This is a genomic window from Pseudomonas sp. AAC (assembly GCF_000725445.1).
Classification (GTDB): domain Bacteria; phylum Pseudomonadota; class Gammaproteobacteria; order Pseudomonadales; family Pseudomonadaceae; genus Pseudomonas; species Pseudomonas citronellolis.
The window spans coordinates 224,986-282,656 of sequence record NZ_KL647095.1 but is presented as its reverse complement, the minus strand read 5'-3'; the positions used below and the strand labels follow the sequence as shown (position 1 = coordinate 282,656).

Here is a 57,671-nt window from a genome sequence, read left to right as displayed (position 1 = left end):
CCGCCGAGGCGAGGGTGACGTCGCGGCCGGCGCCCAGGGCGATGTCGCCCTTGGCGTCGATGTGGCTGGCGATGACCGTGAGGTCGCGGCCGGCGCTGGCATCGAGGTTGCCGCCGACGCTGATTTCGCTGGCGTGCTGGGTGGTGCTGGCGAGGCTGCCCTGCATGCGCCGGCTCTGGAAATCGGCGCTGTCGGTTTCCCCGGCAGCCTCCAGGCGCAGGTCGCGCCCGGCCTGCAGGTGGGCGTCGCCACCGGCCTGGATCGCGCTGCCGACGCTGAGCAGATCGCGCCCGGCGTTGATCGCCAGGTTGCCGCTGGCTTCGATACGGGCGGCGGCGTTGGCGATTTCCTTGTGGATGCGGTCGTTGCCGGCGCTCAGGTCGAGGGTGGTGATGCTGCGTTCGTTGATCACGTCGCCGGTCAGCGCGGTGAGGCTGACGTCGCGCCCCTTGAGGATGCCGCCGGCGGTGTTGCGGATGCTCTCGGTGGCCAGCAGGTCGAGGCGCTTGCCCGCTTCGATCAGGCCGCTGTTGCCGATGTTCGCCGCGCTGGCGCTAAGGTCGCCGCTGGCGCGCAGGGTGCCGGCGTTGTTCAGGGCGCCGCCGCTGATCAGGCTCAGGTTCTGGCCCTGGATCAGCGCGCCGTTGGGCGCCAGGCGGTTGTCGGCCTGGGCCAGGTAGAGCACCGGCACCAGTACCTTTTCGCCGTTCACCACGGCCTCTTCCAGCCAGACGATGTCGTGGGTCAGCGCCGCCACCTGTTCGGCGGTTAGACCCACACCCACCGTCAGGTTGAGGCGGTCCTTGTAGGCGATGGCGTTGTCCATCAGGTACTTGAACAGCGCCTCGTCGCTGGCCATGCCGTCGATGAAGCGCTGGCCGGTGCGCGCCACCAGCGCCTGCTGGATCAGCCGCTGTTCGTAGAGGCCGTCGCCCAGGCGCTTCTGCGCCTGGTCCGGGTCGTAGCCGAGCAGGCCCAGCAGGTAGTCGGAGCTGAGGAAGCGCTTCAGGCTGGTCAGCTCGGGATTGGTCTCGATCAGGTACTTGTGGCTGTTGCCCGGCGCGGCGTTGCCCGGCACGCCCTGGACGCGGGAAAGCCCCTGGCCGAGGCCGGCGAGATCGGGCCCGTTCCCGGCGCCGGCGCTGCCGTCCTCGCCGCTGAGGCGGAACAGGCCGTTGCCGCCGCTGGGCAGGCTGAAGCCGGGAAGCTCCAGTGGGTTGACCTGCTGCTGCGCCAGGTCCGGCGGCAGCTGCGAGGTGATGGCGAACTGGCCGGTGGCGGCGCCGGTGGCCGTGCTCACGTCGCGCGGGTCGATGCTCTGGGCGCCGGCGTCGCGGCGCACCACGCTGTTGTCGAATTGCTCGCTGGCGATGATGCTGACGTTGCCTGCGGCCTGGATCACCGCGCTGGCCGCCGGGGCGCCGGACACCTGCACCTCGGAGATCATGAGGTTGTGGAAGTTGTGTTCCGGGTAGCCGCCGGATTCCAGCACCTGCTGGCGGCTCAGGGCGCCGGGGTCGTAGTCCGGCGAGTTGGGGTCGTTGTAGCGGTTGTAGAGCTCCTGGTTGTCGCGGAACGTCCAGTAGTAGGCGTCGGTGCGGGTGTAGAAGGCCCCGTCCAGGTGCCGCTCCACGCCGCCGGCCGCGCCCTGGTTGCGGAAGCGGGCGGCCTGGATGTCGATGTCGCCGCCCGAGGCGATGCTGCTGTAGAGGTTGGCGAAGGCGCCGCCGCGGAAGACGAAGTCGCCGCCGGCGGTGATCGTCGCCTGGGGCGAGTCCTGGGTGATGACGTCCTCGTAGCGCTCCCAGGACTGGAACCGGAATTCGCAGCCCTTGCCGTCGCACAGGTCGTCGGCGTACATGCGGATGTTGCCGGCGACGATGCGCTGGCCGATGCGGAAGTCGTCGCCACGGCGGTTGTCGAAGTCCTGCGCCAGCAGGGTCAGGGCGCCGGCGCTCTCGATGCTGCCGGAGACGTTCTCGACCTTGGCCGCCCAGCCGTTCTGGTCGTTGGCGGCGATGTGCAGGTTGCCGAGGCTGTAGAGGTCGCCGGCGCGGTTGCTGAGGGTGCCGACCCGCAGCGCCATGTCGCCGCCGCTGAACAGCAGCCCGCCCTGGTTGAGCAGGTTGCCGGCCTCCACGCGCAGCCCGGCGGCGCTGCCGAGGCTGCCGAAGTTATCGAGGCTGGCGACGCGCACGCCGAGGTCGCCGGCGGAGCTGATGCGGCCGTGGTTGCTCAGGCCGTTGGCGGTGACGCTGGCCGCGCTGCCGCCGGCGATGCTGGCGGCGGCGCCGAGTTCGACCTGCCTCGCCCCAAGGCTCAGGTCGCCCAGGCTGGTGAGGCGCCCGGCGCCAGCGTAGGTGCCGCTCAGGTTCAGGTTCAGGCCGGCGTCGCTGGCGATCAGCCCGTCGTTGCGCCAGTGGCCGCCGCTGCCGTCAAGGCCCTGCACGGCCAGCAGCTGGCCGTCGCTGCCGAGCTGCAGGCGGTCGACGTTGAGGCTGAGCTGGCGGGCCTGCAAGCTGCTGTTCAGGGTCCAGTCCGGCGCGTCGATGTCCAGCGCGGCCTGGGTGATGAAGTGGCCGCCGGCCCGGCCGAGTTGCCCCAGGTCGACGAGGAACTGGCCGTTGCCGGCGTGCAACACGGTGCCGCCGGCGTTGTGCAGGGCGCCGCCGCTCAGTTGCAGGGTGTCGGCGGCGGTTTCCAGGGTGCCCTGGCGATTGTCCAGCAGGCCACGGGTGACGATCCGCGTGCTGCCGCTCTGGCCCAGGGCGCGCAGGCGGCCCTGGGCGTTGCTCAGGCTGGCGGCGTCGAGGCTCAGCCAGTCGCCGGCTTCGATCAGGCCGCCGTCGTTGTTCAGGGCGCCCAGCAGGCTGAAGTCGATGCCTTTCGCGCCGACCTTGCCGTTGCCGTTGAGGAAGTCGCCGGCGGCGAGGGTCAGCTGGTTGCCGGCGTAGAGACCACCGTCGCGGTTGTCCAGGGCTGCGCCGCCGGTGTCGATCTTGGCCTGGCCGGCGGTGGCGGCGAGATGCCCTTGTCCATTACCGATACCGCCGCTGGCCTTGACGTCCAGGTCCACGCCCTGGGCCACGCCGGCGTCGTTGCCGAAGTAGCCGGTGACGATCCTGAGCAGGCCCTGGGCGACATTGAGGATGCCGCCGCTGTTGTCGGTGCTCGCGGCGCCCAGGTCGAGCTTGCCGCCATCGCTCTGGATGCGGCCCCGGGCATTGTTCAGCGCACCGCTCAGGGCGAGGCTGGCGTCGCCCTGGCTGGAAACCTGCCCCTGCTGGTTGTCGAGGCCGGCGGCGCGCAGGCTGAGGCTGTCGCCGCTGTGGACGAGGCCGTCGTTGCCGTTGAGCAGGCGGCCGTCGAGCGCCTCGATGCGCAATGCGCCCTGGCTGGCCAGGGTGCCGCGGTCGCGATTGTCCAGGCCGCCCTGGCCGAGGATCAGCTCGAGGGTGGACTGGCTGGACAGCTGGCCGCCACGGTTGTCCAGGCTGGCGGCCTTGAGCAGCAGGCCGGCGCCGCTGCTCAGGCGGGCGTTGTTGGCGTTGATGAGCGCGCCGCTCAGCGTCGCCTCCAGGGCCCCCTGGCTGAGCAGTTGGCCACCGCTGTTGTCCAGGCTGCGGCCCTTGAGCAGCAGGCTGCCGGCGCTGATCTGCCCACCCTGGTTGAGCAACCGGGTGGCGGCGTGGCTGAAGTCGAGCCGGCGCTGGGCGTCGATCAGGCCGGCGTCGCGGTTGTCGAGGGTGTCGGCGATGGCGAGTTCGACGTTGCCCTCGGCGGAGACGATGCCGCCGCGGTTGTCCAGGCTGGCCGCGCTGATCCGCTGGTCCCCCTGGCTGACCAGGGCGCCCTGGCTGGCGTTGTTCAGTGCGCCGGCGAGGCTGACGGCGAGCGCGCCGGCCTTGCTGGAGAGGGTGCCGCCCTGGCTGTTGTCCAGGCTGCCGCCGCCGACGCTCAGCCCCTGCCAGCCGGACAGCAGGCCCAGGCCGGCGTTGAGCAGCCGGTCGGCCTGCAGGTCGAGCCGTCCGGCGCTGATGATGCGGCCGCTGTCGCGGTTGTCCAGCAGCCGGGCGCCGAGGGCGAAGCTCTGCTGGCTGGAGATTTCGCCGCCACGGTTATCCACCGCGCCCAGTTGCTTGAAACTCAGGGTGCCGGCGCTGAGCAGCCCGCCCTGGCTGTTGTCCAGGTCGCCGCCCTGCAGGTCGAGGCCGAGCGCGCCGTTGCCCAGCAGGCGCCCGCCGCGCAGGCTCAGTTGCCGGGTGCGGATGTCGGCATCGGCCTGGGTGGAGATTTCGCCCCGGCTGGCGTCGATGTGCTGCGCTGCCAGCGTGAGGTTGCCGGCGCTGTGGATGAGGCCGTCGGCGCTGTTGTCCAGCTTGCCGGCGAGGTTGGCGTGCAGGGTGCCGCGGCTGGTGAGGGTGCCCTGGCCGCTGTTGTCCAGGCTGGCCAGGTCCAGGCGCAGGCTCTGTTCGGCGGCAAACAGGCCGAGGCGGTTGTCCAGGGCGCCGCCGCTGATATGGATGTGCTGGCCGCCGATCTGGCCGTTGCGATTGTCGAGCACGGCGGCGCGGGCCTGCAGCTGGCGCGTGGCGATCAGGCTGCCGCTGTTGCGCAGGTTCTGCGCGTCGATGGCCACGTCGCCGCGGGCATTGCGACTGTTGTCGGCATTGACGCCGGCCTCGATCACGCCGCTGTTGCTGAGCTGGCTGGCCTTCAGTTCGAGGGTCGAACCCGCCGCCAGGCTCTGCGCATTGCTCAGCGCACCGCTGGCCTGCACGCTGGCACTGCCCCCGGCATAGGCCGGGCCGTTCAGCGCCACGTCCTGGCCCTTCAGCACCAGGTCCCCGCTGGCCGCCGCCTGGGCCAGTTCCAGCTTGCCGTTGGCATCGATGCGGATGTCGCCCGCGCTGGCCGCCATGTTGCCGGCCAGTTTCACCCCCACGCCCTGTTCGGTGCCGACCAGGCGGATGGTGTTGGCGTACATGCCGCCCAGGGCGGAACTGTCGATGGCCAGTTGCGGCTTGGCGCTGCCGTCGTCGGGCTTGGCAGTGGCGGCCAGAGTCTGCGCGTCCACCGTGTTGCGCCCGGCCACCACGGTGAGCTGCTTGGCGTACAGGTCGGCGTTGAGCTTGGCGCTGCGGGTGATCAGCTCGAACTGGTCGAGGTTGCTGGCATTGAGCCCGGCGCCTTCGATGGCGATCTCGCCGCCATCCACGTCGTAGCCCTGCAGGCGCTCGCCGGCCAGGATCGGCTTGCCGGTGGTGAGGGTGGCGCGCGGGGTGTTGATGAAGCCGCAGCCGTTGCAGGTGATGCCGTGGGGGTTGGCGACTATGACGTGGGCGCCCTGCCCGGCCACTTCGGTGTAGCCCTTGAGTTGCGAGGGACTGGCCCCGGTGACTTCGTTGAGGATCTTCTGCGCCGCCTGGCCCTTGAGGTTGGGGTTGCCGATGATGATTCCGCCCAGCTGGGTGCTGGCGGTCTTGCCGGTGGCGTTGTTGAGGATCAGGCCCTGCTGGCCAACGCCGTAGTCGCTGAATTTATTGTGCGACAGGCCCGCGCCGTTGGGCGTGGCGATGTTGACGATGGGCACGCCGTTGCCCGCCGCACCCAGGCTGGTGTTGCCACCGGCGGCCGCGTCCACCGCTAACTGGGCGGCGGTCGTGACTATCGGGTTGAGGATCAGCAGGCCGGCCAGGGCGCTGGCGATGGCCTGATAGAAGGGGCGACGGATGTCCATATCGGGGGGCTCGCGCGGGGTAATCGTTGACCCGGCGGACTCTATTCCCCTACTCGGCATGGGGCCTTGAGGAGTTCCAGCCTCCTTACGTAGGCCTTTTCCGAACTATGCCCAGTCACCCACGGAGCACATTCACAAGGCGCCGGCGCCGCAGCTCAAATAGCGCTCCGATGTCACGCAAAGCCCGCCCCATGCCCCGCCGCCAACTCGACCACGCCCTGCCCATCCTCGACCGTGGCCAGGACATCCCCCGGTACGAAGACCCCGCACTGACCGCCTTCCTGCAACGGCACATCGACGAAGTCCTGTCCAAGGACCCAACACCGCCGCCCTGCCATCACTGCGGCAGCCACCAGGTGGTGTTGCGCTACCGGGGCAGGCCGCCGAACGGCATTCCCTATTTCAATTGCCGGCACTGCGGCAAGGGCTTCAACCGGCGTACCGGTACGGCGCTGCAGAGCTTCCTGCGCTGCGACAAGCTGGAGGCGTTCCTGCCCCTGCTGTCGCAACAACGCTCGATCGCCAATGCCAGCGAACGGCTGGGGGTGTCGCACAGGATGCTGTCCCGCTGGGTCAGGGTGTTCCGCCAGTGGCTGCTGAGGCTCGACCCCAGCGGCGAGTGGGAGGCGAAGGTCAAGCTGGGCATGCGGCCCGAACTGCCTGCCCTGGAATGCCCACGCTGTGGCAACCGCGAGCACTTTTTCCGCTTGGGCTTCGTCGACGGCAGGCACCAGGGCAAGCGGATGTTTCAGTGCAAGGCTTGCCGGCGCTGCGTGAGCGAGCCGGACGAGCATTTCAGGATGCGCATCGCAAGCCGGGCAGGCGCCACGGAAAAATGAAAAAAGGCCCCGCCGGATCGCTCCGGCGGGGCCTTCTTCATGCTGCGGTCGGGATCAGACCTTGGCGCGTTCGTAGCGCTTGCGGTCGTTCTCGTTCAGCAGTTTCTTGCGCAGGCGGATGGACTTCGGCGTCACTTCCACCAGTTCGTCGTCGGCGATGAATTCCAGCGCCTGCTCCAGGGTGAAGCGGATCGGCGGAACCAGGGCGATGACTTCGTCCTTGCCGGACGCGCGCATGTTGTCGAGCTTCTTGCCCTTGGTGGGGTTGATCACCAGGTCGTTGTCGCGGCTGTTGATGCCGGCCAGCTGGCCTTCGTAGATCTCGTCGCCCGGGCCGAGGAACAGCTTGCCGCGGCTCTGCAGGGTTTCCAGCGAGTAGGTCAGCGCGGTGCCGGTGGCCATGGAGACCAGTACGCCGTTCTGGCGGTTGCTGACTTCGCCGGCCTTGATCGGGCCGTAGTGGCTGAAGGTCGAGGTCAGGATGCCGGTGCCCGAGGTCAGGGTCAGGAAGTTGTTGCGGAAGCCGATCAGGCCGCGCGCCGGGATGGTGTATTCCAGGCGCACGCGGCCCTTGCCGTCGGGGATCATGTTGCTCAGATCGCCCTTGCGCAGGCCCATCTGTTCCATCACCGAGCCCTGGTGCTGCTCTTCGATGTCGATGGTGACGTTCTCGTAGGGCTCCTGCTTCTCGCCGGCCTCGTTCTCGATGATCACCACTTCCGGACGGCCCACGGCCATCTCGAAGCCTTCGCGGCGCATGGTTTCGATCAGCACGGACAGGTGCAGCTCGCCACGGCCGGAGACCTTGAATTTCTCCGGGCTGTCGCCTTGCTCGACGCGCAGGGCCACGTTGTGCAGCAGTTCCTTCTCCAGGCGCTCCTTGATGTTGCGGCTGGTGACGAACTTGCCTTCCTTGCCGGCGAACGGCGAGTCGTTGACCTGGAAAGTCATGCTCACGGTCGGCTGGTCGACGGTCAGCGGCGGCAGGGCCTCGACGTTCTGCGGGTCGCACAGGGTGTCGGAGATGAACAGCTCTTCCATGCCCGAGACGCAGACGATGTCGCCGGCTTCGGCTTCCGGCACTTCGACGCGCTGCAGGCCGGAGTGGCCCATGATCTTCAGGATGCGGCCGTTGCGCTTGCTGCCGTCGTCGCTGACCGCCACCACCGGGGTGTTGGACTTGACCTTGCCGCGGGTGATGCGGCCGATGCCGATCACGCCGAGGAAGCTGTTGTAGTCCAGCTGCGAGATCTGCATCTGGAACGGGCCGTCGACGTCGACCACCGGGGCCGGGACGTGGTCGATGATCGCCTGGAACAGGGCGTCCATGTTGTCGTCCATCTTCTCGTGGTCCATGCCGGCGATGCCGTTCAGGGCGCTGGCGTAGACGATCGGGAAGTCGAGCTGCTCATCGGTGGCGCCGAGGTTGTCGAACAGGTCGAAGATCTGGTCGATGACCCAGTCCGGACGCGCGCCGGGGCGGTCGATCTTGTTGACCACGACGATCGGGCGCAGGCCGGCCTTGAAGGCCTTCTGGGTCACGAAGCGGGTCTGCGGCATGGGGCCGTCCTGGGCGTCGACCACCAGCAGCACGGAGTCGACCATGCTCATCACACGCTCCACCTCGCCACCGAAGTCGGCGTGGCCGGGGGTGTCGACGATGTTGATGTTGTAGCCGTTCCACTTGATCGCGGTGTTCTTCGCCAGGATGGTGATGCCGCGTTCCTTTTCCTGGTCGTTGGAGTCCATCACGCGCTCGGATTCCGCTTCTTTGCGGTCGAGGGTGCCGGACAGCTTCAGCAGCTTGTCCACCAGGGTGGTCTTGCCATGGTCGACGTGGGCGATGATGGCGATGTTGCGGAGATTTTCGATCACGGTGTCTGTCTCGGTAAAAAGTAGCTTCAAGCTGCAAGCCACAAGCGGCAAGCAGGTGGAAATATCGTTCAGGTACGGACGTCCGGAGGATGCCTGCGCCAGGTTGCGTTTCGACTGATGCGGCACAGGATCATGCGGGACCGCTCTTCTCTTGCAGCTTGCCGCTTACAGCTTGCAGCTGCCCAACGGGCCTGTAGACCCGCACATTGGTGTGCCCTTCGTTGACCAGATGGTGGGCGTGCAGGCGGCTCATCACGCCCTTGTCGCAATACAGGAGGTACTGGCGGTTGGGGTCCAGTTCCTTGAACTTGCTGTTGATCGCGTAGAACGGCATGGCCAGCACTTCGATGCCTTCCAGCGCCAGGGGTTCATCTTCCTGGGCGTCGGGGTGGCGGATGTCGACCACGATCTGGCCGGGGAGCACCTCGTCGACCATTTCCACCGGCAGGTCCTTGCCCAGCTCGTCGATGACACGGTCGACGGTCATCTGGGTGGCGCGCTCCAGGGCGCGGTCGAGCACGGCCATGTCGAACTTGGTCTCTTCGTGCTCGACGCGGTAGGGCTTGGCCTGGGTGGTCGGGTTCACCGAGATCACGCCGCAGTATTCGGGCATGTGCTTGGCGAACTCGGCGGTGCCGATCTTCGTCGCGGTGTCGATGATGTCCTGCTTGTGGCTGACGATCAGCGGGCGCAGCACCAGGGTGTCGGTCACCCGGTCGATCACCGAGAGGTTCGGCAGCGTCTGGCTGGACACCTGGGAGATCGACTCGCCGGTGACCAGCGCGTGCAGCTCCAGGCGCTCGGCCACGCGGCTGGCGGCGCGCAGCATCATGCGCTTCAAGGTGACGCCCATGTAGCTGTCGTCGACCTTGGTGAGAATCTCGCCGACCACTTCCTCGAAGGGCACGCTGACGAACAGCACGCGCTGCGAGCGGCCGAACTTCTCCCACAGGTAGTGGGCCACTTCCATCACGCCCAGTTCGTGGGCGCGGCCGCCGAGGTTGAAGAACACGAAGTGGCTGATCAGCCCGCGGCGCATCATCTGGTAGGCCGCCACGGTGGAGTCGAAGCCGCCGGACATCAGCACCAGCACCTGCTCCAGGGCGCCCAGCGGGTAGCCGCCCAGGCCCTCGTGCTGGGCATGGATGACGTACAGACGGTCGTGGCGGATTTCCACGCGCACCTGCACTTCCGGGTTCTTCAGAGATACCCCGGCCGCGCCGCAGTGCTGGCGCAGGCCGCCGCCGACGTAGCGTTCCACGTCCATGGAGGTGAAGGCGTGCTTGCCGGCGCGCTTGCAGCGCATGGAGAAGACCTTGCCCGGCAGCAGGTGGCCGAAGTGCTGCTTGCACTTCTCGAGGATGTCGTCGAAGTCGCCCAGCGGGTATTCGTGCACTTCCAGGAAGTGGCCGATGCCCGGCACGCAGGTCAGGCGCTCGATCATCTCGCGCAGGGCCTTGGCGTCGGTCACCCGGGTTTCCACTTCAAGATTGTCCCACTCGCCCTCGACCAGCAGCGCCGGGTCCAGGTCGCGCAGCACGGTGCGGATGTTCTTCGCGAGCTGGCGGATGAAGCGCTTGCGCACCGGCCGGCTCTTGATGGTGATTTCCTGGAAGACCTTGACGATGAGTTTCATGCGAGAAAAGGCACGAGCCCGAAGGGACGAAAAAAAGGGGCGGAATTATACCTGAAATTGCTCAAGACTTGAGCAGTCGAGCGCAGATTCTTTTTGGTGCACCAAAATGGACGCATGCACCATTGTGTAGCACCAAATCGGTGCAACAATTCCGTCATTCGCGCCAGCTACCGTGCGCAAAGCCCTGTAGCGCGGGGCCCTGTCCAAAATCGGGCACTGGCACGCTACTTGCTCTCTTGTGAGGCAGGTTGCCCTGGCGGAGTATTCCGGCCGGCATCACCCGATACTGGGGCACAGAAAGCTCCCAGCTCTAATCCCTCCTGGAGGACAGCATGTCGTACAAGTCGCACCAACTGATCAAAGACCATGACGTGAAGTGGGTAGACCTGCGCTTCACCGATACCAAAGGCAAGCAGCAGCACGTCACCATGCCGGCCCGCGACGCGCTGGACGATGACTTCTTCGAAGCCGGCAAGATGTTCGACGGCTCCTCCATCGCCGGCTGGAAAGGCATCGAAGCCTCCGACATGATCCTGCTGCCGGACGACAGCACCGCCGTGCTGGACCCGTTCACCGAAGAGCCGACCCTGATCCTGGTGTGCGACATCATCGAGCCGAGCACCATGCAAGGCTACGAGCGCGACCCGCGCAACATCGCCAAGCGTGCCGAGGAATACCTGAAGTCCACCGGCATCGGCGACACCGTCTTCGTCGGCCCGGAGCCGGAGTTCTTCATCTTCGACGAAGTGAAGTTCAAGTCCGACATCTCCGGCTCGATGTTCAAGATCTTCTCCGAGCAGGCTTCCTGGAACACCGACGCCGACATCGAGTCGGGCAACAAGGGCCACCGTCCGGGCGTGAAGGGCGGCTACTTCCCGGTACCGCCGGTCGACCACGACCACGAAATCCGTACCGCCATGTGCAACGCCCTGGAAGAAATGGGCCTGGTGGTCGAAGTTCACCACCACGAAGTCGCCACCGCCGGCCAGAACGAAATCGGTGTGAAGTTCAACACCCTGGTGGCCAAGGCTGACGAAGTCCAGACTCTGAAGTACTGCGTACACAACGTCGCCGACGCCTACGGCAAGACCGTGACCTTCATGCCGAAGCCGCTGTACGGCGACAACGGCTCGGGCATGCACGTGCACATGTCCATCTCCAAGGATGGCAAGAACACCTTCGCTGGCGAAGGCTATGCCGGCCTGTCCGACACCGCCCTGTACTTCATCGGCGGCATCATCAAGCACGGCAAGGCCCTGAACGGCTTCACCAACCCGTCGACCAACTCCTACAAGCGTCTGGTCCCGGGCTTCGAAGCCCCGGTCATGCTGGCCTACTCGGCCCGCAACCGTTCCGCCTCGATCCGTATCCCCTACGTCACCAGCCCGAAAGCCCGCCGCATCGAAGCGCGCTTCCCGGACCCGGCGGCCAACCCCTACCTGTGCTTCGCCGCGCTGCTGATGGCCGGCCTGGACGGCATCCAGAACAAGATCCACCCCGGCGATGCCGCCGACAAGAACCTGTACGACCTGCCGCCGGAAGAGGCGAAGGAAATCCCGCAGGTTTGCGGCAGCCTGAAAGAGGCGCTGGAAGAACTCGACAAGGGCCGCGCGTTCCTGACCAAGGGCGGCGTGTTCACCGACGAGTTCATCGATGCCTACATCGAGCTGAAGTCCGAGGAAGAAATCAAGGTGCGCACCTTCGTGCACCCGCTGGAATACGACCTGTACTACAGCGTCTGATCCACGAATACCTATAAGTAGCGGCAACATTAAGGCCTCCTTCGGGAGGCCTTTTTTATTGGGTGTGTTTTATTGGGCGTGCGCAGGGTTGCTGCTTTTCGTAGGAGCGAGCTTGCTCGCGAACGGTGTCCTGTCGTTGGGGGCGGTGTGCATCCTCAAGAGCGCCCTCTCCCTAACCCTCTCCCTGAAGGGAGAGGGGACCGTTTGGAGTACTTGGATATTCCTGAGTCAGCCGGCAGCGCCGTTGGTGTCCGACTGAAACCATTCCTCCTCTCGGCACGGACTAGCCCCCTCTCCCTTCAGGGAGAGGGCTGGGGAGAGGGAGCGGAGTCAAACCGCCCCCCAGGCCACCTGGAAACTCCATTCGCGAGCAAGCTCGCTCCTACAAAGCGAGCATCCCCCCTCCAATTCGGCTCAGCCCCCGGCATCTGTATGATGTGCCGAGTTTCGCCTGCTCCGGAGTGCCCGTTCGTGACCGATCTTCTTCGCCGCTTCCTGCTGCTGTGCTGCCTCAGCCTGGGCCTGCTCCTCGCCGGGCCGGCATCCGCCGCGCTGCCCAGCATCCCCGGCGTGACCGGGAGCGACGCCAAGGTCAGCGAGGCGCAGTTGCAGCAGTCGCTGGACCAGGTGATCAAGACCCTGGAGAACGACCAGCAGCGCAGCGACCTGCTGAAGAAGCTCAAGCAGCTGCGCGACGCCACCAAGAAGGGCGCGGAGGACCAGAGCGGCGTGCTCGGCCTGCTCGGCGACACCCTGGGCAGCCTGGAGAAGCGCTTCGAAGGCGCCAACAGCCCGACACTGCGCTGGAGCGGCCTGTTCCAGCAGGCCGGCGTGGAGTTGCAGGAGCGCACGCCGTCCTGGCAGGAATGGCCGGGGATGATCCTCGACTTCTCCCTGGTGCTCCTCCTCTGGGCCTGCCTGGCCCTGGGCCTGCGCTGGCTGGCGCGGCGCATGCGCGAGCGCTTCGGCCTGGCCGACGAGCTGCCGCAGCACCCCAAGACCCGCGACCTGCTGCTGTTCGCCCTGCGCAAGCTGGGGCCCTGGCTGGTGGCCTTCCTGATCACCGTGTACCTCTCCGTGGTGCTGCCCAGCTCCCTGGGCAAGCTGCTGGCCATGGTGATCGCCTACGTGCTGGTGTGCGGCACGCTGTTCTCCGCGCTCTGCGTGATCTCCCTGTCGCTGCTCGGCGGCCCGCACCGCACGCGCGCCCTGGACATCCTGCGGCGCCGCGCCTTCCGCCCGCTGTGGCTGATCGGCAGCCTGGCCGCCCTGGGCGAGGTGATGCACGACCCGCGGGTGACCGACAGCCTCGGGCAGAACACCGCGCTGACCGTGGGCTCGCTGGCGAACATCTGCGCCGCGCTGTTCACCGCCCTGTTCGTCCTGCAGTTCCGCCGGCCCATCGCCCACCTGATCCGCAACCAGCCGCTGGAGCGCCGCCTCAAGCGCCGCAGCCTGCACGAGCTGGTGGAGCTGGTCGGCTCGCTGTGGTACGTGCCGGTCCTGCTGCTGGTGGGCATCTCGCTGTTCGCCACCGTGGTCACCGCCGGCGACAGCAGCTACGCCCTGCGCCGGGCCCTGCTGTGCGCGCTGATCGCGGTGGTGGCGATGACCGTCAACGGCCTGATCCGCCGCGCCCACCTGCGCTCGGCGCAACGCAGCAGCCGGCGCAGCGCGCCCTACATCGAGCAGTTGCAGAACTTCGGCTACACCCTGCTGCACCTGGCCACCCTGCTGGTGTTCCTGGAAGTGGGCCTGCGCGTCTGGGGCATGTCGCTGATCGGCTTCGCCGAGGGCGACGGCTCGCAGATCAGCCTCAAGCTGATCAGCTTCGGCAGCACCCTGCTGGTGGCCTGGCTGATCTGGATTCTCACCGACACCGCGGTGCAGCACAGCCTCGGCCTGGGCGGGAAGAACCGCGCCAACACCCGCGCGCTGACCATGCTGCCGCTGATCCGCAACGTGCTGTTCATCACCATCGCGGTGATCGCGCTGATAGTCGCGCTGGCCAACATGGGCATGAACGTCACGCCGCTGCTGGCCGGCGCCGGCGTCATCGGCCTGGCCATCGGCTTCGGCGCGCAGTCGCTGGTGGCCGACCTGATCACCGGGCTGTTCATCATCATCGAGGACTCGCTGTCGATCGACGACTACGTCGACGTCGGCGGCCACCTCGGCACGGTCGAGGGCCTGACCATCCGCACCGTGCGCCTGCGCGACCTGGACGGCGTGGTGCACACCATCCCGTTCAGCGAGATCAAGAGCATCAAGAACTACTCGCGGCAGTTCGGCTACGCCATGTTCCGCTGGCCGGTGCCGGCGAGCATGCCGATCGACGACGCCCTGGCGCTGGTGAAAGACGTGGCCGGCGAGCTGCGCAACGACCGCACCATCAACCGGGCGATCTGGTCGCCGCTGGAAATGCAGGGCGTCGAGAGCTTCGACAACGGCCAGGCGATCCTGCGCTTCCGCTTCAAGACCGCGCCGATCCGCCAGTGGGAAGTGCAGCGCGCCTTCAACCTGCGCCTGCGCCAGAAGCTGGACAAAGCCGGGCTGGAACTGGCCATGCCGCGCCTGAACGTGCAGCTCTCACGCATGCGCAAGCCGCGCGAGGAAGGCCCGCAGGACCACGCCGAGCCCGCCGACGGCGGCATCTGAGGCCGCCGGCGCGGTTCAGACCGGCTCGCGCGGGGCCTCGGCGCCGGCCCGGGCGTTGACCTGGGCGCCGTTCTCGGCCGTCACCTGGCCATAGACCTTGCAGCCCTCGTTGATCCGCACCCGCTCGGCGTTGATGCTGGTCGGCGAGCCCTGCGCGCCGACCACGCAATCGCGCCCCAGGCTGACGCTGCGCCCGGCGCTCAGCGGCCCGGCGACGCGCGAGCGGCGGCCGACGCGCACCGAACCCCGGGCCAGGATGGCGCCGGCCACTTCCGCGCCTTCGTCCATCCACACGCCACCCTCGACCCGCACCGAGCCGAGCACGCGGGAATAGCGGCCGAGGTACAGGTCGCCGCGCACCAGCAGGTCGCCTTCCTGGCAGCCGCCGGCAGCCACGCGGTACTCGCCCTCCTCGACCTGGCGCCGGCCGCTGCCGGCAGCGACGATCCCGGTCGGCGTGCGCGAACAGTCGCCGAAGCGGATCTCGCCCGCGCAGATGCGCCAGAACTGCAGCGGCGGGCGGATGCGCACCAGCCCCTCCACCACCAGCGGCCCGTGCAGGCAGCGATCGGCCGGGTGCAGGCCCAGCGGCAGGTAGAGCAGGTTGTTCGGCGCCGTGCTGGCCTGCGGTTTCGGCAACGACGGCGGCTCGGGCAGTTCGCAGGCGTGCCAGGTGGCCGCGGCGGCGCCGGCCGGCACGCTGACGGTGCTGACGACGGGCAGCGGCAACAGGCGCGGCAAGGCCACCAGCAGCAGGGCGATGAACAGCGGCAGCAGGAGGGTCATGCTCGGCGCCTCCCGCTGAAGGGGCCGGCCCGCAGGCGGCGTGGCGAAGGGATGGACATGGCGTTCACTCCGGGCGCCCCGGCGAAGGGGCGCGCGTACGATTCGGTGCGCCTATCTCAAGCCATGCCCCGGGAAGTACCCTTGACATTTGTCAGAAAACGCAGAGATCAACAACGAAACCACGCTAGATATCAAATAAGTTCGACAAAAGCAGCAGCACTCCGTCGGCTGCGCACTGTTAACTCCCGCGCAAACCCGGCGGCGTGATGGCGTTTCACTTGCCACCCGTCGGCGCCGATGCAAGGCTTAGCCCATTGTCTTCCGGGAGATCACGCATGCGCGTGCCAGTCCTCTGCCTGCTGCTCGCCCTGGCCGTGCCGGCCAGCGCGCAGATCTACAAGTACACCGACGCCAACGGCAAGACGGTATTCACCAACCAGCCGCCCAGCGGCGTGGACGCCAAGCCGGTGGAACTGCCGCCGACCAACACCGTGGGCGCCCAGCAGCCCGGCGCGCCCATGGGCAGCGGCGATGGCGAGCAGCGCCAGGCCCGCTACGCCATCCTGGCCATCACCGGGCTGCCCGACGAGGAGGCCCTGCGCGCCAACAACGGCAACTTCGACGTCGAGGTGGCCATCCAGCCGCAACTGGCCATGGGCGACCGCCTGCAACTGCGCCTGGACGGCCAGCCCTACGGCGCGCCCAGCAGCTCCACGCGCTTCAGCCTGAACAACCTCGAACGCGGCGACCACAGCCTCTCGGTGGACGTGGTGCAGGGCGACCGTGTGCTGCAGTCCAGCGCGCCGGTGAACTTCACCCTGCAGCGCATCAGCACCAACAGCCCCGCGCGCGTCAGGCCCATGCCGAGGAGCGGCAACTGATGAAACGCCCGCTGCTGCTCGGCCTGCTCCTGCTGGCGGCGTTCCAGGCCAGCGCCGAGGTCTATACCTACATCGACAAGGACGGCAACCGCGTCTTCACCGACCAGCCCAAGCGCAGCAACGCCCAGCGCCTGAACCTGGCGCCGCCCAACGGCATGCCGAACATGCCCCCGCCGCTGTACGCGCCCGCCGCCTCGGCCCTGCCGCCGCAACCGCCGCAATACCAGGTGCTGCGCATCCTGGTGCCCGAGCCCGACGCCACCGTCCGCGCCAACAACGGCGAGCTGATCGTCACCGTCTCCAGCGACCCCAACCTACTGCCCGGGCACAGCTTCCGGCTGTTCCTCGACGGCGTTCCGGTGGGCGAGCCCAGCCGCAGCCCGGTGTTCCCCCTGCACAACCTCGATCGCGGCACCCACCAGCTGTCGGTGGAGATCCTCGACCAGCGCGGCCAGACCCTGGAACAGACGCCCAACCAGCCGTTCCACATGAAGCGCGTATCGGTCGCCGAAAGCGACGCCGGCGAGCGGCCCGCCCTGGCATCGCGCCCCTGAACCCAGCGAATTTTCGCACGCCCTCTTAAGAAGCCTTCCCCGAAGATGCGCACCACTTTGGTGCGCTTGCCTGCACCACTTTCTATACTCTCCCCATTTCGGGTCACGCTGACGGCCCGTTTTCCTTGAGGAAATGCCACGAGTCGGCGCAGATCGCGGCCTGGCGCGTCTTTTCGGGGCTTGGTTTGCTTTTTGCATTTTCCTGCCCAACCTTGGAACGCCTGTCCGCCATGCCTACAGAAACCCAGCTCAGACTGTTGCTCGACAACCTCACCACGGCGGTGATCCTGCTCAACGCCGAACTGCGCCTGGAGTACATGAACCCGGCCGCCGAGATGCTCCTGGCGGTCAGCGGCCAACGTAGCCACGGGCAGTTCATCAGCGAGCTGTTCACCGAATCCCAGGAGGCCCTGCAGTCGCTGCGCCAGGCGGTGGAGGAAGCGCACCCCTTCACCAAGCGCGAAGCCACGCTGACCTCGCTCACCGGCCAGAGCATCACCGTCGACTACGCGGTGACGCCCATCCTCAACCGCCGCGAGACCCTGCTGCTGCTGGAAGTGCACCCGCGCGACCGGCTGATGCGCATCACCAAGGAAGAGGCCCAGCTGTCCAAGCAGGAAACCACCAAGCTGCTGGTGCGCGGCCTGGCCCACGAGATCAAGAACCCCCTGGGCGGCATCCGCGGCGCGGCCCAGCTGCTGTCCCGCGAGTTGCCGGACGAGTCGCTCAAGGACTACACCAACGTCATCATCGAAGAGGCCGACCGCCTGCGGAACCTGGTGGACCGCATGCTCGGCTCGAACAAGCTGCCGCAATTGCGGGTGACCAACATCCACGAAGTGCTGGAGCACGTCTGCAGCCTGGTGGGCGCCGAGACCCAGGGCAGCATCCCGCTGATCCGCGACTACGACCCGAGCATTCCCGACCTGCTGCTCGACCGCGAGCAGATGATCCAGGCGGTGCTCAACATCGTGCGCAACGCCATGCAGGCCATCGCCGCGCACAACGAACTGCGCCTGGGCCGCATCACCCTGCGCACCCGCACCCTGCGCCAGTTCACCATCGGCCACACGCGCCACCGCCTGGTGTGCAAGGTGGAGATCATCGACAACGGCCCGGGCATCCCGGCCGAGCTGCAGGACACCATCTTCTACCCCATGGTCAGCGGCCGCCCGGACGGCACCGGGCTGGGCCTGGCCATCACCCAGAACATCATCAGCCAGCACCAGGGGCTGGTCGAATGCGAGAGCCACCCCGGCCACACCGTATTCAGTCTGTTCCTGCCCCTGGAACAAGGAGTGCACCACCCATGAGCCGTTCAGAGACCGTCTGGATCGTCGACGACGACCGCTCCATCCGCTGGGTACTGGAAAAAGCCCTGCAACAGGAAGGCATGACCACCGTCAGCTTCGAGAACGCCGATAGCGTCATCCACCGCCTCGGCCGGCAGCAGCCGGACGTGATCATCTCGGACATCCGCATGCCCGGCTCCAGCGGCCTCGACCTGCTGGCGCAGATCCGCGAGCTGCACCCGCGCCTGCCGGTGATCATCATGACCGCCCATTCGGACCTGGACAGCGCAGTGGCCTCCTACCAGGGCGGCGCCTTCGAATACCTGCCCAAGCCGTTCGACGTCGACGAGGCCGTGTCCCTGGTCAAGCGCGCCAACCAGCACGCCCAGGAGCAGCAGGGCCTGGAGGCGCCGGCCAACCAGGCGCGCACCCCGGAGATCATCGGCGAAGCGCCGGCGATGCAGGAGGTGTTCCGCGCCATCGGCCGCCTCAGCCACTCCAACATCACCGTGCTGATCAACGGCGAGTCGGGCACCGGCAAGGAACTGGTCGCCCACGCCCTGCACCGCCACAGCCCGCGCGCGGCCGAGCCGTTCATCGCGCTGAACATGGCGGCGATCCCCAAGGACCTGATGGAGTCCGAACTGTTCGGCCACGAGAAGGGCGCCTTCACCGGCGCCGCCGCGCAGCGCCGCGGGCGCTTCGAGCAGGCCGACGGCGGCACCCTGTTCCTCGACGAGATCGGCGACATGCCGGCCGACACCCAGACGCGCCTGCTGCGCGTGCTGGCCGACGGCGAGTTCTACCGCGTCGGCGGCCACACCCCGGTGAAGGTCGACGTGCGCATCATCGCCGCGACGCACCAGAACCTGGAAAACCTGGTGCGCGAGGGCAAGTTCCGCGAGGACCTGTTCCACCGCCTGAACGTCATCCGCATCCACATCCCGCGCCTGGCCGACCGCCGCGAGGACATCCCGGCGCTGGCCCGGCACTTCCTCGCCCGCGCCGCGCAAGAGCTGGCGGTGGAGCCCAAGCTGCTCAAGCCCGAGACCGAGGACTACCTGAAGAACCTCGGTTGGCCGGGCAACGTGCGCCAGTTGGAGAACACCTGCCGCTGGATCACCGTGATGGCCTCCGGCCGCGAAGTGCACATCGACGACCTGCCGCCGGAGCTGCTGACCCAGCCCCAGGACAGCCTGCCGGCGGCCAACTGGGAACAGGCCCTGCGCCACTGGGCCGACCAGGCCCTGGGCCGCGGCCAGTCGAGCCTGCTGGACAGCGCCGTGCCGGCCTTCGAGCGGATCATGATCGAGACCGCCCTGAAGCACACCGCCGGCCGCCGCCGCGACGCCGCCGTGCTGCTGGGCTGGGGAAGGAACACCTTGACGCGCAAGATCAAGGAACTGGGCATGAAAGTGGACGGCCCGGACGACGAAGGCGACGACTGAAGCGCCGTTGGAGCGATCGAAGGGGCCTGCGGGTCCCTTTTTCGTGGGGGAGTGTTCTTGCACCTTGTAGGAGCGAGTTTGCTCGCGAACGGAGTTCTGCCGGTGGGGATGGTGTGCGCCCTGAAGAGCACCCTCTCCCTGAAGGGAGAGGGGGCTTGTCCGTGCCGAGAGGGGATTTGGTGTCAGCCGGGTGCTCGGTACAAGCCGGCTAACGCCGAAACACCCGAGCACTCCGAACGGTCCCCTCTCCCTTCAGGGAGAGGGTTAGGGAGAGGGCGTTCTTCAGGACACGCACCGTCTCGATCGGCAGAACACCCTTCACGAAAATACCCCCAGAACCTGTGGATAACCCTGTGCACAGCCCGGGGATCGATCCCCCCGCAGCCCAGGCCCCGCGCCCCTTACAGCCCCGGCTGAATTCTGTGCAGGATTTCCCACGTTGCCCACAACCGCTGTGCGCCCACCTGTGGACAACCTTGGGATGAATGGCTGCGGCGCAGGCCCCACGGGCCCTGCGCCGGATCGATCAATCGCTGCTCAATCCATGGCGAAGCCGAGCTGGCGCCAGGCTTCATAGACAGTCACGGCGACCGTGTTGGACAAGTTCAGGCTGCGGCTATCCGGGCGCATCGGCAGGCGCAGGCGCTGCTCCGGCGGTAGCGCGTTGCGCACTTCCTCCGGCAGGCCACGGCTTTCCGGGCCGAACAGGAAGGCGTCGCCACGCTGGTAGGCCACTTCGTGGAAGGCGTGGGAGCCCTTGGTGGTGAAGGCGAACAGGCGTGGGTGGCCGAGCTTCTCCAGGCATTCCTCCAGGCTCGCATAGCGCTGCACCGGGGCATATTCGTGATAATCCAGCCCGGCCCGGCGCAGGCGCTTGTCGTCCAGTTCGAAGCCCAGTGGCTCGATCAGGTGCAGGCTGCAGCCGGAATTGGCGCAGAGCCTGATAATGTTGCCGGTATTGGGTGGAATTTCCGGTTGGAAGAGGATGACGTGGAACATGCAGCGCTCCGGGCCTGAGGACGGCCGGCATTCTACTCCCGCGTCGGCGGATGTGCGGCCCCGGCCGTGGCTGCGGGTGTTTTCGGCGCTGGCCATCGGCGGGCTGATGATCGGCCTGATGCTCGGCCGCCTCACCGGCCCTACGCCGGGCGAGCCGCATCTGCTCGCCGTCCGGGCGCAGGATGGCGCCCTGCTGCTGCGCTTCGACCAGAGTGCCAGGGTCGAGGCCGGGCAGATCGAGGGCGCCCTGGCGCTGCGCGTGCGGGCAGCGGGCGCGGCCGCCGAGGGCCAGATGCGCCTGGACGGCCAACCCTTGCGCTGGCGCGTGGAAACCCGGGAGGGAGAACTGTGGATAACCCTGCTCTCCACCCGCCACCTGGGCGGTAGCTGGGACAGCGAAGAGAAGGACGGGGACTGGGTGCTGCGGGTCCATCCGCAACTGCGCTGAGGGCGCCGGCGGCCACCCTCGGGAAGAAAGAAGGGGACTCCCCGGCCTGCCTGAACCGAGGGCCCCGAAAGGGGCGGAGGCCGCATCGCGAACCTCCGGTGTAAAAAGGGGGTTTCCCCGGCCTGCCTGTACCAGGACCCCCGAACCGTTCACGCCTTCCACCGCATCGGGCCGCGGCGGCGCGCCTTGTGTAAAAGTGGGGTTTCCCCAGCCTGCCTGTACCGAGGCCCCCGAAATCGTTATTGGGACTATTGCAGGGGCTGTGCCAGTTTTGTCGACGGGCTGGGTTCCCCATGCTGAACAGCCGTGCAGGCCAGTATTCATGGGACCTGCAGCAAATCTGCAAGTGAATTCCCTGGCACAAAAGGCATGGCCGAAATGCCCGCACAGGCTGGCCGAGAAGGCGCCTTGCTAGTGCACGCGCACCAAAGTTGAACGCGCCGGCCCTGATCTCCCCGTAGGATGGGTTGAGCGAAGCGATACCCATCGCCATGACCGCATGGGTTTCGCCAAGGCTCAACCCATCCTACGAAGAGCGCTTCGCTATCGGATGGGCAAAAGAAAAGGCGCCCTCGGGCGCCTTTCTTCGCTACGACGGACCTTACTGGACCGAAGGAATCTCGCCGGAAGCCTGCAGGCGGGCGATTTCCTGGGCGTACAGGGCGTCGAAGTTCACCGGCGAGAGCATCAGCGCCGGGAACGAGCCGCGCACCACCAGGCTGTCCAGGGCTTCGCGGGCGTAGGGGAAGAGGATGTTCGGGCAGAAGGCGCCCAGGGTGTGGCTCATGCTGGAAGCGTCCAGGCCCTTGATCAGGAAGATGCCGGCCTGCTGCACTTCGACGATGAAGGCCACGTCGTCCTTGTTCTTCACGGTCACCGAAACGGTCAGCACCACTTCGTAGAAGTCGCCGTCGAGCTGCTTCTGGCGGGTGTTCAGGTCCATGCTGATCGCCGGCTGCCATTCCTGGCGGAAGATTTCCGGAGCCTTCGGCGCTTCGAAGGACAGGTCGCGGATGTAGATGCGCTGCAGGGAGAACTGCGGGCCGTTTTCTTGCTCGTTGGCGCCGTTGCTAGATTGCTCAGTCATTTCAGGACCTTCTTATGGCTCGTTTGCAGTAATAAGGGGATCACGCCGACAGCAGCGCATCCAGCTTGCCCGCGCGCTCCAGCGCGTACAGATCGTCGCAGCCGCCGACGTGGGTGCTGCCGATCCAGATTTGCGGTACCGAGGTACGGCCGGCCTTGCGGCTCATTTCGGCGCGCAGGTCGGGCTTGCCGTCCACGCCGATCTCCTCGTAGGCCACGCCCTTCTTGTCCAGCAGCGCCTTGGCGCGGATACAGTAGGGGCACCAGGCCGTGGTGTATATCAGAACCGCCTGCATCTCACTTCACCAGGGGCAGGTTGTCGCCGCGCCAGCTGCCGATGCCGCCGCCCAGCTTGGCCACGTTGTAGCCGGCCTTCTTCAGCACGCCGCACCAGGTACCCGCGTGCTGGCCCATGGCGTCGACCACGATGATGGTCTTGGCCTTGTGCTTGTCCAGCTCGCTCATGCGGCTGTTCAGCTTGTCCGCCGGGATGTTCAGCGAGCCGGAGATGTGGCCGCCGGAGAACTCCTTGCTCGGGCGGATGTCCAGTACGACACCCTGCTCGGCATTGACCAGCGCGGTCAGCTCGCGGGTCGACAGCGCGCGGCCGGCCTTGTTCAGCTCGTGCAGCGCGAGCAGGACCAGGAGCACCACCAGGGCGCCGACCAGCAGGTAGTGATGGGTGGCGAATTCGATCAGACGGGGAAGGAACGACGACATGGCGCAAGGCATCCACAGGTAAAAATGCCGGCCAGTATACACGCGCCCTCCTGACGGCTGAACCCTGCCAATCATGGCGCCCGTCGCACCCAGACGGTAAAATGCCGATCCTTTTCTGACCCCCGTTTTGGAAAGAGCCGCACCTATGACAGCATCGCCCAAACCCCTGGTCCTGATCATCCTGGACGGCTTCGGCCATAGCGACAGCCCCGAGTACAACGCCATCTTCGCCGCGAAGAAGCCGAATCTCGACCGCCTGCTGGCCACCCAGCCGCACGGCCTGATCTCCGGCTCGGGCATGGACGTGGGCCTGCCGGACGGGCAGATGGGCAACTCCGAGGTCGGCCACATGAACCTCGGCGCCGGGCGCGTCGTCTACCAGGACTTCACCCGCGTGACCAAGGCCATCCGCGACGGCGAGTTCTTCGACAACCCGGTGCTGACCGGCGCGGTGGACAAGGCGGTGGGCGCCGGCAAGGCCGTGCACATCCTCGGCCTGCTGTCCGATGGCGGCGTGCACAGCCACCAGGACCACCTGGTCGCCATGGCCGAACTGGCCGCCCGGCGTGGCGCGCAGAAAATCTACCTGCACGCCTTCCTCGACGGCCGCGACACCCCGCCCAAGAGCGCCGAGCCGTCGCTGAAGCTGGTCGACGAGGCCTTCGCCCGCATCGGCAAGGGCCGCACCGCCAGCATCATCGGCCGCTACTTCGCCATGGACCGCGACAACCGCTGGGACCGCGTCGAAGCCGCCTACAACCTGATCACCGAAGGCGCCGCCGAATTCACCGCCGACGACGCCGTGGCCGCGCTGCACGCCGCCTACGAGCGCGGCGAGAGCGACGAGTTCGTCAAGGCCACGCGCATCGGCGAACAGGTGCGCGTGGAGGATGGCGACGCCGTGGTGTTCATGAACTTCCGCGCCGACCGCGCCCGCGAACTGTCGCGCGCCTTCGTCGAGCCGGGCTTCAAGGAATTCCCGCGCCAGCGCGAGCTGCACCTGGCCGAGTACGTGATGCTCACCCAGTACTCGGCGAACATCCCGGCGCCCAGCGCGTTCAAGCCCGAGTCGCTGGACAACGTCCTCGGCGAATACCTGGCCAAGAACGGCAAGACCCAGCTGCGCATCGCCGAGACCGAGAAGTACGCCCACGTCACCTTCTTCTTCTCCGGCGGCCGCGAAGAGCCGTTCGAGGGCGAAGAACGCATCCTCATCCCCTCGCCCAAGGTCGCCACCTACGACCTGCAGCCGGAAATGAGCGCGCCGGAAGTCACCGACAGGATCGTCGAGGCCATCGAAAACCAGCGCTACGACGTCATCGTGGTCAACTATGCCAACGGCGACATGGTCGGCCACACCGGCGTGTTCGAGGCCGCGGTCAAGGCCGTGGAATGCCTGGACACCTGCGTCGGGCGCATCGCCGCGGCGCTGGACAAGGTCGGCGGCGAGGCCCTGATCACCGCCGACCACGGCAACGTCGAGCAGATGGAAGACGAGAGCACCGGCCAGGCGCACACCGCGCACACCTGCGAGCCGGTACCCTTCATCTACGTCGGCAAGCGCAAGCTGAGCATCCGCGAAGGCGGCGTGCTGGCCGACGTGGCGCCGACCATGCTGACGCTGATGGGCCTGCCGGTGCCGGCCGAGATGACCGGCAAATCCATCGTCACCCTGGAGTGACCCTCGCGAGCTGCAGGCGGCGTGATGCTTTTCACTCGCCGCTTGCGGCTTGTAACGATTTTTTTATGCATACTAGGCCGATTCCGCCTCCAGGTGCCCGCCACCCCATGCATCGCGCCCTATCCTCCCTGCTGCTGATCTGCCTGCTGAGCCCGCTGGCGGTCGTCGCCGACGAACGCGCCGACACCCAGAAGCAGATCGAGCGGACGCAGAAAGACATCGCCGAGCTGAAGAAGACCCTCAGCGGCATCCAGGAAGAGAAATCCGGGGTGCAGAAGCAGCTCAAGTCCACCGAAACCCAGATGGGCGACCTGGAGAAGCAGGTCAAAGCGCTGCAGGAGGAGCTGGAGAAGAGCGAAAAGGAGCTCCAGCGCCTGGACGAGGAGAAAAAAAAACTCCAGGGCGCGCGCCTTGAACAGCAGCGGCTGATCGGCATCCAGGCCCGCGCCGCGTACCAGAGCGGCCGCGAGGAATACCTCAAGCTGCTGCTGAACCAGGAACATCCCGAGAAGTTCAGCCGCACCCTCACCTACTACGACTACATCAACCGCGCGCGCCTGGAACAGCTCAACGCCTTCAACGAGACACTGCGCCAGCTGGAGAACGTCGAGCGCGACATCACCACGCAGAAGAGCCAGCAACTGGCCCAGCAGCAGGACCTCGAGGCCCGCCGCCAGGAACTGGCCGAAGTGCGCAAGCAGCGCCAGGAAGCCCTGGCCAAGCTCAACAGCGACTACAGCGACAGCAACCGCAAGCTGCAGGACCGCCAGCAGGCCCAGGCCGAGCTGAACAAGGTGCTCAAGACCATCGAGGAAACCCTCGCCCGCCAGGCCCGCGAAGCCGAGGAAGCGCGCCAGCGCGCCCTGGCCGCCGAACGCGAGCGCGCCCGCCGCGAACGCGAGACGGCCAGCAGCGGCGGCAGCGTGAAACCCAAGCCCCGCGCGGACTACAGCGGCCCGCTGGTATCCAGCGGCGCCGGCTTTGGCGGCGCCTTCGACGCCACCCGCGGCAAGCTGCCCTGGCCGGTCAACGGGCGCATCCTGGCGCGCTTCGGCAGCCCGCGCGGCGACGACCCGCGCGCCACCTGGGACGGCGTGCTGATCGGCGCCAGCGCAGGCGCCACGGTACGCGCCGTGCATGGCGGCAGGGTGGTGTTCGCCGACTGGCTGCGCGGCGCCGGGCTACTGGTTATCCTCGACCACGGTGGTGGATACCTGAGCCTTTATGGTCATAATCAGAGTCTGCTGAAAGGCGCCGGGGATACGGTCAAGGCCGGGGATCCCATCGCTACCGTCGGCACCAGCGGCGGGCAGGAGACTCCGGCGGTGTATTTCGCCATTCGTCATCAGGGCCGCCCGACGGACCCCACTACCTGGTGTCGCACGCAAGGATAAGCGGCGGACACGCCTTAGGAGCCAAACATGTCGCATCGCTTCCGTCTCATCACCCTGGCCCTGCTGCTCGGTATCGGGGCGGCCCAGGCCGCCGAGACACCGCCCGCCGCGCCAGCCGCGGCCAGCGGCAAGGAGGCGCCGCTGCCGCTGGACGAACTGCGGACCTTCGCCGAGGTCCTGGACCGGGTGAAGGCCGCCTACGTCGAGCCGGTGGACGACAAGACCCTGCTGGAGAACGCCATCAAGGGCATGCTCAGCAACCTCGACCCGCACTCCGCCTACCTGGACCCGGAAGAATTCGCCGAGCTGCAGGAAAGCACCAGCGGCGAGTTCGGCGGCCTGGGCATCGAGGTGGGCACCGAGGACGGCTTCATCAAGGTGGTCTCGCCGATCGACGACACCCCGGCGGCCGCGGCCGGTATCCAGCCCGGCGACCTGATCGTGCAGATCGACGGCAAGCCGACCAAGGGCCAGTCGATGAACGAGGCGGTGGACAGCATGCGCGGCAAGCCCGGCTCGTCCATCACCCTGACCATAGTGCGCGGCGGCGGCCGGCCGTTCGACGTCAGCCTCAAGCGCGCCATCATCAAGGTCAAGAGCGTCAAGACCCAGCTGCTGGAGCCGAACTACGGCTACCTGCGCATCACCCAGTTCCAGGTCAACACCGGTGACGAGGTGGTCAAGGCCCTGGCGCAGCTGAAGAAGGACAACAAGGGCAAGCTCAAGGGCCTGGTCCTGGACCTGCGCAACAACCCCGGCGGCGTGCTGCAGTCCGCGGTGGAAGTGGCCGACGCCTTCCTCACCAAGGGCCTGATCGTCTACACCAAGGGCCGCATCCCCAACTCCGAACTGCGCTTCTCCGCCGACCCGGCCGACCCCAGCGAGGGCGTGCAACTGGTGGTGCTGATCAACGGCGGCACCGCCTCGGCGGCGGAAATCGTCTCCGGCGCCCTGCAGGACCAGAAACGCGCCATCCTCATGGGCACCGACAGCTTCGGCAAGGGCTCGGTGCAGACCGTGCTGCCGCTGAACAACGACCGCGCCCTGAAGCTGACCACCGCGCTCTACTACACCCCCAACGGCCGCTCCATCCAGGCCCAGGGCATAGTCCCGGACATCGAGGTGGAACGCGCCAAGGTGACCCGCGAGCAGAGCGACTTCGAAGGCTTCAAGGAAGCCGACCTGCAGGGTCACCTGGCCAACGGCAACGGCGGCAAGGACCGTCCGACGCAGTCGGGCAAGGCGCCCCAGGCCGCCCCGCAGGACAGCGACTTCCAGCTGAGCCAGGCCCTCAGCCTGCTGAAGGGGCTCAGCGTCAGCCGCGGCAACTGACCGGTGCGCCGGGCACGGCTGCTGTTCGGCCTGTGCCTGGCCGCCCTGCTCGGCCAGGCACAGACCAAGCCACTGCTGAGCGTGGTGATCGACGACCTCGGGCAGAACCTGGCGCGCGACCGCCAGGTGTTCGAACTACCGGCCGCAGTGGCCCTGGCGATCATGCCGGACACCCCGCATGCTGCCGAACTGGCCCGCGAAGCCCACCAGCGCGGGCGCACCCTGATCCTGCACCTGCCGATGGACCCGGCCGGCGGCCCCTACGCCTGGCGCCCCGACCTGCCGCACACGGAACTGGCCCGGCGCCTGGATGCGGCGCTGGCCGCGGTGCCCTACGTGCAAGGCGTGAACAACCACGAAGGCAGCCGCATGACCGCCGACCGCGCCGGCATGGACCTGCTCATGGGCACCCTGCAGGAACGCCACCTGTTCTTCCTCGACAGCCGCACCAGCGCCGCCACCGTGGCCGCCGCCGAGGCGCAGAAGCGCGGCCTGGCCAGCCTGTCCCGCGATGTCTTCCTCGACGACCAACCGGATGAAGACAGCATCGCCCGCCAGCTGCAGAGCGGCGTGGCCCTGGCGCGCAAGCAGGGCTCGGCGCTGCTGATCGGCCACCCGCGCCCGGCCACCCTGCGGGTGCTGCTGCGCGAACTGCCGAAGCTGAAGGCGGCGGGCATCGAACTGGTGAAGCCCGACCTGCTGATCGCCGAGCGCGGCAACCGCGCCATGGCGGCGCATGGCAAGGATGGCGTCTACCGCTGAACCCCGCTCGCCGGCCGCGCCTCAGCGCTTTTCGTAGGATGGGTTGAGCGAAGCGATACCCATCGCCGCGCCCGACCGAGCACCGGCCGTTGCAGGCGAGCATGGCTCGCTCCTACGAAGAGCACGCCGGTGCGGCCTGTTGCTTCTAGGCGGTTTTCTGGGTTCCCGCGAACGCGGGAACCCAATAGAACAGTTCCGAACCCACCTGTAGGAGCGCGCCCTGCGCGCGAATCGCGGGCAGGACCCGCTCCTACAATCGTGCATCCTCAGAACCGTAGGGCGGGCGCAGGAGCGGACTCCGTCCGCGATCCGGCCTCAGAGGTAATTGTTGGTAACCTCGTCCACATACCCCTCGGCGCGCATCTGGTCCAGGGCCTTCTGCAGGCGCTCGACCACCTCGTCCGGAGTGTCCTTGTTCAGCGCCAGGTACAGCTGCGCCTCGTTGAAGCGCAGCACCGTCTGCAGACCGCTGACGCCCTCCTGCTTGGCCAGGTAGCGGCCCACCGGGTCGGTGGTGGCCCAGAGGTCGATCTGCCCGGTCATCAGCTTCTTCACGTTCTCCTGGTCGCGCAGGGCGTTGATCACCGGGATGCCCTGGCTCTCCAGCGCCTGGCTGACAGCGTCGTTCTTGTAGGCGCCGAGCTTGTACTTGCCGGCTTCCTTGACGTCCTTCAGCGCAGTGATCTTGCTGCCCGGCGGCGCCAGCACCACCCAGCCGGTCTTCGCCAGCGGGCCCACCCACTTGAACAGCGGCACCCGCTCGGGGGTGTAGGTGGTGGAGAACAGGCCGTAGCCGGCGCGGTCCAGGGTCAGCTTGTACAGCCGGTCCCAGGGGAAGCGCAGGCTGAGGGTGTAGCCGATGCCGGCGCGCTTGAACATCTCGCGGACGATGTCCGCGCTGATGCCGTCGATGCCTTCGTCGCGGGCGAAGTTCTTGTCGTCCACCGCCATGTTGAACGGCGGGAAGTTCTCCGTCAGCAGCACCACCTTGTAGTCGGCGGGCAGGTCGGCGCGGGCCGTGGCGGCCCCCAGCAGCAGGCCGATGAACAGCCCGCAGGTCTTGAGTTTCAGCATGGTCATACCGCTCGCTTGGTTATCGTTATGGCTAGCGGCATCCCTGCATAGTGGACGCGATTCCCGTCCTGTACACCATCCCTGGCACAGCTCCGGCCGTGGCCGGCAACACAGCGCGGCGCCGCTCCCCTCGAGCGGCGCCGACGGATCACAGGTAGCTGTTCAGTACATCGTCGACGAAGCCTTCGGCGCGCATCTTGTCCAGCGCGGCCTGCAGCTTCTGCACCACTTCGTCGGGGGTTTCCTTGTTCAGCGCCAGGTACAGCTGGTCGCTGTTGAAGCGCAGCACCGTCTTCAGGCCGCTGACGCCGACCTGCTTGGCCAGGTAGCGCCCGGCCGGGTCGCCGCTGGCCCAGAGGTCGATCTCGCCCTTTTGCAGCTTGCCGGCGTTCTCCTGGTCGCGCAGCGCCAGCACCGGTTCGAAGCCGTGCTCGGCGAGGTACTCGGCCATGGCGTCGCCCTTGTAGGCGCCCACCCGGTACTTCTTCGCCTCGTCCAGGCTCTTCAGGGCGATGGGGCTGTCGCCGCGGGCCAGCAGCACCCAGTCGTCCGGGCCGATGGGGCCGACCCACTTGAAGGCGTTTTCCCGCTCCGGCAGCCGCGCGGTGACGAAGACGCCGTAGTCCGGCTTCTCCAGCGCCAGCTTGTAGATGCGTTCCCAGGGGAAGCGCAGGGTCATGCTGTACTTGATGCCGGCGCGCTTGTACATCTCGCGGACGATGTCCACGGCGATGCCGTCGATGTTGTCTTCCTGGGCGAAGTTCTTGCCGTTGATGGCCATGTTGTAGGGCGGGAAGTTCTCCGTCAGCAGGACCATGCTGTAGTCCGGAGAGATTTCCGCATGCACTGTGCCAGCCAACAGCAGAGAGCTGGCCAGCAGGAGGCGTTTCAGCATCGCAGAACATTCCTGGTTGTAAGCGAAGGCGCAGAGCTTACCGCAAGTTTGCCATCATTCGGCCTTGCATCTTTCAGACCGCGTCACGCCCTGTAGGAAACATCGCCAGAAAGCACAAGGCCCGGCCGCCATGAGCGGGCCGGGCCCTGTCGCAAGCTGCACCCCGGCAGTGCGGCGCGCCCTTCAGCGCACCACGATGCCGCGGCTGGCCAGGTAGGCCTTGGCCTCCGGCACGCTGTACTCGCCGAAGTGGAAGATGCTCGCCGCCAACACCGCGTCGGCCTTGCCTTCGAGGATGCCGGCTGCCAGGTGCTCCAGGTTGCCGACGCCGCCGGAAGCGATCACCGGCACGTTCACCGCCTCGCTGATGGCGCGGGTCACGCCCAGGTCGTAGCCGCTCTTCACGCCGTCCTGATCCATGCTGGTCAGGAGGATTTCGCCGGCGCCCAGGCCTTCCATCTTCTTCGCCCACTCCACCGCGTCCAGCCCGGTGGGCTTGCGCCCGCCGTGGGTGAAGATTTCCCAGCGCGGGGTTTCGCCCGGCGCCGAGACCTTCTTGGCGTCGATGGCGACCACGATGCACTGCGAGCCGAAGCGCGCGGCGGCTTCGCCGACGAACTCCGGAGTGAACACCGCGGCGGTGTTGATCGAGACCTTGTCCGCGCCGGCGTTGAGCAGGTTGCGGATGTCCTGCACGGTGCGCACGCCGCCGCCGACGGTCAGCGGGATGAACACCTGGCTGGCCATGCGCTCGACGGTGTGCAGCGTGGTGTCGCGGCCGTCGACGCTGGCGGTGATGTCGAGGAAGGTGATCTCGTCGGCGCCCTGCTCGTCGTAGCGGCGGGCGATCTCCACCGGGTCGCCGGCGTCGCGGATGTTCTCGAACTTGACGCCCTTGACCACGCGGCCGTTGTCCACGTCGAGGCAGGGGATGATGCGCTTAGCGAGGGCCATTCTGGTGTCTCCCAATCTTGAAATTCGCGGGAGGCTGAAGGCTGGAGGCTGAACGAAAAAGCGACTCGGTCACGTCCAGCCTTCAGCCTCCAGCGCTTTTATTCGTCTATTCGTCTTTTGCCTGCCGATCGCAAAGCGCCTGGGCCTCGGCGACATCGAGGGTACCCTCGTAGATCGCCCGGCCGGTGATGGCGCCGATGATGCCCGGGGTGCGCGCGTCCAGCAGTTTCTGGATGTCGCCCAGGTTGTGGATGCCGCCGGAGGCGATCACCGGGATGCGCGTGGCGTTGGCCAGGGCGGCGGTGGCTTCGACGTTGCAGCCCTGCATCATGCCGTCCTTGGAGATGTCGGTGTAGACGATGGCGGAGACGCCGTCGGCCTCGAAGCGCTTGGCCAGGTCGATCACCTGCACCTCGCTGACCTCGGCCCAGCCGTCGGTGGCGACGAAGCCGTCCTTCGCGTCCAGGCCGACGATCACCTTGCCGGGGAAGGCGCGGCAGGCTTCGCCGACGAATTCCGGCTGCTTCACCGCCTTGGTGCCGATGATCACGTAGCTGACGCCGGCGCGCACGTAGTGCTCGATGGTCTCCAGCGAACGGATGCCGCCGCCGATCTGGATCGGCAGGTTCGGGTAGCGCTTGGCGATGGCGGTGACCACCTCGCCGTTCACCGGCTTGCCTTCGAAGGCGCCGTTGAGGTCCACCAGGTGCAGGCGGCGGCAGCCACCGTCCACCCATTTGGCGGCCATGGCCACCGGGTCGTCGGAGAAGACCGTGGCGTCTTCCATCAGGCCCTGGCGCAGGCGCACGCAGGCGCCGTCCTTCAGATCGATTGCGGGGATGATCAGCATCGGTTGAACCTGCTCGAATCCAAGTCGTGAATGGGGTCGGGTCAGCTCTTCTCGAGCGCCCACAAGTCGCTTTCGATGCTTTCGAACCTGTCTTTCAGGTGCGCCTGCACATCGAGAATCGCCTTGTTGTAGAACAGCGGGCCGAACTCGCGCATGAAGAAGTCCAGCACTTCCTCGGCCTCGAAGCCGCCCAGGTCCAGCTCGAAGCGCTCCTCGAGGAAGCGCTGGATGGCCCGCGCCGCGCTCTGGCGCTGGGCGCCATCGAGTTCGAGGATCGCCGGCTTGTCCTTCTGGCGGGCCATGGGCTTACCAGCGGCCGTCCCAGGCGGCGAAGTTCTGCAGCAGCTGCAGGCCGTGGGTGTGGCTCTTCTCCGGGTGGAACTGCACGGCGAAGCGCGGGCCCTCGGCCAGCGCGGCGGCGAAGTCGCGGCCATAGTGGCCGCGGCCGGCGACCTGGCGCGGGTTGCCCGCCTCGATGTAGTAACTGTGCACGAAGTAGAAGCGCGCTTCGTCGGGGATCTCGTGCCACAGCGGGTGGTCGAGGCTCTGTTTGACCTGGTTCCAGCCCATGTGCGGCACCTTCAGGTGCTCGCCGTCCTCGCGCAGGTCCTTGCCGAAGAAGCGCACCTGGCCGGGGAACAGGCCGATGCAGTCGACGCCGCCGTTCTCCTCGCTGTGCTCCAGCAGCGCCTGCATGCCGACGCAGATGCCGAGGAAGGGGCGGTCCTGGCTGACTTCACGCACCAGCGCGTCGAAGCCCAGGCGCCTGATCTCGGCCATGCAGTCGCGGATGGCGCCCACGCCGGGGAACACCACGCGGTCGGCCTCGCGGATCACCGCGGCGTCGCTGGTCACCAGCACGCGGCCGGCGCCCACGCGCTCCAGCGCCTTGGACACCGAGTGCAGGTTGCCCATGCCGTAGTCGATGACGGCGACCGTCTGCATTACAGGCACCCCTTGGTCGACGGCATCTGCCCGGCCATGCGCTCGTCCAGCTCGATGGCCATGCGCAGGGCGCGGCCGAAGGCCTTGAACACCGTCTCGATCTGGTGGTGGGTGTTGTGCCCGCGCAGGTTGTCGATGTGCAGGGTCACCTGGGCGTGGTTGACGAAGCCCTGGAAGAACTCCATGAACAGGTCGACGTCGAAGCCGCCGACGCTGGCGCGGGTGAAGGGCACGTGCATCTGCAGGCCGGGGCGGCCGGAGAAGTCGATCACCACGCGCGACAGCGCCTCGTCCAGCGGCACGTAGGCATGGCCGTAGCGGCGGATACCCTTCTTGTCGCCGATAGCCTTGGCGAAGGCCTGGCCGAGGGTGATGCCGATGTCTTCGACGGTGTGGTGGTCGTCGATGTGCAGGTCGCCCTTGCACTCGATGTCCAGGTCGATCAGGCCATGGCGGGCGATCTGGTCCATCATGTGCTCGAGGAAGGGCACCCCGGTATCGAAGCGGGCCTTGCCCGTGCCGTCCAGGTCGATGGACACCTTGATCTGGGTTTCCAGGGTGTCGCGCGCGACGGTTGCCTTGCGTTCGGCCATCACCAGCTCCACAGCTAACACTGCACTTGATTATAAGAGGGCCCGCATTATAGGCGCGGCGGGCCCCGCAGGGCTACGGGCGACGGTCGGCGGCGCTGGCCGCGGGGCGCCGCTTGTCCGTAAACTGCGCGTCCCCGCCGAGGATGCCGCCATGCCCGTGATCGTCGAACACCTTGCCCAGCCCTCCGCCCAGGACCGCCAGGACCTGGCCCGGCTCTACGCCGAGGCGCCGGCCTGGCTGCTCGCGCCCTTCGCCGATGGCGAGGCCCTGGTGGACGCCGCGCTGGCCGCGGGCACGCTACTGACCGGGCGCTTCAACGACCGCCTGCTGGGCGCCGCCTGGCTGCAGCGCGATGCCGACGCCTGGCGCCTCTCGCGCCTGTGCGTGCGCCGCGTCACCCGCGGCCGCGGCGTGGCCCGCCGGCTGCTGGAGGAAGCCCAGCGCCAGGCGGTGCTCGCCGGCTGCCCGCTGCGCCTGCTGGCCCCGGCCGGGCAGGCGGAAGCGGCCGAGCTGGCCGCGCACCTGGGCCTGGCCCTGGAAACCGCGGAGGCACCGTGAACGACATCGACATCCTGGTCATAGGCGCCGGCGCGGTCGGCCTGGCCTGCGCCGCGCGCCTGGCCGCCGCTGGGCGCAGCGTGCTGATCGTCGAGGCCGAACGGCTGATCGGCAGCCATACCTCCAGCCGCAACTCCGAAGTCATCCACGCCGGCCTCTACTACCCGCCCGGCTCGCTCAAGGCCGAACTCTGCCTGGAAGGCCGCGAGCGCCTGTACGCCTGGTGCGCCAGCCACGACGTGCCGCACAGCCGCATCGGCAAGCTGCTGGTGGCCGTGGAAGACGTCGAACTGGGCAAGCTGGAAGCCCTCGCCGCCAATGCCCAAGCCAGCGGCGTACATGACCTGCAGCCGCTGGACACCACCCAGCTCCACGCGCTGGAACCGGCGGTGCGCGGCGTGGCCGCCCTGCTCTCGCCGAGCACCGGGATCATCGACAGCCACGCCTACATGCTGTCGCTGCAGCACGCCGCGCAAATTCAGGGCGCACAGCTGGTGCTGGACACCCGCATCGACAGCCTGCGCCGAGCCGCCGACGGCTGGGTTGCCGAAGGCGTCAGCGTCGGCGAGCCGTTCAGCATCCGGGCCGAACAGGTGGTCAACGCCGGCGGCCTGTTCGCCCAGCAACGGGCCGCCCGCACCGAAGGCCTGGAAGGCGTGCCGCCGCTGCACCTGTGCCAGGGCCGCTACTTCACCTACGGCGGTCGCTCGCCGTTCAGCCACCTGATTTACCCGATGCCCGAGGCCAACACCGCCGGCCTGGGGGTGCACGCCACCCTCGACCTCGGCGGCCAGCTGCGCTTCGGCCCGGACGTGCGTTACCTGGAAAGCATCGACTATCTGGTCGACGAAGCGCTGCGCGAGCCCTTCGCCCAGGCCATCCGCCGCTACTTCCCGGGCCTGGACGCCGAGCGCCTGCAGGCCGGCTATGCCGGGATTCGTCCTAAACTGAGCGGCGCCGGGGAACCCGCCTCCGACTTCGTCATCCAAACCGCCGTGGACCACGGCCTGCCGGGCCTGGTCAACCTGTTCGGGATCGAGTCGCCGGGGCTCACCGCCAGCCTGGCCATCGCCGAGCGCGTCGCCGCCGCCTGCTGAAGCGGGCGGGCGCATTGATATACTCCCGCCAATTCACCCGCCGCCAGAACAAGGACCCGTCCATGAAAGCGTTCGGCAAGATCCTGGGCATAGCCGTCCTCGCCCTGCTGCTACTGGTAGTCGCCGCCGGCTTCATCCTCACCCACTTCTTCGACCCCAACGACTACAAGGACGAGATCCGCCAGCTCGCCCGCGACAAGGCCAACCTGGAGCTGGACCTGCGCGGCGACATCGGCTGGAGCCTGTTCCCCTGGCTCGGCCTGGAGCTGCACGACACCAGCGTGGCCAGCGTGCGCAGCCCGGACAAGCCGTTCGCCGACCTGCAGCTGCTCGGCCTGTCAGTGCGGGTGCTGCCGCTGCTGCGCCGCGAAGTGCAGATGAGCGACATCCGCGTGCAGGGCCTGACACTCACGCTGAACCGCGACAAGGCCGGCAAGGGCAACTGGGAAGACATCGGCAAGCCGGCCCAGCCCGCCGGCGCCACCCCCGCCACGCCGGCCGGCCAGGCCGGCGCGCCCGCCGAAGCGCCCAAGGCTCCGGGCGAAACCGCTTCCACGCCGATGAAGCTGGACATCGACAGCCTCAACGTCAGCGGCGCGCGCATCGACTACAGCGACGAGCAGAGCGGCAAGCAGTACACCGTCGAAGGCCTGGACCTGAACACCGGCGCCATCCGCGAAGGCAGCAGCATCCCCTTCAAGCTCAACGCCTACCTGGGCACCAACCAGCCGGTGACCCGCGCCAAGACCGAGCTGACCGGCAACCTGCGCTTCGACCGCGCGCTCAAGCGCTACCAGTTGGAAGACGCCAAGCTCTCCGGCGAACTGGCCGGCGACCAGTTGCAGGGCCGCACCGCGACCTTCTCCGCCCAGGGCCAGCTGCTGCTCGACCAGGCCGCGCAGGTCGCCGAATGGAACGGCCTGAAGCTGTCGATCAACCAGCTGCGCGCCCTCGGCGAGCTGAAGGCGCGCAACCTCGACAAGGAGCCGCAGTTCACCGGCGGCCTGTCCATCGCCCCGTTCAACCTGCGCGAATTCCTCGAAGGCCTCGGCCAGAAACTGCCGGAGATGGCCGACGGCAACACCCTGACCAAGCTGGAACTGGCCGCGCGCCTGGACGGCAGCCGCAACGCCGTCAACCTCAGCGACATCCAGCTCAAGCTCGACGACAGCAGCTTCAGCGGCCGCCTGGGCCTGGCCGACATCGCCAAGCAGGCCGTGCGCGCCCAGCTCAGCGGCGACAAGCTGAACCTCGACCGCTACCTGCCGGCCAAGGCCGCCAAAGGCGCCGAGGCGGCCAGCGCCAGCCGCAAGGCGGAAGTCGACGCCACCGTCGCCAGCGCCACCGGCAAGGGCGACAGCCCGCTGCCCAACGCCCCCACCCAGCAGGCCTGGAGCGACGCCCCGCTGCTGCCGCTGGCCAAGCTGCGCACGCTGGACCTGGACCTCAACCTGAACCTCGGCCAGCTCACCCTCGACAAGCTGCCGATCGAGAACGCCGTGCTCAAGCTGCGCGGGCAGAACGGCCAGTTCACGCTCGACGACATGCGCGGCGAACTCTACGACGGCCGCTTCAACGCCAAGGCCAGCCTCGACGTGCGCCAGGACGTGGCGCTGCTGGCGGCGCAGAAGCACATCGAAGGCGTGCCGGTGGAGAAACTCCTCCAGGCCCAGGGCCAGAAGCCGCCGGTCACCGGCCTGCTGAACCTGGACGCGGACATCACCACCCAGGGCAACAGCCAGAAGGCCTGGATCGACAACCTCAACGGCAAGGCCAACTTCAAGCTGAGCAAGGGCGTGCTGCTCAACGCCAACCTGGAAGAGCAACTGTGCCGCGGCATCGCCACCCTCAACCGGAAGAGCCTGAGCGCCGAGCACGGCGGCAAGGACACGCCCTTCCGCGAACTCAACGGCAGCCTGACCTTCCACAACGGCGTGGCCAGCAACCCCGACCTGCGCGTCGCGGTGCCCGGCCTGACGGTGAAGGGCGACGGCGACCTCGACCTGCGCGTGCTGGGCATGGACTACCGCGTCGGCGTGATCATCGAAGGCGACAAGAGCGACATGCCCGACCCGGCCTGCGAAGTGAACAAGCGCTACGTCGGCATCGAATGGCCGCTGCGCTGCCGCGGCCCGCTGGAACTGGGCGCCAAGGCCTGCCGCCTGGACCAGGAAGGCATCGGCCGCATTGCCGGGCAACTGGCCGGCCAGCGCCTGAACGAAAAACTCGAAGAGAAATTCGGCGACAAGGTCAGCCCCGACCTGAAGGACGCCCTGAAGAACCTGCTGAAGAAGAAATGACCCCCGAACGCTTCAATACCGCGGTCCTCGACTGGCACGACCGCCACGGCCGCCATGACCTGCCCTGGCAGCGCGACATCAACCCCTACCGGGTGTGGGTGTCGGAAATCATGCTGCAGCAGACCCAGGTGAGCACCGTGCTGGGCTACTTCGACCGCTTCATGGCGGCGTTGCCCACGGTCGCCGACCTGGCCGCTGCACCCGAGGACGAAGTCCTGCACCTGTGGACCGGGCTGGGCTACTACACCCGCGCGCGCAACCTGCAGAAGACCGCGAAGATGGTGATGGAGCGCCATGGCGGCGAATTCCCCCGCGACCTCGAGCAGCTCACCGAGCTGCCCGGCATCGGCCGCTCCACCGCCGGGGCCATCGCCAGCATTTCCATGGGCCTGCGCGCGCCCATCCTCGACGGCAACGTCAAGCGCGTGCTGGCCCGCTACCTGGCCTGCGACGGCTACCCGGGCGAGCCCAGGGTGGCGAAACAGCTGTGGGAAGCGGCGGAACGCTTCACCCCGCACGCACGGGTCAACCACTACACCCAGGCGATGATGGACCTGGGCGCCACCCTCTGCACCCGCAGCAAACCCAGCTGCCTGCTGTGCCCATTGAGCGAGGGCTGCCGCGCCCACCTGCTCGGCCGCGAAAGCGCCTACCCGGTGCCCAAGCCGCGCAAAGAGCTGCCGCAGCGGCGCACTCTGATGCCGATACTGGCCAACCGCGAAGGCGCCATCCTGCTCTACCGGCGCCCGTCCACCGGCCTGTGGGGCGGCCTGTGGAGCTTCCCGGAACTGGACGACCTCGCCCAGCTCGACCCGCTCGCCGCGCAGCACGCCCTACGCCTGGGGCAGCGCCACGAACTGCCCGGCCTGACCCATACCTTCAGCCACTTCCAGTTGGCCATCGAGCCCTGGCTGGTGCGCGTGGAAGACGCAGCCAGCGGCGTGGCCGAGGGCGACTGGCTCTGGTATAACCTGGCCACCCCGCCGCGGCTCGGTCTCGCGGCCCCGGTCAAGAAGCTGCTCAAGCGGGCAGCCGACGCGTTGAATGCAGGAGAGATGACATGAGCCGAATGGTGATGTGCCGCAAGTACAAAGAACAGCTGCCCGGCCTCGATCGCCCGCCCTACCCCGGCGCCAAGGGCCAGGACATCTACGAGCACGTGTCGAAGCAGGCCTGGGACGAGTGGCAGAAGCACCAGACCATGCTGATCAACGAGCGCCGGCTGAACATGATGAACGCCGAGGACCGCAAATTCCTCCAGGGCGAGATGGACAAGTTCCTCTCCGGCGAGGAATACGCCCAGGCCGACGGCTACGTCCCACCGAGCGCGTAAGCTCCGGTATTAACTGAAAATTTTTTCGCGGCACGCTTGACACCCTTTCGGAAAACCCTTTTAATGCGCGCCACGTTGCCCAGGTAGCTCAGTTGGTAGAGCAGGGGATTGAAAATCCCCGTGTCGGCGGTTCGATTCCGTCCCTGGGCACCAAGACTCCGAAAGGCCCCTGCGTTCACCAGAACCAGGGGCCTTTTGCATTTCCGCCCTCAGCCGATCACGGCCGCGCTTCCGCCACTGGTCGCCCGCCCGGCGAAACTCCCCTGATTTCCGTTGTCTACTGGCGCGTAGCACAACGTTTTTTCAGAATGATGACATTCCGGATGATTTCCGCCCGAGGGATGGGATACTTTCAGGCCCTTCGATGCCTGAAAAGGGAGTGCTCGTGCATCCTCTAAAACGCTGGTGGCAACAACGCGGCAACCTCGCGACGCTTGCCATCCTGTTCCTGGCGATCCCGCTGGCTAGCCGCCACGCCTTTGGCTGGGGCAACCTCTATGGCTACCTTTCGGATCTGGCCATCGGCAGCCTGCTGGTCCTGCTGCTGCACCGCCTGCGCCTGTTCGTAGCCCTGCCGATCATGCTGCTGTGGGCGCTGATGACGATCGGCAACGCCGAGCTGGTCAGCGCCGTGGGCCGCATGCCCGATCCCAGCGACCTGCACTTCATGGCCGACCCGACCTTCGTCGGCAACTCCACTCAGGGCGGCGGCATCGCCCACCCGTGGCTGGCCGGCGCGCTGCTCGGCGCCATCGTGCTCTGCGCCGTGCTGTGGCGGCGCCGCGAACAGCGCCTGTCGCGCTTCGCCTATGCCGTGCCGGTGGCCCTGCTGGGCGCCCACTTCGGCCTGCAGTACGTGATCCCCAACGACGTCGACGTGTGGAAGCAGTTCAACCTGCCGCACCGCCTGCTGGCCGGCGTCGCCAGCCAGGGCCAGCTCGCCGCCGAGGACTGGCTGGCCGGCGACCAGGGCGACACCCCGCCCGACGTCACCGGGCTGACCCAGCTCGACCTCTCCGGCACCCCGCTGCTGTCCGGCCCGGGCACGGCGAAGAACGTGCTGATCATCACCATGGAAGGCATTCCCGGCGCCTACGTGGCGACCAACCGCGCGGCGCTGAGCAGCAGCTACGAAGAATCCATGATGCCCAGGCTCAGCGCCTGGGCCGAACGCTCGATGACCACCCCGGACTACGTGGTGCACAGCCACCAGACCATCCGCGGCCTCTATGCCCTGCTCTGCGGCGACTACAGCAAGCTGGACAACGGCACGCCCAAGGGCGTCGAGCTGCTGTCCAACCCCGGCCGCGCCGCCGAGTGCCTGCCGGCGCAGCTGCGCCAGCACGGCTTCAGCACCCACTTCCTGCAGGGCGCCGGCCTGCGCTTCATGGCCAAGGACAAGGTGATGCCGGCCATGGGCTTCGACAAGACCCTCGGCCGCGACTGGTTCAAGAAGAAGCCCTACCTGGAGTTCGCCTGGGGCATGGATGACAAGGCCTTCTTCGAGGGCGCGCTGGACTACGTCGGCGAGCTGCGCAAGAACAAGAAGCCGTGGATGCTCACCCTGCTCACCGTCGGCACCCACCAGCCCTACTCGGCCACCCCGGAATATCTGGCCAAATACCCCACCCCGCGCCAAGCCGCGGTGGGCTACCTGGATGACGCCGTCGACGCCTTCCTCGCCGGTCTGGAGAAACAGGGCGTGCTCAAGGACACCCTGGTGATCGTCACCTCCGACGAATCCCACGGCATCGACAACGTGCGCCTGGCCTCGTCCTGGGGCCTGAACCTGGTGCTGGCCCCCGAGCAGGCGGCGCTGCCGCCGGTGAAGAGCGGTGTCTACGGCCACGTCGACATGGACGCCTCGATCCTCGACTACTTCGGCTTCACCCCGCCGAAGGACGTTTCCGGCCGCTCGCTGTTCCGCGAGTACGACAAGGGTCGCGAGATGGTCTCCTTCACCAACGGTATGCTGCGCTTCCACGACGGCAAGCAGACCTTCACCGAATGCGACTTCCAGCAGGTCTGCCGGCGCTACAAGAGCGATGGCTTCATCGCCGACAGCGCCCAGTTCGTCGGCCGCTTCAGTGGCCGCGACGCCCGCCTGGTCGCCGCCCGCGCGGGCATTCTGGATCATTCGGTGATCGGTAACCCGATGGGCCGCGAATACCAGTTCGCCACCCAGGAGAAGATCCGCATCAAGCCGCAGGTCACCAACGAGTACACCGACAACCTGATCGGCGCCCAGTACCTGGAGTTCCCGGCCGACAGCCACACCACCGTGAGCCTGAAGATCCGCGCCCTGCAGATGGACAAGGCCGGCGCCAGGGTGCAGCTGAAGACCCGCGAGTTCGAGCGCCCGGTGGACCTGGCGATCCCCGAGTTCCCGCTGCTGACCCGCGACAAGCCGCTGCAGGTGACCTTCGGCTTCGACAACGAGCGGGCGCGCAAGGCCTTCTCCTTCCACCTGCTGGCCGAAGGCAAGGGCATCATCGAGATCACCGATTTCCACGTGCAGACGCAGCCGCGCAAATCGGCCATCGATGCCAGCGAGCATCCCACCCGCCTGGCCGACGGCAGCGTGCTGCCCGGCCCGCGCATCGGTGGCCGCCCGGCGCTGATGGCCGGCCAGCTCGACCAGCTCGACGAAGAGAGCCGCGACAGCAACGCCGCCGAGCCGCAGATCACCCAGTGAACCCGGGCCCCGACCAATGTCGGGGCCTGCGGTCTTTTCCCCCGCCGGCGAAGCTGGCACTATCGCGCCCCGCGTTTCGCCGGCCCCCTCGCCAGGCTTCCGGACCCCCGGTGTTCAGCCCAGGCGACAAGGCACTGCGGCAATGCGACAAGATGCCACCATCCAGGCCCGGCGCGGCCCCCGGACGCTTGGCGCCCCCCGGGTCGCGTGATAGGTTGCGTTCGCCAGGAAGGCCCTACCCCCTGCCGCGGCGCGCCGCGAAGCATCCGAACAACAATAGAGGAGCCCCCAATGGCCGAGGCCATACCCGCACTGGAAATCCGTAACCTGCACAAGCGTTACGGCGACCTGGAAGTGCTCAAGGGCATTTCCCTGACCGCCCGCGAAGGCGACGTGATCTCCATTCTCGGCTCCTCGGGTTCCGGCAAGTCGACCTTCCTGCGCTGCATCAACCTGCTGGAAAACCCCCACCAGGGCCAGATCATCGTCGCCGGCGAAGAACTCAAGCTGAAGAAGGCCAAGGACGGGGCGCTGGTCGCCGCCGACAACCGCCAGATCAACCGCCTGCGCAGCGAACTGGGCTTCGTCTTCCAGAACTTCAACCTCTGGCCGCACATGAGCATCCTCGACAACATCATCGAGGCGCCGCGCCGCGTGCTGGGCAAGAGCCGCGCCGAAGCCATCGAGATCGCCGAGGCCCTGCTGGCCAAGGTCGGCATCGCCGACAAGCGCCACAGCTTCCCCGCGCAGCTCTCCGGCGGCCAGCAGCAGCGTGCGGCCATTGCCCGCACCCTGGCCATGCAGCCCAAGGTCATACTGTTCGACGAGCCCACTTCCGCACTGGACCCGGAGATGGTCCAGGAAGTGCTCAACGTGATCCGCGCGCTGGCCGAGGAAGGCCGCACCATGCTGCTGGTCACCCACGAAATGAATTTCGCCCGCCAGGTTTCCAGCGAGGTGGTGTTCCTCCACCAGGGCCTGGTCGAGGAACAGGGTTCCCCCGAGCAGGTCTTCGGGAACCCGCAGTCCGCGCGCTGCAAGCAGTTCATGTCCAGCCACCGCTAACGGAGCAACTTTGCATGAAGAACTATAAGAAGATCCTTCTGGCCGCTGCCGCCACCCTGGCCTTCGGCGCCCACGCGGTCGCCGCCGAGAAGCTGCGCATCGGCACCGAAGGCGCCTACCCGCCCTTCAACGGCATCGACGCCAGCGGCCAGGTGGTCGGCTTCGACCTCGACGTCGGCAAGGCCTTGTGCGCCAAGATGAAGGTCGAGTGCGAGGTGGTCACCTCCGACTGGGACGGCATCATCCCGGCGCTGAACGCCAAGAAGTTCGACTTCATCGTCGCCTCCATGTCGATCACCGACGAGCGCAAGCAGGCGGTGGACTTCACCAACCCCTACTACACCAACAAGCTGCAGTTCGTGGCGCCCAAGTCGGTGGACTTCAAGACCGACAAGGGCTACCTGAAGGGCAAGGTGATCGGCGCCCAGCGCGCGACCATCGCCGGCACCTGGCTGGAGGACAACATGTCCGACACCGTCACCATCAAGCTCTACGACACCCAGGAAAACGCCTACCTGGACCTGTCCTCGGGCCGCCTGGACGGCGTGCTGGCCGACAAGTTCGTGCAGTACGACTGGCTCAAGAGCGACGCCGGCAAGGACTTCGAGTTCAAGGGCCTGCCGGTGTTCGACAACGACAAGATCGGCATCGCCGTGCGCAAAGGCGACCCGCTGCGTGACAAGCTGAACGCCGCCCTGAAGGAAATCGTCGACGACGGCACCTACAAGAAGATCAACGACAAGTACTTCCCCTTCAGCATCTACTGATGCCAGTCCGGCGCGCCCTGTGATCCAGGGCGCGCCCCTTCAGGCGTGATCCCCATGATTTTCGACCTGCACGGTTTCGGCCCGCAGCTGGCGGCCGGCACCCTGATGACGCTCAAGCTGTCCCTGGCCGCGGTCTGCCTCGGCCTGCTCCTCGGGCTGCTCGGCGCCATCGCCAAGACCTCGAAGAATGCCTTGCTGCGCATGCTCGGCGGCGCCTACACCACCCTGGTGCGCGGCGTGCCGGAAACCCTCTGGGTGCTGATGATCTACTTCGGCACCGTGGCCGGGCTGAACGCCCTGGGCGACCTGTTCGGCAAGCCCGACCTGGCCCTGAGCCCCTTCGCCGCCGGCACCTGCGCCCTGGGCCTGTGCTTCGGCGCCTACGCCACCGAAGTCTTCCGCGGCGCCCTGCTGGCCGTGCCCAAGGGCCACCGCGAGGCCGGCCAGGCGCTGGGCCTGTCCGCCCCGCGGATCTTCTGGCGCATCGTCCTGCCGCAGGTGTGGCGCGTGGCCCTGCCGGGCCTGGGCAACCTGTACCTGATCCTGCTCAAGGACACCGCCCTGGTCTCGCTGATCACCCTCGACGAGATCATGCGCAAGGCCCAGGTCGCCTCCAACGCGACCAAGGAGCCCTTCACCTTCTACATGACCGCCGCGCTGATCTACCTGGGCCTGACCGTGTTCGTCATGGCCGCCCTGCACTTCCTGGAGCGCCGCGCCGGCCGCGGTTTCGTGAGGAACGAGCTATGACCGACATGGAGCTGATCCTCAAGTGGCTGCCGAAGATGCTCCAGGGCGCCGGGCTGACCCTCGAGCTGCTGGCCTTCGCCGTGGTCGCCGGCCTGGCCCTGGCCGTGCCGCTGGGCATCGCCCGCGCCTCGCGGCACTGGTACGTGCGCGCGCTGCCCTACACCTACATCTTCTTCTTCCGCGGCACCCCGCTGCTGCTGCAGCTGTTCATCGTCTACTACGGCCTGGCGCAGTTCGACTCGGTGCGCCAGGGCCCGCTCTGGCCGTACCTGCGCGACCCATACTGGTGCGCGCTGCTGACCATGACGCTGCACACCGCGGCCTACATCGCCGAGATCCTCCGCGGCGCCATCCACGCCATCCCGGTGGGTGAAGTGGAAGCCGCGCGGGCCCTGGGCATGTCGCGCCGCCAGGCACTGCTGCACATCATCCTGCCGCGCGCCGCGCGCATCGCCCTGCCGGCCTACAGCAACGAGGTGATCCTCATGCTCAAGGCCAGCGCCGTGGTCTACACCGTGACGCTGTTCGACATCATGGGCATGACCCGCACCATCATCGCCCGCACCTACGAGGCCATGCTGTTCTTCTGCCTCGCCGGGGTGTTCTACCTGGTCATCACCCTGGTCCTCACCCGCCTGTTCCGCCTCGCCGAGCGCTGGCTGCGGGTGGACTCCGTGCAGGGGCGCTGACCGGCGCTTCCCGGACGTGGCGGGGCCGCTATAATCGCCGCCCCGCCACTCATCCCCAGCGCACCGCCGTGGCCAACCGCCTCACCGACGACGTCCTGCTCCAGCGCTTCCAGGCTCTGGACGCCTTCCTGCTCGCCCACCAGGGGCTGTGGCGGCCCAAGCCCTTCACCCTGCTGGAACTGCCCTGGGAAGCCGAACACCGGGAACTGGCCACCTGGCTGCGCGGGCGCGACCTGGAACAGGCCGACGCCGCGCACAACCAGCCCGAACGCCTGCCCGCCCCGGCGCCCTTCCCGGAGCTGGCGAACCGCGCCGCGCAACTGAGCGAAGTCGAGGACCTGCCGTCACATCCGCTGCCCAGGCTGCCGGCGCAGTTCCAGGTCGACGTGCCTGGGCGCAAATGGCAGCAGATCGAGGCCTTCGCCAGCCGCCTGGACTTCGCCACGCCCTCCGTGCAGTGGCTGGACTGGTGCGCCGGCAAGGGCCACCTCGGACGCCTGCTGGCCCATGGCGGGCAGCCGCTGCTGAGCCTGGAGCGCGACCTCGCGCTGGTCAGCGACGGCCAGCGCCTGAGCGACCGTCTGGGCCTGCGCGCCATGCACGTCGAGCAGGACGTGCTCGCCGGAGGCGCCGCCCGCTACCTGCAGCCCGGCCAGACCGCCGTGGCGCTGCACGCCTGCGGCGACCTGCACGTCCAGTTGCTGCGCCTGGCGGCAAGTAAGCGCTGCCGGCAACTGGCGGTGGCGCCCTGCTGCTACAACCGCATCGCCAGCGAGCACTACCAGCCGTTATCCACAGCCGCGGGTGCTTCCCGCCTGAAGCTGGATCAGGACGACCTGCGCCTACCGCTCGCCGAGACGGTCACCGCCGGCGCCCGGATACGGCGCCAGCGCGACAACTCCATGGCCCGGCGCCTGGCCTTCGACCTGCTGCAGCGCGAACTGCGCGGCGAGGACAGCTACCTACCGGTGCCCTCGGTGCCCGCCGACTGGCTGCACAAACCCTTCGCCGACTACTGCCGCGACCTGGCCGCGCTCAAGGGCCTGCCCCGCCCCGCCGAGCGTGACTGGAGCGCGCTGGAGGCCCAAGGCTGGCGGCGCCTGGCCGAGGTGCGCAATCTCGAACTGGTGCGCGGCCTGTTCCGCCGCCCGCTGGAACTCTGGCTGCTGCTCGACCGCGCGCTGTTCCTCGTCGAGCAGGGCTACCGGGTACGCCTGGGGCGCTTCTGCGCCAGCCAGGTCACGCCGCGAAACCTGCTCATTCTCGCCGAGCACGTCTAGTACGAGCGTTCCAGAGAGAAGCCCACAGAACCTGTGGATAACTCTGTTGAGAACACCGGGAAAATCGCTCACGCGGCCCGCTGCTGGCCTGTCGGCGCGGCTCTGTTCGAATTTTGAACAGACCAGATAATTTCTTTTAAAAACACACACTTAGGGAAAAACTGAAAAACGCTGAGGCTTTTTTAGCACTAGCCGCCAAGCCATGCCCCGGCATTGTGCATAAGCACTGCTGCCGGGGCCGCGTCGCACACCGAGCGGGCACATCCTGTTTCGCGGAACGCTCGCATAGTGCTTTCAGGAACGGATTGTTGCCCATTTGCAACAATCCGCTATTTGTCATTAGCTGCCTAGGCAGTATTATTTCGAAACAGATTTCCTGCCTAGACAGTTATTAGCCTTGCCATGGATCACTACCGCGTCACGGACTTCCCGTTCAGGGGCTCGATCGGCCAGTTGCTGGGGCTGGCGGCCATCCTCAAGGACCGCCTGCTGGACAAGCACCTGATCCACCTGGACATCACCGCCGCGCAATTCAAGGTGCTGTTCTTCATCGGCCAGAACCGCGCCAACACCCCGGGCGAGCTGTGCCGCGAGCTGTCCATCGACAGCGGCTCGATGACGCGCATGCTCGACCGCCTGGCGAAGAAAGACCTGCTGCTGCGCCAGCCCTGCCCCAACGACCGGCGCAGCGTGCGCCTGCAGCTCAGCCCCGCCGGCGAGGCGGTGAACGCCCAGGCGCCACAGATCGCCGTGCGGGCGATGAACGAACTGGTCGGCTGCCTCAGCCCCGAGGAACTGCTGACCCTCACCCGGCTGCTGGACAAGATCCTCGCCAGCCATGGCGTCGCGCCCGGCGCGACCCAGGAGAAGTAGGCCATGCGTGCATTCCGCTTACCCGCCGCCACCCTGCTGGCCAGCGCCGTGGCGCTGGCCGGCTGCGTCAGCTCCTCGGGCCTGGCGCCCAACGGCAAGGCGCTCGACAGCGCCTCGCTGCAGGCTGGCCGCAGCCTCGACGGCACACCGCTGTCCAGTGCCGCCTGGCCACGCCGGAACTGGTGGAGCAGCCTGGGCGACGCCCAGCTCGACAGCCTGATCGACGAGGCCCTGAAAGGCGCACCGGACCTGCAGATTGCCGACGCCCGCGCGCGCCAGGCCGCCGCCGCGGCCAACGCCGCCGATGCCGAGCGCATGCCCACGCTCAATGGCAAGGCCAGCTATGCGGGCATCCGCGCGCCCACCAGCGTGCTCCCCGCGCCAACGGGCGGGCATTATTCGGCGGTGAAGTACCTGTCCCTGGGCTTCAACTACGATTTCGACCTCTGGGGCGGCCAGCGCGCCGCCTGGGAAGCCGCCCTCGGCCAGGCCAACGCCGCCGAGGTGGACCGCCAGGCCGCGGCCATCACCCTCTCGGCCAACGTCGCCCGCGCCTATAGCGAGCTGGGCCACGCCTTCGCCGTGCGCGACCTGTCCCGCGATGAGCTGGAACGCTCGCAGCGCCTGTTCGAGCTCAGCCGCAAGCGCATGGACGCCGGCCTGGACAGCAAGGTGCAGTTGCAGCAGGCGCAAACCCAGGTGGCCAGCGCCCGCCAGCAGCTGGCCGCCGCCGAACAGCAGATCGCCAGCGACCGCATCGCCCTGGCCGTGCTGCTCGGCCAGGGACCGGACCGCGGCCTCGACCTGCAGCGCCCGCAAGCGCTCAAGACCGACGCCCTGAGCCTGCCGCCGAACCTGCCGGCGGAACTGCTCGGCCGCCGCCCGGACATAGTCGCCGCACGCTGGCGCGTCGAGGCCGCGAGCAAGGACATCCAGGCGGCGAAGACGCAGTTCTACCCGAACCTCAACCTGGGCGCGATGGTCGGCCTGGCCAGCATGCACACCAGCGACCTGCTGGAGGCGCCGAGCCGCTTCTACCAGATCGCCCCGGCCATCTCCCTGCCGCTGTTCGACGGCGGCCGCCTGCGCGCCAACCTGGCCGGCAAGGACGCGGACTACGACCTCGCCGTGGCGCAGTACAACAAGACCCTGGTCGGCGCCCTGGGCGAGGTCAGCGACGACCTCGGCCAGTTGCACTCGCTGGAGCAGCAACTGGTCGACCAGCGCGAGGCCCGCGACATCGCCAAGTCCAACTTCGAACTGGCCATGCGCCGCTATGGCGAAGGCGTCGGCAACTACCTCGACGCCCTCAGCGTGCAGCAACAACTGCTGCTCGCCGAGCGCCAGCTGGCCAACCTGGAAGCCCAGCGCATCGACCTCTCCGTCCAGCTGGTGCAAGCCCTGGGCGGCGGCTTCCAGGCCGACTCCGTTCCCCCGTCTTCCGCCCCGCTCGCCCAGGCGGGCGCAGCTGCCGTGCACTAAGAGGCAACCGCCATGACCACCGATACCCAAGAAACCACCGGCGGCAACCCCCAGCGCAAGCGCTGGCTGCTGATCCTGCTGGTCGTCGTCATCCTCGCCGGCATCGCCGCGGCGCTCTGGGAGTTCCTCTACGGGCGCTGGCACGAAGACACCGACGATGCCTACGTCAACGGCAACGTGGTGCAGATCACCCCGCAGATCACCGGCACCGTGGTCAGCATCGGCGCCGACGACGGCAACCTGGTGCACAAGGGCCAGGTGCTGGTGAAGTTCGACCCCAGCGACGCCGACGTGGCCCTGCAGCAGGCCGAAGCCAACCTGGCGCGCACCGTGCGCCAGGTGCGCGGGCTGTTCAGCAACGTCGACGGCTACAAGGCCGACGTCGCCGCGAAGAAGGTCGCCCTGGCCAAGGCCGAGGCCGACTTCAAGCGCCGCCAACACCTGGCCGACGACGGCGCCATCTCCCGCGAGGAACTGGCCCACGCCCGCGACGCGCTGGATACCGCGCGCAGCTCGCTGACCAGCGCCGAACAGCAGCTGGACACCAACCGCGCGCTGGTGGACGACACCGTCGTCGCCTCCCACCCGGACGTCAAGGCGGCCGCCGCCAAGCTGCGCCAGGCCTACCTGGACGACGCCCGCGCGGTGATAGTCGCGCCGGTGACCGGCTACGTGGCCAAGCGCACCGTGCAGGTCGGCCAGCGCGTGCAACCGGGCACCGCGCTGATGGCGGTGATCCCGCTGGAGCAGGTGTGGATCGACGCCAACTTCAAGGAAACCCAGCTGCAGCACATGCGCATCGGCCAGCCGGTGGAGATCCGTTCCGACCTCTACGGCAGCTCGGTCAAGTACCAGGGCAGCGTGGAAAGCCTGGGCGTCGGCACCGGCAGCGCCTTCTCCCTGCTGCCGGCGCAGAACGCCACCGGCAACTGGATCAAGATCGTCCAGCGCGTGCCGGTGCGCATCCGCGTCGACGCCAGGCAACTGGACGAGCATCCGCTGCGCATCGGCCTGTCGATGGACGTCAACGTCGACCTGCACGACCAGAGCGGCCCGGCGCTGTCGCAGCAGCCGCCGAAGGAAGCGCTGTTCTCCACCGACGTCTACCAGCAGCAACTGGCCTCGGCGGACCAGCTCATCGAGCAGCTGATCCACGCCAACATGGCCGACGGCCGCGGCCGCAGCACCGCCGCGCGCTGAGCCCGGAAGCATCATGAGCGAGAACAGCAGCAACGGCGCCTTCAGCCCGCCCAGCCTGGTGATGGCCACCATCGGCCTGTCCCTGGCGACCTTCATGCAGGTGCTGGACACCACCATCGCCAACGTCGCCCTGCCGACCATCTCCGGCAACCTCGGTGTGAGCGCCGAGCAGGGCACCTGGGTGATCACCTCCTTCGCGGTGAGCAACGCCATCGCCCTGCCGCTGACCGGCTGGCTGAGCCGCAAGGTCGGCGAGGTACGGCTGTTCATCGCCGCCACCCTCCTCTTCGTGATCGCCTCCTTCCTCTGCGGCGTGGCCCAGCAGATGGGCATGCTGGTGGGCTTCCGCGCCCTGCAGGGCTTTGTCGCCGGGCCGCTGTACCCGATCACCCAGACACTGCTGATCTCCATCTACCCACCGGCCAAGCGCGGCATGGCCCTGGCGCTGCTGGCGATGGTCACGGTGGTGGCGCCCATCGCCGGGCCCATCCTCGGCGGCTGGATCACCGACAGCTACAGCTGGCCGTGGATCTTCTTCATCAACGTGCCGATCGGCCTGTTCGCCGCCTTCGTGGTCTACCAGCAACTGAAGAAACGCCCGGTGGTGATCAAGCACGCGCCCATGGACTACATGGGGCTGATCCTGCTGGTCCTCGGCGTGGGCGCCCTGCAGATCGTGCTCGACAAGGGCAACGACCTGGACTGGTTCGAGTCGAACTTCATCGTCGGCGGCACCGTGGTGTCGGTCATCGCCCTGGCGGCCTTCGTCATCTGGGAACTGACCGACAAGCACCCGATCGTCAACCTGCGCCTGTTCGTGCATCGCAACTTCACCTTCGGCACCCTGGCGCTGGTGGGCGGCTACGCCGGCTTCTTCGGCATGAACCTGCTGCTGCCGCAGTGGCTGCAGACGCAGATGGGCTACACCGCCACATGGGCGGGCCTGGCCGCGGCGCCGATCGGCATCCTGCCGGTGTTCCTCTCGCCGCTGGTCGGCCGCTACGCCAACAACTTCGACCTGCGCATCCTCGCCGGCCTAGCGTTCCTGGTGATGTCCGTCACCAGCTTCATGCGCGCCGCCTTCAACACCGAGGTCGACTACTACCACATCGCCCTGGTGCAGACCCTCATGGGCCTGGGCGTGGCCTTCTTCTTCATGCCCATCCTCAGCATCCTGCTCTCCGACCTGCCGCCGGACCAGATCGCCGACGGCTCGGGCCTGGCCACCTTCCTGCGCACCCTGGGCGGCAGCTTCGCGGCCTCCCTCACCACCTGGATCTGGGACCGCCGCGCCACGCTGCACCACGCCCACCTGACGGAAAGCCTGAGCACCTACGACCCGGCCACCCGCGACGCCCTGGACCTGCTCGGCGGCGCCAACCAGCACGGCGCGGCCATGCTCGACCGCATCGTCGAAGGCCAGGCCTACATGCTCTCCACGGTGGAATACTTCACCCTGCTCGGCTGGCTGTTCCTGACCCTGCTGGCCATCATCTGGCTGGCCAAGCCCCCCTTCGGCGCCAAGCCGGGAGCGGCCGCCAGCGGCCACTGAGCGAACGGGCACCGGCTGAAAAATCAGAGGTTTACACCGCCCGGCGCGTGGCTATAATGGCGTCCCTCCTTGCCGGTATAGCTCAGCTGGTAGAGCAACTGACTTGTAATCAGTAGGTCCCGGGTTCGACTCCTGGTGCCGGCACCATCAAATACAAGCACTTAGGCCCGCCTCGCAGCGGGCCTTTGTGTTTCTGCTCAACGCATTGCTCAACGGGCGCAGATTGCTGCCCCCTGAAGGCGCTCCAACGGGAGCCGTCGTCGTCCTGCCGTATCCTCTACCCAACCAGGATCAGAGGTCCACAAACCACCGGTAGAAACGCTGCCCGGCGTAGATCGCAATCCCCACCGTCGCGAGGGATAGCAGCGGATATTTGTCCTCGATGCCGAGCCACCACTGGATCTTGAACAGGAAGGCCTGGACCAGAACGTAAGTCAGCCCTCCTAATCCGAGTCCAGCCAGGTAGAACAGCCGATCGCCAAGCGTTGGGGCGTTGCCATGCCAGTTTTCGCTCAGGCAGAAGGGACAATGATTGGTGTGAGGCCTACTCCCCCACACACCTCGACGATAGGTCGTACGTGGAACCATCGCTCGACCACAGCCATGACACAACTCAACTGCACGCTTCATATCCATCCCCATCAAGCACTGATGGCAAGAAGCATCCCTCAGCCCTTCGATATCCCAAGTAGCTCATCCCCACGATCTCCCTAACCAATCCACTTCCAACGAAGTAAACAGTTTGAACCACGAGAGAGCACAGGTATGCTCAAAGCACATTGCCACTCAAGTCGTGCGGGCTTGATTCTCTCCTTTGGAAAGAAAATTTGACGCCAGCAGGCCCCTCTAAGGAAAGAGCATGTTCGACCAATCGTTCTGCGAAGCATCCATTACTAGAATGCTCCGAAAGAGTGACTTTATAAAACTACCTTCGCTTCGCGATGAGAACACTAAGGATCGAGCTATAGCGGAAGCTGTAGCTCGTTCCAGAAGTGGATTCGCAGGGGTTAGTTTTTTAGAAAAGTCAAAACTTCGCGGGAAGTCAATTTATAGCATACCAGACTATTCTGACGAACTGGTCCTAAGAAAAATAAACAAAAACATCCGAAAATGCATTGGAATAAGAGAACCCAATAGAGACTCGATAACTCGAAACCTTAGAAGCCTACTATCTGAAGGCGTAACATATCGCACCTACAGACTAGATATAAGAAGCTTTTACGAGTCATTCAATACACCAAGTGTAATCCATGAAGTACTTAAAATACCCGAGCTTAGCCCTGGAACAAAAAAGCTGGTCAACGAAATCCTGACTCATTACAGCTCAAATGGCGGTCTTGGCATCCCTAGGGGACTTGCGTTAAGCGCTACCCTCTCGGAAATAATGATGCGCTCATTTGACGAAGAAATAAAACTCCACCCAGAAGTATTTTTCTACTCAAGGTACGTTGACGACATAATAATAACCAGCAAAAATGAAGAAGAAAGCGATTTTTTAAAATCCATAAAGAGGCTACTTCCCAAAGGCCTCTTCTTAAATACACAAAAAACAAAATTCTTCGAAACCCAAAGCAATGTCAAGCCACATAAAACAGGAGAATTGGCGCCCGTCGTCCTTTCCATGGAGTTTCTTGGCTATAAAATCATTGTATCTGAACCAGAAAAAACCACAGAAAAGTCACAATTTAGGGACGTTCATCTAGACATTGCAGATGGAAAAGTCAAAAAGCTAAAAACAAAAGCAACAAGGGCAGTAATTAGATACTGTCAAGATAGAGATTTTGACCTCTTGATTTGTAGGTTAAAGTTCTTAGCCTCTAATTTTAGTGTGCTTGATGCTGACCGAGAGCGAAAGCGCCTTGCAGGCATATATTATAACTACCCTCTAGTCGACCCATACAAATCCGACTCCCTTAAAGTTCTTGACCAATACATCAAAAGAATTGCGCTCTCAGGACACGGGAAAATATTTGACGATTTTTACTCGAAAACAACAGACGCCCAACGGCGACAGATATTAAAAGTGAGCTTCTGCAATGGCTTTCGAGAAAAGACTTTCCTAAATTATTCCCACCAGAAGCTGAAGAAAATTCAAGAGTGCTGGTTATATGCCTAACCCGAATGAAAACAAAATCAAGAAAAGCGATATAAATAGGGTTTTGGTCACCGAAACCATCCCCTATGAAACCCCGATAATATTTTCAAATGATGGCTTCTACAAAATATGCAACCTAGACAAAAGCAACCATGATGTTCTTAACAGGATATTTCAAACATTAGTTCTCGGGGAGAAGCGGAGTAAATTCTTCACCACCCCATACCAATATAAAATCAGGAAGAATTTTCTTGAGTATAGAAAGCTCTCAGTAATCCATCCGATTTCACAATGGGAGATGAAAGATTTCTACCAAAAGCATGAAACCCTGATCTGCCACTACTGCTCCGAAAGCACATTTACCCTGCGCGCCCCCCTCAGGACTGCAAGCGTCTTTTACTACAAGAACTCTTGGGAGAATATTGGAAAATACAAACGCGGAGGAGTTGAGGAAGAGGAAAATGAGATGCGGAGCAAGCATAGCTCCTCATTTTATACGTACCGAGGATATGATCGACTTTACAAATTTTTCAACTCAAGTGAGTTTCTATCACTTGAAAAAAAATACTCCAACCTAATAACACTCGATGTATCCAAATGCTTTGACAGTATCTACACGCACTCTATTGCCTGGGCGACCAAAGAGAAGCAGTATGTAAAGTCAAAACTTGGCGCAGCCACATTTGGCGCAGCCACATTTGGCGCAGCCTTCGATACCCTTATGCAGAGAGCAAATTACAATGAAACCAACGGCATACTAATCGGACCAGAAATCAGCAGAATATTTGCGGAAATAATTTTTCAAGATATCGACGCCAAAGTCAAAGAAAGGCTGAGGAAAAGCCCTTTTAATCTTGAGCAAAAAAAGGACTACGACATAAAACGATATGTCGATGACGTCTTCATTTTTGCGCTCAACGAGAAATCCGCCAGAAAGATTCACGAAATATACTCTGACCACCTAACACAATACAATCTGCACACAAACTCTTCTAAATCCCAAGAATATAGCCGTCCGTTTTTCACCCCCAAGTCCCGAGTAATAAGGGAAGTAAACGCAAAGGTTAATGAGTTCTTCGAAAAATTCCTAGAAAGCAAAAGCGAAAACTCCGTCCTAACTCCGCTCGAAATACATCGAACAGACAGAATGGCACATAGCTTCATTGACTCAATAAAGTCAACGTGCTCTAGCAATAACATTGAATACGACGAAGTTTCCTCCTATCTGATTTCCGCCTTTTTTGAAAGAACCAAAAGACTTATAAACATTGAGAAAATAGACAACCCAACCGACCTGAAAAACTACAAAGACACATCAATTTTATTTGTCGACCTTTTATTTTTCTTCTATTCCGTAGCGCCATCCGTCAGTGCCTCATACAAGCTATGCGCCTCAATTATATTGCTAGCCAGGTTTTCAGAGTCACACCTTGAAGCTCATGAACACACATTAAAGCATCGTATATACCAACACACTCTCGAATTACTAGACAGCGATTTCTCAACAAACACAGCAGATGTTGAGAACTTCATCTTCCTTGAGGCACTCAATATAGTCCTCGCCGCGAGTGAGATGGGCGACGAGTACCTACTCCCGCCACATGTCGTCAGCAAAGTCTTCAACCAAAAGAACTCCTACTATGACTTAATCGCATGTCTTTTTTACATAAAGGACAAGCCCGAGTATTACGAAATCCATGAAAGAACTGTAAATGAAATAGACAAAAAACTTGCTGACCTTAGCTCAATACAGATTCATTCGGAACTTGCCTGCCTTTTCCTAGACTCAATATCCTGCCCTTACATCAACCGCCGGAAAAAGGAAAAATGGATTCAAAGGATATATCGAGTCACAAGCACACCACGCCCGTCATCTCAGGCACTCCGAGAGTTCATCAACAACTCATCAAATTACTTTTGGTTCACTAACTGGAATGAAGTTGACTTGCTCAACGCCCTAGAGCGAAAAGAGTTGAGGCACGTATACTAATCATGTTATTTTCAAGTAGTGGAAGGTAGCCAACATGCTCTCCACGCTGGATGCGTTTTCGATCTGGCGATTTACCTACGTATTGAACTGCGCAGGCACTTTTTTTGGGTGAATGCAAAGGAATTTCGCGAGGAGCGGCCCCAATACATCGTGGCTGCACACACTTAGAGATGAGGCTACCTTTCACACACCTGTTTTTCGGCACAAAAACGGTCAGAAAGCGCCTCAACGGCTATAAAATCTGCTGGAGCATGACACTCCCGTCCAATTGGAGTTGAAGCATGCCTACAGATCTCGTCACCATTCGCCAGCTCTGCAACGCCTTACAGATCAGTAACGCTACCTTGTGGCGCTGCCGCCAAGAGCCTGGCTTCCCCTCCCCATACAGAATCGGCCGTTTAGTCCGCTTCAGCTTGTCTGAGGTGGTCCTTCATTTTCGTCGCTGACCGGCCTCCCCGCCTCGTTACCTATCATCTCCAGTCGCTCTCGCAGTGAGAGCGGCATCCCCTGGAACATCAGAACTCATGAGCAGCACACCCAACCAGGATGCGCTGGACGCGCCATTGCCTCTCCTAACGGCTAGCTCCTCCGCTTCTCCTTACCCGATCAACTGCCTCCCACCACTGCTGCGTGACGCCGCAACTGCGATAGCCAAGCACGTGCAAGCCTCCGCGGCCATTGCAGGCCAGTGCCTGCTGGGAGCCGCCACGCACCTGCTTCAAGCTCGCTTGAACGCACCATCCATTAATAATCCAGCGGGCATGCCCTGCAGCCTCTTCCTGCTTTCCCTCGGCAGCTCCGGCGATCGCAAAAGCGCCTGTCGTGACCTGGCGTTCACACCGATCGATCGACATGAACACGCGGCATACACCCGCTACCAGGCAACGACGAAGAGCGCGCGCCAGAACAAGCCAAACAACTCCCTGGATAAGGGAGAGAATGTTCCCCCAGCACTGCAGGATCCACGCACTCAACTCACGGATGCGACCTTTGAGGGAGTCGTGGGCGAATTCATCCGCGGGAAGTCAGCCTGCACCTGGGATACGGATGAGGGGAGTCAGCTACTCAGTGGCGCCTCTCTGAAATCCGATCATGCAAGCTCGATCATTGGCGGCTTATGCCGAGCCTTCGACAAGGGGAGCTTCGACAGGCTCCGGTCGAAGAACAACTCGGAAACCTCTGGCACTGCCTACAACAGGAGGTTGAGCATCCATCTACTCGCCCAACCGGAAGCACTTCTGGCCGCACTCTCTCAACCATTGCTTATCACCCAAGGATTCCTCCCACGCTTCCTGTTCACAGCTCCGGAAAGCCTGGCAGGCACGCGTTTGCTCACCGAGCAGATGCTTGAGCGGCCACCTCACGTCATCGCAGCCCTACAGGCATTCTGGGGGCGTTGCGAAGAACTACTGGAAACACCGACTTTCGCCCACCCAGATACTGCGGAGATAAATCCCCCAGTGCTCGACCTGACGAGACCGGCCCAAGACGTATGGCTCGATTTCTACAACGACGTGGAGGCCCAGATGGGCAACGCCGGCCAATACGCTCTAATCCGGCCGTTCGCTGCACGGGCTGGAGAGCAGGCACGCAGGGTAGCCACTGTCCTGGCCGGGTTTGCAGGGGCAAATCGCATTAACGAGACAGCCATGGAGCAAGCATGTCGCCTGGTAGAACACTCCGTGACTGAATGGCATCGCCATTCCACGGCGCGGAGTGCTGATCCGCAGCTTGTCGCTGCCAAAGATCTTCTCGACTGGCTCAAAGCCAAAGGGTGGAACGACTTCCATCGCGACAAGCTGGGGAAGTCGGGGCCAAGCTATGCCCGCAAGGCCAAGGCGCGCGACGGACTGCTGGAGGTGCTGATTGAGCACCGGCAGTTACTCAGCGTCGACAACAAGGTTTTCCACCTGAATCCGCTTGCGGAAGTCGAGGATGTTGCGGAGACCTAGACACTCAGGGCTTCGCAGCATGACTAAGCGTCGAGGAGAGTATGCGGACCTGTATTGGATCCGCAGAAATCCGCAGCCACGCGCGGCCTGATGGCCCCTGAAATCAGGGGAGCTTCCGCAAGCTCCTCTGAATCCGCAGGAACGATACCTGCAACAATCGGCACTGCGGGTGAAGCTACATGCTCATAGAGCTCATAGCAGGCTCATAGAAACCCCATAGCGGCCCATAGCCGCTCATATCAGCGCCCCTCGCCGAGAACGTAAATCGCCCAACGACGCTCCCCTTGCTGCATCAGAGCGCCCTGTTCTTTCATCCGTTTCAGCAGCTTTGCCGCCTGGTCCGTAGACAACCGGCACAGCTCCATCACATCCGCGCGCCTGATTTGCCCATGCTGACGTACGTAGCTAAGCACCATCTGCTCGTGCTGAATCACCGAGAATCCCAGTTGGCGCGTATAAGCTGCTTTGTCGCCAACGGCCTGATAAAGGCTGGCCGAAAGTGTATAGCTACGCGCTCGGGTGGCACCGTGGGCCTCGACAAGACCGGCTTCAGTTAGGGCCTCTAGGGTGCGTTTGGCGCTGGTGGCATCGCGCTGTATGCGCTCAGCTAGTGCGTCAGCAGTAAGGCGCTTGAGCTCGCGCAAAGCCGCCAATGCAATCAGGCTGTCAATTGGCAACTCGGCGTTGCGGCGCCGCTCCTCCTCGACCACCAGGCGGCGGAACTCGAGGTCAGCCTCGGTGGTGGGTAGCCGCAGCACCACATTCTGCGCACTAGTGTGACTGTAATCCGGAGCAGGCCGGCCAAACT

The 57,671-nt window shown here is 65.4% G+C and carries 46 protein-coding genes, 2 tRNA genes and 1 pseudogene (2 of these 49 only partly in view); 32 read left to right on the top strand and 17 right to left on the bottom strand.

The window, feature by feature from the left end:
- A pseudogene (locus tag FG99_RS06915) lies at positions 1–5,740 on the bottom strand (filamentous hemagglutinin N-terminal domain-containing protein) (its annotated part extends 1,205 nt beyond the left edge of the window); the annotation flags it as partial.
- A 191-nt stretch (positions 5,741–5,931) separates the two neighbouring features.
- Here FG99_RS06915 and FG99_RS06910 point away from each other — a divergent pair.
- Complete coding sequence (locus FG99_RS06910; RefSeq protein ID WP_051878573.1) at positions 5,932–6,579, top strand: DUF746 domain-containing protein; 648 nt, start codon at positions 5,932–5,934, stop codon at positions 6,577–6,579.
- A 54-nt stretch (positions 6,580–6,633) separates the two neighbouring features.
- Here the strand turns inward: FG99_RS06910 and typA are convergent, their stop codons facing one another.
- Both typA and thiI read right to left on the bottom strand, forming a co-directional pair.
- Complete coding sequence (typA, locus tag FG99_RS06905; protein WP_009613807.1) at positions 6,634–8,454, bottom strand: translational GTPase TypA; 1,821 nt, start codon at positions 8,452–8,454, stop codon at positions 6,634–6,636.
- Positions 8,455–8,584: 130 nt separating this feature from the next.
- The gene (gene thiI / locus FG99_RS06900) at positions 8,585–10,090 is read right to left on the bottom strand and encodes a tRNA uracil 4-sulfurtransferase ThiI (protein WP_043268369.1); all 1,506 of its coding nucleotides are present in this window, start codon (positions 10,088–10,090) and stop codon (positions 8,585–8,587) included.
- 332 nt (positions 10,091–10,422) lie between these two features.
- On the opposite strand from thiI, the gene glnA reads away from it, so the two are divergent.
- On the top strand, positions 10,423–11,832 hold the full coding sequence (gene glnA, locus FG99_RS06895) for a glutamate--ammonia ligase (RefSeq protein WP_009613809.1): 1,410 nt from the start codon (positions 10,423–10,425) through the stop codon (positions 11,830–11,832).
- A 432-nt stretch (positions 11,833–12,264) separates the two neighbouring features.
- Positions 12,265–14,490 carry a mechanosensitive ion channel domain-containing protein gene (locus FG99_RS06890; protein ID WP_371263860.1) on the top strand — a complete coding sequence of 742 codons (2,226 nt, stop codon included), beginning with the start codon at positions 12,265–12,267 and terminating at the stop codon, positions 14,488–14,490.
- A 15-nt stretch (positions 14,491–14,505) separates the two neighbouring features.
- On the opposite strand, the gene FG99_RS06885 is transcribed toward FG99_RS06890, so the two are convergent.
- Complete coding sequence (locus FG99_RS06885) at positions 14,506–15,276, bottom strand: bactofilin family protein (RefSeq protein WP_043268365.1); 771 nt, start codon at positions 15,274–15,276, stop codon at positions 14,506–14,508.
- A 335-nt stretch (positions 15,277–15,611) separates the two neighbouring features.
- Between FG99_RS06885 and FG99_RS06880 the strand changes: the two genes are divergently transcribed.
- From FG99_RS06880 to ntrC, 4 genes are all read left to right on the top strand, one after another.
- Positions 15,612–16,157 carry a DUF4124 domain-containing protein gene (locus tag FG99_RS06880; protein WP_043268363.1) on the top strand — a complete coding sequence of 182 codons (546 nt, stop codon included), beginning with the start codon at positions 15,612–15,614 and terminating at the stop codon, positions 16,155–16,157.
- A complete protein-coding gene (locus FG99_RS06875) occupies positions 16,157–16,711 on the top strand; it encodes a DUF4124 domain-containing protein (protein WP_043268361.1) in 555 nt (184 codons plus the stop codon). Before FG99_RS06880 ends, FG99_RS06875 begins: the two co-directional genes overlap by 1 nt.
- A gap of 230 nt (positions 16,712–16,941) precedes the next feature.
- Positions 16,942–18,024, top strand: coding sequence for a nitrogen regulation protein NR(II) (glnL, locus tag FG99_RS06870; protein WP_009613815.1), 1,083 nt, complete (start codon positions 16,942–16,944; stop codon positions 18,022–18,024).
- Positions 18,021–19,451 carry a two-component system response regulator NtrC gene (ntrC, locus tag FG99_RS06865; RefSeq protein ID WP_009613816.1) on the top strand — a complete coding sequence of 477 codons (1,431 nt, stop codon included), beginning with the start codon at positions 18,021–18,023 and terminating at the stop codon, positions 19,449–19,451. The genes glnL and ntrC overlap by 4 nt, the downstream gene beginning before the upstream one ends.
- 537 nt (positions 19,452–19,988) lie before the next feature.
- On the opposite strand, the gene trmL is transcribed toward ntrC, so the two are convergent.
- Positions 19,989–20,450 carry a tRNA (uridine(34)/cytosine(34)/5-carboxymethylaminomethyluridine(34)-2'-O)-methyltransferase TrmL gene (trmL, locus tag FG99_RS06860; protein ID WP_009613817.1) on the bottom strand — a complete coding sequence of 154 codons (462 nt, stop codon included), beginning with the start codon at positions 20,448–20,450 and terminating at the stop codon, positions 19,989–19,991.
- Positions 20,451–20,526: 76 nt separating this feature from the next.
- Between trmL and FG99_RS06855 the strand changes: the two genes are divergently transcribed.
- Positions 20,527–20,898 carry a hypothetical protein gene (locus tag FG99_RS06855; protein WP_051878571.1) on the top strand — a complete coding sequence of 124 codons (372 nt, stop codon included), beginning with the start codon at positions 20,527–20,529 and terminating at the stop codon, positions 20,896–20,898.
- 601 nt (positions 20,899–21,499) lie between these two features.
- On the opposite strand, the gene secB is transcribed toward FG99_RS06855, so the two are convergent.
- The 3 genes from secB to FG99_RS06840 are packed head-to-tail and all read right to left on the bottom strand — an operon-like array spanning position 21,500 to position 22,704.
- Positions 21,500–21,985: a protein-export chaperone SecB gene (secB, locus tag FG99_RS06850; protein ID WP_009613819.1), complete on the bottom strand. Its 486-nt coding sequence runs from the start codon at positions 21,983–21,985 to the stop codon at positions 21,500–21,502.
- A gap of 40 nt (positions 21,986–22,025) precedes the next feature.
- Complete coding sequence (grxC, locus tag FG99_RS06845) at positions 22,026–22,280, bottom strand: glutaredoxin 3 (RefSeq protein WP_009613820.1); 255 nt, start codon at positions 22,278–22,280, stop codon at positions 22,026–22,028.
- A 1-nt stretch (position 22,281) separates the two neighbouring features.
- Positions 22,282–22,704: a rhodanese-like domain-containing protein gene (locus FG99_RS06840; protein WP_009613821.1), complete on the bottom strand. Its 423-nt coding sequence runs from the start codon at positions 22,702–22,704 to the stop codon at positions 22,282–22,284.
- A gap of 145 nt (positions 22,705–22,849) precedes the next feature.
- Here FG99_RS06840 and gpmI point away from each other — a divergent pair, with 145 nt between their 5' ends.
- From gpmI to FG99_RS06820, 4 genes are all read left to right on the top strand, one after another.
- Positions 22,850–24,385: a 2,3-bisphosphoglycerate-independent phosphoglycerate mutase gene (gene gpmI / locus FG99_RS06835; RefSeq protein WP_043268357.1), complete on the top strand. Its 1,536-nt coding sequence runs from the start codon at positions 22,850–22,852 to the stop codon at positions 24,383–24,385.
- A 107-nt stretch (positions 24,386–24,492) separates the two neighbouring features.
- Positions 24,493–25,779 carry a murein hydrolase activator EnvC family protein gene (locus FG99_RS06830; RefSeq protein WP_043268355.1) on the top strand — a complete coding sequence of 429 codons (1,287 nt, stop codon included), beginning with the start codon at positions 24,493–24,495 and terminating at the stop codon, positions 25,777–25,779.
- 27 nt (positions 25,780–25,806) lie between these two features.
- Positions 25,807–27,111 carry a S41 family peptidase gene (locus FG99_RS06825; protein WP_009613824.1) on the top strand — a complete coding sequence of 435 codons (1,305 nt, stop codon included), beginning with the start codon at positions 25,807–25,809 and terminating at the stop codon, positions 27,109–27,111.
- Positions 27,112–27,114: 3 nt separating this feature from the next.
- On the top strand, positions 27,115–27,873 hold the full coding sequence (locus tag FG99_RS06820; protein WP_043268354.1) for a divergent polysaccharide deacetylase family protein: 759 nt from the start codon (positions 27,115–27,117) through the stop codon (positions 27,871–27,873).
- A 315-nt stretch (positions 27,874–28,188) separates the two neighbouring features.
- On the opposite strand, the gene FG99_RS06815 is transcribed toward FG99_RS06820, so the two are convergent.
- The 7 genes from FG99_RS06815 to hisB all read right to left on the bottom strand — a co-directional run bounded on the left by FG99_RS06815 (position 28,189) and on the right by hisB (position 33,184).
- Complete coding sequence (locus FG99_RS06815) at positions 28,189–28,947, bottom strand: substrate-binding periplasmic protein (RefSeq protein WP_043269104.1); 759 nt, start codon at positions 28,945–28,947, stop codon at positions 28,189–28,191.
- A 148-nt stretch (positions 28,948–29,095) separates the two neighbouring features.
- Positions 29,096–29,842, bottom strand: coding sequence for a substrate-binding periplasmic protein (locus FG99_RS06810; protein WP_043268352.1), 747 nt, complete (start codon positions 29,840–29,842; stop codon positions 29,096–29,098).
- Between the two features lie 183 nt (positions 29,843–30,025).
- Positions 30,026–30,796: an imidazole glycerol phosphate synthase subunit HisF gene (hisF, locus tag FG99_RS06805; RefSeq protein ID WP_009613829.1), complete on the bottom strand. Its 771-nt coding sequence runs from the start codon at positions 30,794–30,796 to the stop codon at positions 30,026–30,028.
- Positions 30,797–30,902: 106 nt separating this feature from the next.
- Entirely contained in the window at positions 30,903–31,646 is a 744-nt protein-coding gene (gene hisA, locus FG99_RS06800) for a 1-(5-phosphoribosyl)-5-[(5-phosphoribosylamino)methylideneamino]imidazole-4-carboxamide isomerase (protein ID WP_009613830.1), read from the bottom strand.
- Between the two features lie 41 nt (positions 31,647–31,687).
- Positions 31,688–31,948 (bottom strand): DUF2164 domain-containing protein, encoded by a 261-nt coding sequence (locus tag FG99_RS06795; RefSeq protein WP_043268350.1) that lies wholly within the window; start codon positions 31,946–31,948, stop codon positions 31,688–31,690.
- A 4-nt stretch (positions 31,949–31,952) separates the two neighbouring features.
- Positions 31,953–32,591, bottom strand: a complete 639-nt coding sequence (hisH, locus tag FG99_RS06790) for an imidazole glycerol phosphate synthase subunit HisH (RefSeq protein WP_043268348.1) — start codon at positions 32,589–32,591, stop codon at positions 31,953–31,955.
- Positions 32,591–33,184 (bottom strand): imidazoleglycerol-phosphate dehydratase HisB, encoded by a 594-nt coding sequence (gene hisB, locus FG99_RS06785; RefSeq protein ID WP_043256084.1) that lies wholly within the window; start codon positions 33,182–33,184, stop codon positions 32,591–32,593. Before hisB ends, hisH begins: the two co-directional genes overlap by 1 nt.
- Positions 33,185–33,335: 151 nt before the next feature.
- Here hisB and FG99_RS06780 point away from each other — a divergent pair, with 151 nt between their 5' ends.
- From FG99_RS06780 to FG99_RS06700, 17 genes are all read left to right on the top strand, one after another.
- Positions 33,336–33,743 carry an acetyl-CoA sensor PanZ family protein gene (locus FG99_RS06780; RefSeq protein ID WP_043268346.1) on the top strand — a complete coding sequence of 136 codons (408 nt, stop codon included), beginning with the start codon at positions 33,336–33,338 and terminating at the stop codon, positions 33,741–33,743.
- Positions 33,740–34,840: an NAD(P)/FAD-dependent oxidoreductase gene (locus FG99_RS06775; protein ID WP_043268344.1), complete on the top strand. Its 1,101-nt coding sequence runs from the start codon at positions 33,740–33,742 to the stop codon at positions 34,838–34,840. The genes FG99_RS06780 and FG99_RS06775 overlap by 4 nt, the downstream gene beginning before the upstream one ends.
- A gap of 62 nt (positions 34,841–34,902) precedes the next feature.
- Positions 34,903–37,140: an AsmA family protein gene (locus FG99_RS06770; protein ID WP_043268342.1), complete on the top strand. Its 2,238-nt coding sequence runs from the start codon at positions 34,903–34,905 to the stop codon at positions 37,138–37,140.
- Entirely contained in the window at positions 37,137–38,204 is a 1,068-nt protein-coding gene (mutY, locus tag FG99_RS06765) for an A/G-specific adenine glycosylase (RefSeq protein WP_043268340.1), read from the top strand. The genes FG99_RS06770 and mutY overlap by 4 nt, the downstream gene beginning before the upstream one ends.
- A complete protein-coding gene (locus FG99_RS06760) occupies positions 38,201–38,473 on the top strand; it encodes an oxidative damage protection protein (RefSeq protein ID WP_009613840.1) in 273 nt (90 codons plus the stop codon). Before mutY ends, FG99_RS06760 begins: the two co-directional genes overlap by 4 nt.
- 77 nt (positions 38,474–38,550) lie before the next feature.
- Positions 38,551–38,626: transfer RNA gene (locus tag FG99_RS06755), tRNA-Phe, on the top strand.
- Between the two features lie 232 nt (positions 38,627–38,858).
- Positions 38,859–41,168 carry an LTA synthase family protein gene (locus tag FG99_RS06750; protein WP_043269102.1) on the top strand — a complete coding sequence of 770 codons (2,310 nt, stop codon included), beginning with the start codon at positions 38,859–38,861 and terminating at the stop codon, positions 41,166–41,168.
- Between the two features lie 291 nt (positions 41,169–41,459).
- Positions 41,460–42,233: an ABC transporter ATP-binding protein gene (locus tag FG99_RS06745; protein WP_043268338.1), complete on the top strand. Its 774-nt coding sequence runs from the start codon at positions 41,460–41,462 to the stop codon at positions 42,231–42,233.
- Between the two features lie 14 nt (positions 42,234–42,247).
- A complete protein-coding gene (locus FG99_RS06740) occupies positions 42,248–43,000 on the top strand; it encodes an ABC transporter substrate-binding protein (protein ID WP_043268336.1) in 753 nt (250 codons plus the stop codon).
- Between the two features lie 54 nt (positions 43,001–43,054).
- On the top strand, positions 43,055–43,750 hold the full coding sequence (locus FG99_RS06735; RefSeq protein WP_009613853.1) for an ABC transporter permease: 696 nt from the start codon (positions 43,055–43,057) through the stop codon (positions 43,748–43,750).
- Entirely contained in the window at positions 43,747–44,439 is a 693-nt protein-coding gene (locus FG99_RS06730; RefSeq protein ID WP_043268334.1) for an ABC transporter permease, read from the top strand. The genes FG99_RS06735 and FG99_RS06730 overlap by 4 nt, the downstream gene beginning before the upstream one ends.
- 68 nt (positions 44,440–44,507) lie before the next feature.
- Entirely contained in the window at positions 44,508–45,719 is a 1,212-nt protein-coding gene (locus tag FG99_RS06725) for a methyltransferase (protein ID WP_043268332.1), read from the top strand.
- Between the two features lie 402 nt (positions 45,720–46,121).
- Positions 46,122–46,592, top strand: a complete 471-nt coding sequence (locus tag FG99_RS06720) for a MarR family winged helix-turn-helix transcriptional regulator (RefSeq protein WP_043268330.1) — start codon at positions 46,122–46,124, stop codon at positions 46,590–46,592.
- A gap of 3 nt (positions 46,593–46,595) precedes the next feature.
- Positions 46,596–48,074, top strand: coding sequence for an efflux transporter outer membrane subunit (locus FG99_RS06715; RefSeq protein ID WP_043268328.1), 1,479 nt, complete (start codon positions 46,596–46,598; stop codon positions 48,072–48,074).
- A gap of 12 nt (positions 48,075–48,086) precedes the next feature.
- Positions 48,087–49,274 (top strand): HlyD/EmrA/EmrK family protein, encoded by a 1,188-nt coding sequence (locus FG99_RS06710; RefSeq protein WP_009613863.1) that lies wholly within the window; start codon positions 48,087–48,089, stop codon positions 49,272–49,274.
- Between the two features lie 13 nt (positions 49,275–49,287).
- Entirely contained in the window at positions 49,288–50,826 is a 1,539-nt protein-coding gene (locus FG99_RS06705) for a DHA2 family efflux MFS transporter permease subunit (protein ID WP_043268326.1), read from the top strand.
- Positions 50,827–50,897: 71 nt separating this feature from the next.
- Positions 50,898–50,973, top strand: a tRNA-Thr gene (locus FG99_RS06700).
- A 144-nt stretch (positions 50,974–51,117) separates the two neighbouring features.
- On the opposite strand, the gene FG99_RS06695 is transcribed toward FG99_RS06700, so the two are convergent.
- Positions 51,118–51,456, bottom strand: a complete 339-nt coding sequence (locus tag FG99_RS06695; RefSeq protein WP_141766289.1) for a hypothetical protein — start codon at positions 51,454–51,456, stop codon at positions 51,118–51,120.
- A 229-nt stretch (positions 51,457–51,685) separates the two neighbouring features.
- Here FG99_RS06695 and drt3a point away from each other — a divergent pair, with 229 nt between their 5' ends.
- The 3 genes from drt3a to FG99_RS06690 all read left to right on the top strand — a co-directional run bounded on the left by drt3a (position 51,686) and on the right by FG99_RS06690 (position 56,863).
- Positions 51,686–52,942: an antiviral reverse transcriptase Drt3a gene (gene drt3a, locus FG99_RS31110; protein WP_081884583.1), complete on the top strand. Its 1,257-nt coding sequence runs from the start codon at positions 51,686–51,688 to the stop codon at positions 52,940–52,942.
- Positions 52,935–54,911, top strand: a complete 1,977-nt coding sequence (gene drt3b, locus FG99_RS31105) for an antiviral reverse transcriptase Drt3b (protein ID WP_081884582.1) — start codon at positions 52,935–52,937, stop codon at positions 54,909–54,911. Before drt3a ends, drt3b begins: the two co-directional genes overlap by 8 nt.
- Positions 54,912–55,435: 524 nt before the next feature.
- A complete protein-coding gene (locus tag FG99_RS06690; protein WP_043269101.1) occupies positions 55,436–56,863 on the top strand; it encodes a DUF3987 domain-containing protein in 1,428 nt (475 codons plus the stop codon).
- A gap of 239 nt (positions 56,864–57,102) precedes the next feature.
- Here the strand turns inward: FG99_RS06690 and FG99_RS06685 are convergent, their stop codons facing one another.
- Positions 57,103–57,671, bottom strand: partial view of an ATP-binding protein gene (locus FG99_RS06685; RefSeq protein ID WP_043268322.1) — the final stretch only. The gene runs 1,093 nt beyond the window's last position; 569 of the gene's 1,662 nt are visible here — the last part of the coding sequence; its start codon lies beyond the right edge, outside the window; it ends in the stop codon at positions 57,103–57,105.

What these genes read in the sequence shown, in the direction of transcription:
- FG99_RS06770 (WP_043268342.1), top strand. Translation starts at nt 34,903, where the DNA reads ATGAAAGCGTTCGGCAAGATCCTGGGCATAGCCGTCCTCGCCCTGCTG.
- FG99_RS06745 (WP_043268338.1), top strand. Translation starts at nt 41,460, where the DNA reads ATGGCCGAGGCCATACCCGCACTGGAAATCCGTAACCTGCACAAGCGT.
- drt3a (WP_081884583.1), top strand. Translation starts at nt 51,686, where the DNA reads ATGTTCGACCAATCGTTCTGCGAAGCATCCATTACTAGAATGCTCCGA.
- hisF (WP_009613829.1), bottom strand. Translation starts at nt 30,796, where the DNA reads ATGGCCCTCGCTAAGCGCATCATCCCCTGCCTCGACGTGGACAACGGC.
- FG99_RS06840 (WP_009613821.1), bottom strand. Translation starts at nt 22,704, where the DNA reads ATGTCGTCGTTCCTTCCCCGTCTGATCGAATTCGCCACCCATCACTAC.
- FG99_RS06810 (WP_043268352.1), bottom strand. Translation starts at nt 29,842, where the DNA reads ATGCTGAAACGCCTCCTGCTGGCCAGCTCTCTGCTGTTGGCTGGCACA.
- glnA (WP_009613809.1), top strand. Translation starts at nt 10,423, where the DNA reads ATGTCGTACAAGTCGCACCAACTGATCAAAGACCATGACGTGAAGTGG.
- drt3b (WP_081884582.1), top strand. Translation starts at nt 52,935, where the DNA reads ATGCCTAACCCGAATGAAAACAAAATCAAGAAAAGCGATATAAATAGG.
- FG99_RS06880 (WP_043268363.1), top strand. Translation starts at nt 15,612, where the DNA reads ATGCGCGTGCCAGTCCTCTGCCTGCTGCTCGCCCTGGCCGTGCCGGCC.
- mutY (WP_043268340.1), top strand. Translation starts at nt 37,137, where the DNA reads ATGACCCCCGAACGCTTCAATACCGCGGTCCTCGACTGGCACGACCGC.
- FG99_RS06780 (WP_043268346.1), top strand. Translation starts at nt 33,336, where the DNA reads ATGCCCGTGATCGTCGAACACCTTGCCCAGCCCTCCGCCCAGGACCGC.
- FG99_RS06825 (WP_009613824.1), top strand. Translation starts at nt 25,807, where the DNA reads ATGTCGCATCGCTTCCGTCTCATCACCCTGGCCCTGCTGCTCGGTATC.
- FG99_RS06695 (WP_141766289.1), bottom strand. Translation starts at nt 51,456, where the DNA reads ATGAAGCGTGCAGTTGAGTTGTGTCATGGCTGTGGTCGAGCGATGGTT.
- FG99_RS06875 (WP_043268361.1), top strand. Translation starts at nt 16,157, where the DNA reads ATGAAACGCCCGCTGCTGCTCGGCCTGCTCCTGCTGGCGGCGTTCCAG.
- FG99_RS06910 (WP_051878573.1), top strand. Translation starts at nt 5,932, where the DNA reads ATGCCCCGCCGCCAACTCGACCACGCCCTGCCCATCCTCGACCGTGGC.
- hisH (WP_043268348.1), bottom strand. Translation starts at nt 32,591, where the DNA reads ATGCAGACGGTCGCCGTCATCGACTACGGCATGGGCAACCTGCACTCG.
- ntrC (WP_009613816.1), top strand. Translation starts at nt 18,021, where the DNA reads ATGAGCCGTTCAGAGACCGTCTGGATCGTCGACGACGACCGCTCCATC.
- thiI (WP_043268369.1), bottom strand. Translation starts at nt 10,090, where the DNA reads ATGAAACTCATCGTCAAGGTCTTCCAGGAAATCACCATCAAGAGCCGG.
- FG99_RS06735 (WP_009613853.1), top strand. Translation starts at nt 43,055, where the DNA reads ATGATTTTCGACCTGCACGGTTTCGGCCCGCAGCTGGCGGCCGGCACC.
- FG99_RS06730 (WP_043268334.1), top strand. Translation starts at nt 43,747, where the DNA reads ATGACCGACATGGAGCTGATCCTCAAGTGGCTGCCGAAGATGCTCCAG.
- FG99_RS06720 (WP_043268330.1), top strand. Translation starts at nt 46,122, where the DNA reads ATGGATCACTACCGCGTCACGGACTTCCCGTTCAGGGGCTCGATCGGC.
- hisB (WP_043256084.1), bottom strand. Translation starts at nt 33,184, where the DNA reads ATGGCCGAACGCAAGGCAACCGTCGCGCGCGACACCCTGGAAACCCAG.
- FG99_RS06795 (WP_043268350.1), bottom strand. Translation starts at nt 31,948, where the DNA reads ATGGCCCGCCAGAAGGACAAGCCGGCGATCCTCGAACTCGATGGCGCC.
- secB (WP_009613819.1), bottom strand. Translation starts at nt 21,985, where the DNA reads ATGACTGAGCAATCTAGCAACGGCGCCAACGAGCAAGAAAACGGCCCG.
- FG99_RS06830 (WP_043268355.1), top strand. Translation starts at nt 24,493, where the DNA reads ATGCATCGCGCCCTATCCTCCCTGCTGCTGATCTGCCTGCTGAGCCCG.
- FG99_RS06885 (WP_043268365.1), bottom strand. Translation starts at nt 15,276, where the DNA reads ATGACCCTCCTGCTGCCGCTGTTCATCGCCCTGCTGCTGGTGGCCTTG.
- FG99_RS06710 (WP_009613863.1), top strand. Translation starts at nt 48,087, where the DNA reads ATGACCACCGATACCCAAGAAACCACCGGCGGCAACCCCCAGCGCAAG.
- FG99_RS06715 (WP_043268328.1), top strand. Translation starts at nt 46,596, where the DNA reads ATGCGTGCATTCCGCTTACCCGCCGCCACCCTGCTGGCCAGCGCCGTG.
- FG99_RS06740 (WP_043268336.1), top strand. Translation starts at nt 42,248, where the DNA reads ATGAAGAACTATAAGAAGATCCTTCTGGCCGCTGCCGCCACCCTGGCC.
- hisA (WP_009613830.1), bottom strand. Translation starts at nt 31,646, where the DNA reads ATGCTGATCATCCCCGCAATCGATCTGAAGGACGGCGCCTGCGTGCGC.
- FG99_RS06760 (WP_009613840.1), top strand. Translation starts at nt 38,201, where the DNA reads ATGAGCCGAATGGTGATGTGCCGCAAGTACAAAGAACAGCTGCCCGGC.
- gpmI (WP_043268357.1), top strand. Translation starts at nt 22,850, where the DNA reads ATGACAGCATCGCCCAAACCCCTGGTCCTGATCATCCTGGACGGCTTC.
- grxC (WP_009613820.1), bottom strand. Translation starts at nt 22,280, where the DNA reads ATGCAGGCGGTTCTGATATACACCACGGCCTGGTGCCCCTACTGTATC.
- FG99_RS06705 (WP_043268326.1), top strand. Translation starts at nt 49,288, where the DNA reads ATGAGCGAGAACAGCAGCAACGGCGCCTTCAGCCCGCCCAGCCTGGTG.
- FG99_RS06815 (WP_043269104.1), bottom strand. Translation starts at nt 28,947, where the DNA reads ATGCTGAAACTCAAGACCTGCGGGCTGTTCATCGGCCTGCTGCTGGGG.
- FG99_RS06690 (WP_043269101.1), top strand. Translation starts at nt 55,436, where the DNA reads ATGAGCAGCACACCCAACCAGGATGCGCTGGACGCGCCATTGCCTCTC.
- glnL (WP_009613815.1), top strand. Translation starts at nt 16,942, where the DNA reads ATGCCTACAGAAACCCAGCTCAGACTGTTGCTCGACAACCTCACCACG.
- FG99_RS06890 (WP_371263860.1), top strand. Translation starts at nt 12,265, where the DNA reads ATGATGTGCCGAGTTTCGCCTGCTCCGGAGTGCCCGTTCGTGACCGAT.
- trmL (WP_009613817.1), bottom strand. Translation starts at nt 20,450, where the DNA reads ATGTTCCACGTCATCCTCTTCCAACCGGAAATTCCACCCAATACCGGC.